53 protein-coding genes and 1 tRNA gene (1 of these 54 cut by a window edge) are annotated in these 57,474 nt (G+C 55.9%); 38 read left to right on the top strand and 16 right to left on the bottom strand.

Annotation, left to right across the window (positions count from 1 at the left end; genetic code table 11):
* The first annotated feature begins 72 nt into the window (after nt 1–72).
* The 5 genes from FJM65_RS12055 (at nt 73) to FJM65_RS12075 (ending at nt 7,868) form a co-directional block, all read left to right on the top strand.
* Nucleotides 73–3,345 (top strand): right-handed parallel beta-helix repeat-containing protein, encoded by a 3,273-nt coding sequence (locus tag FJM65_RS12055; protein ID WP_181163705.1) that lies wholly within the window; start codon nt 73–75, stop codon nt 3,343–3,345.
* 259 nt (nt 3,346–3,604) lie between these two features.
* On the top strand, nt 3,605–4,459 hold the full coding sequence (locus tag FJM65_RS12060; protein ID WP_140621795.1) for an ABC transporter permease: 855 nt from the start codon (nt 3,605–3,607) through the stop codon (nt 4,457–4,459).
* A gap of 2 nt (nt 4,460–4,461) precedes the next feature.
* Nucleotides 4,462–5,748 (top strand): ABC transporter ATP-binding protein, encoded by a 1,287-nt coding sequence (locus FJM65_RS12065; protein ID WP_140621796.1) that lies wholly within the window; start codon nt 4,462–4,464, stop codon nt 5,746–5,748.
* 164 nt (nt 5,749–5,912) lie between these two features.
* Entirely contained in the window at nt 5,913–6,863 is a 951-nt protein-coding gene (locus tag FJM65_RS12070; protein WP_140621797.1) for a glycosyltransferase, read from the top strand.
* Between the two features lie 21 nt (nt 6,864–6,884).
* Nucleotides 6,885–7,868 (top strand): glycosyltransferase family 2 protein, encoded by a 984-nt coding sequence (locus FJM65_RS12075; RefSeq protein WP_140621798.1) that lies wholly within the window; start codon nt 6,885–6,887, stop codon nt 7,866–7,868.
* A 13-nt stretch (nt 7,869–7,881) separates the two neighbouring features.
* Here the strand turns inward: FJM65_RS12075 and FJM65_RS12080 are convergent, their stop codons facing one another.
* The 3 genes from FJM65_RS12080 to FJM65_RS12090 form a co-directional block, all read right to left on the bottom strand.
* A complete protein-coding gene (locus FJM65_RS12080; RefSeq protein ID WP_140621799.1) occupies nt 7,882–8,886 on the bottom strand; it encodes a hypothetical protein in 1,005 nt (334 codons plus the stop codon).
* Nucleotides 8,887–9,160: 274 nt separating this feature from the next.
* Nucleotides 9,161–9,688, bottom strand: coding sequence for a 5-(carboxyamino)imidazole ribonucleotide mutase (gene purE / locus FJM65_RS12085; RefSeq protein WP_181163706.1), 528 nt, complete (start codon nt 9,686–9,688; stop codon nt 9,161–9,163).
* A 2-nt stretch (nt 9,689–9,690) separates the two neighbouring features.
* On the bottom strand, nt 9,691–10,821 hold the full coding sequence (locus FJM65_RS12090; protein ID WP_140621800.1) for a 5-(carboxyamino)imidazole ribonucleotide synthase: 1,131 nt from the start codon (nt 10,819–10,821) through the stop codon (nt 9,691–9,693).
* Nucleotides 10,822–11,062: 241 nt separating this feature from the next.
* On the opposite strand from FJM65_RS12090, the gene FJM65_RS12095 reads away from it, so the two are divergent.
* From FJM65_RS12095 to FJM65_RS12110, 4 genes are all read left to right on the top strand, one after another.
* Complete coding sequence (locus FJM65_RS12095; RefSeq protein WP_140621801.1) at nt 11,063–11,689, top strand: MarC family protein; 627 nt, start codon at nt 11,063–11,065, stop codon at nt 11,687–11,689.
* Between the two features lie 194 nt (nt 11,690–11,883).
* Entirely contained in the window at nt 11,884–12,885 is a 1,002-nt protein-coding gene (locus tag FJM65_RS12100; protein ID WP_140621802.1) for a c-type cytochrome, read from the top strand.
* Between the two features lie 107 nt (nt 12,886–12,992).
* A complete protein-coding gene (locus FJM65_RS12105; protein WP_140621803.1) occupies nt 12,993–13,466 on the top strand; it encodes an RDD family protein in 474 nt (157 codons plus the stop codon).
* 134 nt (nt 13,467–13,600) lie between these two features.
* The gene (locus tag FJM65_RS12110; protein WP_140621804.1) at nt 13,601–14,032 is read left to right on the top strand and encodes an RDD family protein; all 432 of its coding nucleotides are present in this window, start codon (nt 13,601–13,603) and stop codon (nt 14,030–14,032) included.
* Between the two features lie 22 nt (nt 14,033–14,054).
* Here the strand turns inward: FJM65_RS12110 and FJM65_RS12115 are convergent, their stop codons facing one another.
* The 3 genes from FJM65_RS12115 to FJM65_RS21265 form a co-directional block, all read right to left on the bottom strand.
* On the bottom strand, nt 14,055–15,332 hold the full coding sequence (locus tag FJM65_RS12115) for a DUF389 domain-containing protein (RefSeq protein WP_140621805.1): 1,278 nt from the start codon (nt 15,330–15,332) through the stop codon (nt 14,055–14,057).
* 111 nt (nt 15,333–15,443) lie between these two features.
* Complete coding sequence (locus FJM65_RS12120) at nt 15,444–16,025, bottom strand: phosphoglycerate mutase family protein (protein ID WP_239022936.1); 582 nt, start codon at nt 16,023–16,025, stop codon at nt 15,444–15,446.
* A 42-nt stretch (nt 16,026–16,067) separates the two neighbouring features.
* A complete protein-coding gene (locus FJM65_RS21265; protein ID WP_181163707.1) occupies nt 16,068–18,944 on the bottom strand; it encodes a tetratricopeptide repeat protein in 2,877 nt (958 codons plus the stop codon).
* Between the two features lie 335 nt (nt 18,945–19,279).
* On the opposite strand from FJM65_RS21265, the gene FJM65_RS12130 reads away from it, so the two are divergent.
* The 4 genes from FJM65_RS12130 to FJM65_RS12145 all read left to right on the top strand — a co-directional run bounded on the left by FJM65_RS12130 (nt 19,280) and on the right by FJM65_RS12145 (nt 23,487).
* Complete coding sequence (locus tag FJM65_RS12130; protein ID WP_140621806.1) at nt 19,280–20,329, top strand: NAD-dependent epimerase/dehydratase family protein; 1,050 nt, start codon at nt 19,280–19,282, stop codon at nt 20,327–20,329.
* Between the two features lie 121 nt (nt 20,330–20,450).
* Entirely contained in the window at nt 20,451–21,206 is a 756-nt protein-coding gene (locus FJM65_RS12135) for a glycosyltransferase (RefSeq protein WP_140621807.1), read from the top strand.
* Nucleotides 21,193–21,849 carry a lipid-A-disaccharide synthase N-terminal domain-containing protein gene (locus tag FJM65_RS12140; RefSeq protein WP_140621808.1) on the top strand — a complete coding sequence of 219 codons (657 nt, stop codon included), beginning with the start codon at nt 21,193–21,195 and terminating at the stop codon, nt 21,847–21,849. The genes FJM65_RS12135 and FJM65_RS12140 overlap by 14 nt, the downstream gene beginning before the upstream one ends.
* 3 nt (nt 21,850–21,852) lie before the next feature.
* Nucleotides 21,853–23,487 carry an ArnT family glycosyltransferase gene (locus tag FJM65_RS12145; RefSeq protein ID WP_140621809.1) on the top strand — a complete coding sequence of 545 codons (1,635 nt, stop codon included), beginning with the start codon at nt 21,853–21,855 and terminating at the stop codon, nt 23,485–23,487.
* A 124-nt stretch (nt 23,488–23,611) separates the two neighbouring features.
* Here FJM65_RS12145 and FJM65_RS12150 read toward each other — a convergent pair.
* Nucleotides 23,612–23,693: transfer RNA gene (locus FJM65_RS12150), tRNA-Leu, on the bottom strand.
* Nucleotides 23,694–23,804: 111 nt separating this feature from the next.
* On the bottom strand, nt 23,805–24,524 hold the full coding sequence (locus FJM65_RS12155; protein ID WP_140621810.1) for a phosphatase PAP2 family protein: 720 nt from the start codon (nt 24,522–24,524) through the stop codon (nt 23,805–23,807).
* 91 nt (nt 24,525–24,615) lie between these two features.
* Here FJM65_RS12155 and thpR point away from each other — a divergent pair, with 91 nt between their 5' ends.
* The 11 genes from thpR (at nt 24,616) to FJM65_RS12210 (ending at nt 36,645) form a co-directional block, all read left to right on the top strand.
* The gene (thpR, locus tag FJM65_RS12160) at nt 24,616–25,161 is read left to right on the top strand and encodes an RNA 2',3'-cyclic phosphodiesterase (protein ID WP_140621811.1); all 546 of its coding nucleotides are present in this window, start codon (nt 24,616–24,618) and stop codon (nt 25,159–25,161) included.
* Nucleotides 25,162–25,215: 54 nt separating this feature from the next.
* Nucleotides 25,216–25,707, top strand: a complete 492-nt coding sequence (locus tag FJM65_RS12165) for a CinA family protein (RefSeq protein WP_140621812.1) — start codon at nt 25,216–25,218, stop codon at nt 25,705–25,707.
* Between the two features lie 35 nt (nt 25,708–25,742).
* Nucleotides 25,743–26,396: a class I SAM-dependent methyltransferase gene (locus tag FJM65_RS12170; RefSeq protein ID WP_140621813.1), complete on the top strand. Its 654-nt coding sequence runs from the start codon at nt 25,743–25,745 to the stop codon at nt 26,394–26,396.
* A 121-nt stretch (nt 26,397–26,517) separates the two neighbouring features.
* Nucleotides 26,518–28,359, top strand: a complete 1,842-nt coding sequence (locus FJM65_RS12175; protein ID WP_140621814.1) for a M61 family metallopeptidase — start codon at nt 26,518–26,520, stop codon at nt 28,357–28,359.
* Between the two features lie 99 nt (nt 28,360–28,458).
* Nucleotides 28,459–29,115: a TonB-dependent receptor gene (locus FJM65_RS12180; protein WP_239022937.1), complete on the top strand. Its 657-nt coding sequence runs from the start codon at nt 28,459–28,461 to the stop codon at nt 29,113–29,115.
* A gap of 228 nt (nt 29,116–29,343) precedes the next feature.
* Entirely contained in the window at nt 29,344–30,360 is a 1,017-nt protein-coding gene (locus FJM65_RS12185; RefSeq protein WP_140621815.1) for an MBL fold metallo-hydrolase, read from the top strand.
* 79 nt (nt 30,361–30,439) lie between these two features.
* Complete coding sequence (locus FJM65_RS12190; RefSeq protein ID WP_140621816.1) at nt 30,440–31,918, top strand: sodium:solute symporter; 1,479 nt, start codon at nt 30,440–30,442, stop codon at nt 31,916–31,918.
* A 308-nt stretch (nt 31,919–32,226) separates the two neighbouring features.
* Nucleotides 32,227–34,047, top strand: a complete 1,821-nt coding sequence (locus FJM65_RS12195; protein WP_140621817.1) for an ABC transporter ATP-binding protein — start codon at nt 32,227–32,229, stop codon at nt 34,045–34,047.
* A gap of 106 nt (nt 34,048–34,153) precedes the next feature.
* A complete protein-coding gene (locus tag FJM65_RS12200) occupies nt 34,154–34,684 on the top strand; it encodes a hypothetical protein (RefSeq protein ID WP_239022938.1) in 531 nt (176 codons plus the stop codon).
* Nucleotides 34,685–34,777: 93 nt separating this feature from the next.
* On the top strand, nt 34,778–35,647 hold the full coding sequence (locus FJM65_RS12205) for a DUF2911 domain-containing protein (protein ID WP_140621818.1): 870 nt from the start codon (nt 34,778–34,780) through the stop codon (nt 35,645–35,647).
* 83 nt (nt 35,648–35,730) lie between these two features.
* Nucleotides 35,731–36,645 (top strand): class I SAM-dependent methyltransferase, encoded by a 915-nt coding sequence (locus FJM65_RS12210; RefSeq protein ID WP_140621819.1) that lies wholly within the window; start codon nt 35,731–35,733, stop codon nt 36,643–36,645.
* Between the two features lie 53 nt (nt 36,646–36,698).
* Here the strand turns inward: FJM65_RS12210 and FJM65_RS12215 are convergent, their stop codons facing one another.
* From FJM65_RS12215 to FJM65_RS12220, 3 genes are all read right to left on the bottom strand, one after another.
* Nucleotides 36,699–38,402: a sodium:solute symporter gene (locus FJM65_RS12215; protein ID WP_140621820.1), complete on the bottom strand. Its 1,704-nt coding sequence runs from the start codon at nt 38,400–38,402 to the stop codon at nt 36,699–36,701.
* Nucleotides 38,399–38,545, bottom strand: a complete 147-nt coding sequence (locus tag FJM65_RS21270) for a hypothetical protein (protein WP_181163708.1) — start codon at nt 38,543–38,545, stop codon at nt 38,399–38,401. The genes FJM65_RS12215 and FJM65_RS21270 overlap by 4 nt, the downstream gene beginning before the upstream one ends.
* 82 nt (nt 38,546–38,627) lie before the next feature.
* Nucleotides 38,628–41,159: a PIG-L family deacetylase gene (locus FJM65_RS12220; protein ID WP_140621821.1), complete on the bottom strand. Its 2,532-nt coding sequence runs from the start codon at nt 41,157–41,159 to the stop codon at nt 38,628–38,630.
* Between the two features lie 360 nt (nt 41,160–41,519).
* Between FJM65_RS12220 and FJM65_RS12225 the strand changes: the two genes are divergently transcribed.
* From FJM65_RS12225 to FJM65_RS12240, 4 genes are all read left to right on the top strand, one after another.
* The gene (locus tag FJM65_RS12225; RefSeq protein WP_140621822.1) at nt 41,520–42,218 is read left to right on the top strand and encodes a hypothetical protein; all 699 of its coding nucleotides are present in this window, start codon (nt 41,520–41,522) and stop codon (nt 42,216–42,218) included.
* Nucleotides 42,219–42,410: 192 nt separating this feature from the next.
* The gene (locus tag FJM65_RS12230) at nt 42,411–43,079 is read left to right on the top strand and encodes a DUF2461 domain-containing protein (RefSeq protein ID WP_140621823.1); all 669 of its coding nucleotides are present in this window, start codon (nt 42,411–42,413) and stop codon (nt 43,077–43,079) included.
* A complete protein-coding gene (locus tag FJM65_RS12235) occupies nt 43,076–43,450 on the top strand; it encodes a DUF3221 domain-containing protein (RefSeq protein WP_140621824.1) in 375 nt (124 codons plus the stop codon). The genes FJM65_RS12230 and FJM65_RS12235 overlap by 4 nt, the downstream gene beginning before the upstream one ends.
* Before the next feature lie 132 nt (nt 43,451–43,582).
* Nucleotides 43,583–44,062: a hypothetical protein gene (locus FJM65_RS12240; RefSeq protein ID WP_239022939.1), complete on the top strand. Its 480-nt coding sequence runs from the start codon at nt 43,583–43,585 to the stop codon at nt 44,060–44,062.
* Between the two features lie 11 nt (nt 44,063–44,073).
* On the opposite strand, the gene FJM65_RS12245 is transcribed toward FJM65_RS12240, so the two are convergent.
* On the bottom strand, nt 44,074–44,268 hold the full coding sequence (locus FJM65_RS12245; protein WP_140621825.1) for a hypothetical protein: 195 nt from the start codon (nt 44,266–44,268) through the stop codon (nt 44,074–44,076).
* Nucleotides 44,269–44,538: 270 nt separating this feature from the next.
* Between FJM65_RS12245 and FJM65_RS12250 the strand changes: the two genes are divergently transcribed.
* The 8 genes from FJM65_RS12250 (at nt 44,539) to FJM65_RS12285 (ending at nt 50,925) form a co-directional block, all read left to right on the top strand.
* Nucleotides 44,539–46,017: an APC family permease gene (locus tag FJM65_RS12250; protein WP_140621826.1), complete on the top strand. Its 1,479-nt coding sequence runs from the start codon at nt 44,539–44,541 to the stop codon at nt 46,015–46,017.
* Nucleotides 46,018–46,150: 133 nt separating this feature from the next.
* Nucleotides 46,151–46,714, top strand: coding sequence for a vitamin K epoxide reductase family protein (locus tag FJM65_RS12255; protein ID WP_140621827.1), 564 nt, complete (start codon nt 46,151–46,153; stop codon nt 46,712–46,714).
* 10 nt (nt 46,715–46,724) lie between these two features.
* Nucleotides 46,725–47,126, top strand: a complete 402-nt coding sequence (locus FJM65_RS12260; RefSeq protein ID WP_140621828.1) for an SPW repeat domain-containing protein — start codon at nt 46,725–46,727, stop codon at nt 47,124–47,126.
* 129 nt (nt 47,127–47,255) lie between these two features.
* Complete coding sequence (locus FJM65_RS12265) at nt 47,256–47,954, top strand: alpha/beta hydrolase (RefSeq protein WP_140621829.1); 699 nt, start codon at nt 47,256–47,258, stop codon at nt 47,952–47,954.
* A complete protein-coding gene (locus FJM65_RS12270; RefSeq protein WP_140621830.1) occupies nt 47,906–48,157 on the top strand; it encodes a hypothetical protein in 252 nt (83 codons plus the stop codon). Before FJM65_RS12265 ends, FJM65_RS12270 begins: the two co-directional genes overlap by 49 nt.
* Nucleotides 48,158–48,160: 3 nt before the next feature.
* A complete protein-coding gene (locus tag FJM65_RS12275) occupies nt 48,161–49,306 on the top strand; it encodes an NAD(P)/FAD-dependent oxidoreductase (RefSeq protein ID WP_140621831.1) in 1,146 nt (381 codons plus the stop codon).
* A gap of 20 nt (nt 49,307–49,326) precedes the next feature.
* The gene (locus FJM65_RS12280; RefSeq protein WP_140621832.1) at nt 49,327–49,983 is read left to right on the top strand and encodes an ArnT family glycosyltransferase; all 657 of its coding nucleotides are present in this window, start codon (nt 49,327–49,329) and stop codon (nt 49,981–49,983) included.
* A 135-nt stretch (nt 49,984–50,118) separates the two neighbouring features.
* The gene (locus tag FJM65_RS12285; protein ID WP_181163709.1) at nt 50,119–50,925 is read left to right on the top strand and encodes a hypothetical protein; all 807 of its coding nucleotides are present in this window, start codon (nt 50,119–50,121) and stop codon (nt 50,923–50,925) included.
* An 80-nt stretch (nt 50,926–51,005) separates the two neighbouring features.
* Here FJM65_RS12285 and FJM65_RS12290 read toward each other — a convergent pair whose 3' ends face one another.
* The 3 genes from FJM65_RS12290 to FJM65_RS12300 form a co-directional block, all read right to left on the bottom strand.
* Nucleotides 51,006–51,218: a hypothetical protein gene (locus FJM65_RS12290; RefSeq protein ID WP_239022940.1), complete on the bottom strand. Its 213-nt coding sequence runs from the start codon at nt 51,216–51,218 to the stop codon at nt 51,006–51,008.
* Nucleotides 51,219–51,571: 353 nt separating this feature from the next.
* Nucleotides 51,572–53,230, bottom strand: a complete 1,659-nt coding sequence (locus FJM65_RS12295; RefSeq protein WP_140621835.1) for a dipeptidyl-peptidase 3 family protein — start codon at nt 53,228–53,230, stop codon at nt 51,572–51,574.
* A gap of 218 nt (nt 53,231–53,448) precedes the next feature.
* Nucleotides 53,449–54,063, bottom strand: coding sequence for a deoxynucleoside kinase (locus FJM65_RS12300; RefSeq protein WP_140621836.1), 615 nt, complete (start codon nt 54,061–54,063; stop codon nt 53,449–53,451).
* 177 nt (nt 54,064–54,240) lie between these two features.
* Here FJM65_RS12300 and FJM65_RS21275 point away from each other — a divergent pair, with 177 nt between their 5' ends.
* Nucleotides 54,241–54,417, top strand: a complete 177-nt coding sequence (locus FJM65_RS21275; RefSeq protein ID WP_181163710.1) for a hypothetical protein — start codon at nt 54,241–54,243, stop codon at nt 54,415–54,417.
* 83 nt (nt 54,418–54,500) lie between these two features.
* Here the strand turns inward: FJM65_RS21275 and FJM65_RS12305 are convergent, their stop codons facing one another.
* Nucleotides 54,501–55,130: a hypothetical protein gene (locus tag FJM65_RS12305; RefSeq protein ID WP_140621837.1), complete on the bottom strand. Its 630-nt coding sequence runs from the start codon at nt 55,128–55,130 to the stop codon at nt 54,501–54,503.
* Between the two features lie 226 nt (nt 55,131–55,356).
* Between FJM65_RS12305 and FJM65_RS12310 the strand changes: the two genes are divergently transcribed.
* Nucleotides 55,357–57,474, top strand: partial view of a GAF domain-containing protein gene (locus FJM65_RS12310; RefSeq protein WP_140621838.1) — the 5' portion only. 324 nt of this gene lie beyond the right edge of the window; the window shows 2,118 of its 2,442 coding nt (coding positions 1–2,118); its start codon is at nt 55,357–55,359; its stop codon lies beyond the right edge, outside the window.

Consider the following 57,474-nt stretch of genomic DNA (forward strand, 5'->3'; position numbering starts at 1 on the left):
TAAACATGCCCTTATTTTCCGTTTAAAATAGTTATGAGGTTTTTTTCCAGCGTTCTCGGCCTTGTGCTTTTAATGGCATGTGTCACTGCGAAAGCCGAGACCTATTATGTTAGCAGCACCGGCCATGCCAGCTATGCCGGCACCTCCCCTGCACAGGCGTGGGCAAGTATAGAGCAGGTAAACGCAAGAGCCTTCGCACCCGGGGACACTATTCTTTTTGAAGGCGAGACCATCTTTCCCGGCAATATCTATTTTGCCCCTGAAGTGCACGGAACCCCTGAGCGCCCCATCGTCCTTGGCTCCTTCGGGGCTGGCAGGGCCGTGATCAGAAGCGGGGACAGCTTTGGCTTTTACGCCTACAACAACGCCGGTATCAAAATCATGAACCTGGTGTTCGAGGGATCCGGGCGCCAGACCAACCAAAAATCCGGTATCGAGTTTTACCTGACTGTGCCCAGCACCACGCTCCCTTATATTGCCATCGACAACGTGGAAGTATACGGCTTCGGGGCATCCGGCATCCGGATAGGCAGCTGGACGATGACGAGTGCCAGCGGCTACAGCCAGGTTTCCATTACCAACAGCTCCTTTCACGACAACGGCGATGCCGGCATCACAACCTATGCCGATAACGGGAAACTGGGGCATAAGAATGTGTATGTGGCCTACAACAAAGTATACAATAATGCGGGAATCCCCACCAAAACAGACTTGCACAGCGGCAATGGCATTATACTGGGCGGCGTGGACGGCGGCACGATTGAATATTGCGAGGCCTACAACAACGGCTGGCTGAATGCCTGGAAGAGCGGAGGCCCGGTGGGCATCTGGTGTTACATGAGCAATAACGTCATCATACAGTATAATGAGTCGCACCACAACAAGACCGGCACCACCAAGGACGGCGGCGGCTTCGACATCGACGGCGGCAGCACCAACTGTGTGCTGCAGTACAATTACTCGCACGACAACGAGGGAGCGGGCTATTTGCTGGCCCAGTATGACACGGCCCCTGTTATGAAAAACCTGACAGTCCGCTACAACATCAGCGAAAACGATGGCAGGAAAAACGGCTATGGCGCTGTGCACCTATGGTCTTCAGGGTCTAACGGCGGCATTCAGAACGCCCAGATTTACAATAACACCATCTACCTTTCCCCGGCGGCAACAGGGGCGCCGAAAGCCGTTTGGGTGCAGCAGGGCAAAACAACCGTAGCCACGTTCCGGAACAACATTTTTATGACCACGGGCGGCGTGCGGCTCCTGCAGGTGGACGTTACGACCAACGTTAAGTTTGAGGGCAACAATTACTGGGCCTCCGGGGCCTCACCGCAGTTTGTGTGGGGCGGCACGGTGCACGGCTCGCTGGATAAGTGGCGCGCTTCCACCACCCAGGAGAGCAGGAACGGGGAAGCCCTGGGCTACTACCTCGACCCCAAGCTGAAAGCCCCAGGCAAGGGCATCACGGTCTCCAACCCAAAATTCCTCTACACGCTGGAAGGGTATAAACTGGATAAGGCCTCTCCTTTGGCAGGCAAGGCCCTGCGCCTGAGGGCCGACTTTGGCATCGATGCGGGCAACAACGACTTTTGGGGCAATAGCCTGAAGCAGCGCAGCAGCTTCAGCATAGGTGCGAACGAACGCACTGATTTGAGCAAAGCCTGCCTGTACGGTGGCCCGCAATTGCTTACCTTTGGGCAGGCAGCCCAGGGAACGTACAGCGGAAACGGCGTCACCACAGAGGGGTATTTTGATCCCGAGGTAGCTGGCGCAGGAACGCACCCCCTGGTTTATATTTATACTGATAGCCTCGGACAGGAGCAGGCCATGCACCACACGGTTTATGTCACGGATACAAAAGACACGGAATGGACAGGCCAGAACGGTACTACGGACTGGTTTGATAGCCAGAACTGGAGCGCTTGCGTGCCAACGTCCCGTATCAATGCCACTATTCCGGTAGCCGAGGATTCCACCCGCTATTACCCCAGTATAAATGCCGGCCAGCACGGGTTCGTACACAACCTGGATGCCCAAGGCCCCCTAACGATTGCCCAGGACGGCACACTGGAAATCACCGGCAGCTTAGCCGGCGCCAACCTGAACACAGCCTCCCTTTCCCGCCTTATCTTCAACAGCGAATCGCGGCAGTATATACCTGCGGGCATTTACAGTAACCTGGTATTGCAGGGTGCAGGAACTAAGAAACTGGCTGGCGCTGTCACGGTAACCAAGCAGCTGGACCTGAGCCAAAGCAAACTGTTGCTGGGCAACCAGCACCTGACGCTCGCGAGCGGGGCAAGCATCGCACATTATGGTGCTACCAACTATATTGTGACCGATAGCGCAGGCTTTTTAACCCAGCAGGGCCTTGCCCCAGGCATCACCAAAGTATACCCTGTTGGCACGGCGCGCGGCTACGCTCCTGTGATGCTCCGCAACGATGGCACGCTTGATAACTTTGGGGTTCGGGTGGAAGACAAATCGCTGACGGAGGCTGAACTGACAGATGGCGAAAGCACCATCAACAAGACCTGGCATATCGAGGAAGAAGTAAAAGGCGGCTCCGACGTGACCATGACCCTGCAGTGGTCAGGTCAGGATGAACCGGACAGTTTTAACCGAAGCGAGAGCTATATCAGGCACTTTGAGGGGGAAGCATGGCAAATGATGGAAAGTGATACTATAACACAGGGTGCAATACCGGACACCTACCAGATCAGCCTGAGTGGCGTCAGTTCCTTCTCGCCTTTCACGGTGGCCAGCACCCGGCCGGCACCAACGCCGCTGCCCATTACACTGGCAGGCTTTACGGCCACCAGGCAAGACACGGACGTGCTGCTGCAGTGGCAGACATCCATGGAAAAAGATAACCTCGGGTTTGAGATAGAGCTCTCACCGGACGGTAAGCACTTCAGGTCAATAGGCTTTATACCAAGTAAGTCCCCGAACTCATTGACAAAGCAAATATACAGTTACCGCGACACGGAAGCCGGCAAATTCGGCACCAGGTACTATCGCCTCCGCCAGCTCGACCTGGATGGCACGGCCACCCTTTCCGCTGTAAAGGCCGTAACTTTCCGGGAGGCACGCCTGGCCGTATCCGCTTTTCCAAACCCATTCGATGACAAAATCAGCCTTGTTTTAGAGGCAGACAAAGACGGCACTGCCAGCGTAACCCTAACCGATGCCCGAGGAAACACCGTGCTGCAGACAACGCTTCCGGTCTACAAAGGTATAAGCCGGCATCAACTGGACCTTTCCAGGCTGCAGCGGGCAAACATGTACTTTCTTTCCGTTAGCATTGGTAAGCAGTCTTTCCGGCTCAAGCTTCTGAAGAAATAGATCACTAGTATACCCCAACATTTCATACAAGCGGCAGGTAGGATTTCTATCTGCCGCTTGCTTTTTATACCTCCCCCTACTGCAGCTGCTGCTATAAGCCGTCTTTATCAGCAACTTTTATTTCAATTCAATAGACTTTAAATACTATTTAACGTATACCTACCACGAATGCCGCAAACCGCCGTCTTGTCAGAACAAGTAGGTCCGGCTTGCCAGCACTAGCAGCAAAGCTAGCCGTTATACCCTCATCAAAACCCTTATGTCTGAAGTTACGAGCAAGTGGAATTGGGAAATTACAGGCCAGACCAGTTACTGGGGCGCCAGCCTGCAGGAGCTGTGGTCGTACCGGCACTTGCTGGGCGCTTTGGTGAAAAGGGACTTTCTGCTGCGCTACCAGCAAACCGTGCTGGGACCCTTCTGGGGCCTTTTCCCGCCTATCATGACGCTGGTGACCTATGTGCTGGTGTTCGGCAAGTTCGTTGGCATCCCCACGGACACGCTCCCGCCGGTGCTCTTTTACTTTGCAGGCATTATACTTTGGAGCTTTTTTAACAACAGCTTTTCCGGCACTTCGGCCATCTTCCGCGACAATATCCACCTGTTCAGCAAAGTATACTTTCCGCGCCTGGTCATGCCGGCCTCGGTCATCAGCACGCACTTTTCCACGTTCCTGATCCAACTGTTCCTGATGCTGCTGCTGATTGCCTACTACGCCTTGTTTCAGGGGCTCTCGCTGCCTGTAAGCGCACATCTGCTTTGGTTTCCGGTGGCGGTGGCTACCACGGCTGCGCTGGCCCTGGGGCTGGGGCTGCTGTTCTCGGTTATCACCGCCAAGTACCGCGACATGGGCCACCTGGTGAGTTTGGGGGTACGGCTGCTGATGTACGTGACGCCGGTGATCTACCCGCTGTCCTCGGTGCCCGAAAAAGTGCGTTGGGTCGTGCAGCTAAACCCGCTGACGCCGCTGTTCGAGGCTTTCCGCCTGTCGCTTTTAGGCGAAGGTACCCTTACAGGCGCCCAGGTACTCTACAGCATCGGGTTTGCCGGGGTCGTATTGGTAGTTGCCATGCTGCTTTTCAACAAACAGGGCGACAAGCTCATAGATGTGGTGTAGCGATGGCAGAAACAGTTGTACAAGTCGAAAACCTCTCCAAGCTCTACCGGCTGGGCACGATCGGCACCGGCTCGTTCCGCCAGGACCTGCAGCGCCTGTGGAACCAGCACGTGCTCGGGAAAAAAGACCCCTTCTTCGTAGGGGCCGGCCAAAAGGACTTTAGTTCCGGCCCCGGCCATATCTGGGCGCTGCAAGACATCAATTTTGAGGTAAAGCGCGGCGAGGCGATCGGCATTGTGGGCAGCAACGGCTCGGGCAAGTCAACGCTGCTTAAAATTATCTCCAGGATCGTGCGCCCCACCACCGGCCGGGTGCGGGGCAAAGGCAAGGTAAGCAGCCTGCTGGAGGTGGGAACCGGCTTTAACCAGGAACTTTCGGGGCGCGAGAACATCTACATCAGCGGCTACCTGCTGGGCATGAGCAAAGCCGAGGTGGCCCGTAAGTTCGACGAGATCATAGCCTTTTCCGGTATCGAGCAGTTTATCGATACACCCGTGAAGCGCTACTCCTCGGGCATGTACGTGCGCCTGGCCTTTGCCGTGGCCGCGCACCTGGAGCCCGACATCCTGATTGTGGATGAGGTGCTGGCGGTTGGCGACGCAGACTTTCAGAAGAAGTGCCTGGGCAAGATGCACGAAGTGTCCCAGGCAGAGGCCCGGACCATCCTTTTTGTAAGCCACAACATGCAGGCGGTCAACAACCTGTGCGACAAGGCCCTGTGGCTGGACAAAGGCGTGATGCGCGCTTTCGACGAGTCATCGGCGGTGGTGAATAAGTATGTGGCCAGCCTGCAGAAGCACCGCCTCCGGCAAGTATGGGCCAGCCCAGCAGAGGCGCCTGGCAATGAGTGGGTCCGGTTTAAGTGTGTGGAACTGATCCCGCACCTCGACGAAACGAGTGATATCATCGATATCCGGACGCCGCTCACCATCAGGTTCCGGTTCTGGAACCTGCGCCAGGACGTGAGCCTGAACCTGGGGGTGGTGCTTTACTCCTACAGCGGCGACTGCATCTTCGATCTGCTCTCCCCGGCCCTGCAGTGCCAGCAGGGCTTGGTAGAAGGTGAATGCACCATACCCGGCAACTTTCTTAACGATGGCTCCTACTACATCATGCTGACCGTGGCCAAGGACTCGTCTATCCCTATTTATAAGTTTGATGAGTGCCTGGCCTTTGAGGTGGAGGATTACCGTGGCGATATCTCTTACTATGGCAAGTGGTGCGGCGCCGTGCGCCCCAAGTTCCCGTTTCGCCTGGAGCAGAAAGAGCACGCCCTCCTTCCGGGGTAGCGACAACAGGTTTGAGTATAAGAAGAAGTATGAAAGCACCTCTGCCCTACTACATCCCGCAGCCCCAAACGGGCAACTGCCTTGTTTACGGGTGGCAGCAAACAAGGCTGCTGTTCTGTGACCCTGCCTCTTCACTTCTCACCAAATCCCTCGCCCACTAAGCCATGCCGATGCACACTCCTTCTCCCTTGGTCTCTGTCATCATCCCGTGCTATAACCACGGCCGCTACCTGCAGGAAGCGATTGACAGCGTGCTGCGGCAGGCATACCCTGCCAAGGAGCTTATCGTGGTGGATGACGGCTCCACCGACAGCACCCGCCAGGTGGCCCGTCAAAACAAGGAGGTAAGGTATGTTTTTCAACGCAACAAAGGCTTGTCAGCGGCCCGCAACACCGGCATCCGGCACAGCGCCGGTCAGTTTCTTGTTTTCCTGGATGCCGATGATTACCTGTATGAGAACGCCCTGCAGGTAAACGTAGACCAACTGCTGCAAAACGAAGCGGTGGCTTTCTCGTCGGGTGCCCATCACATCCTTTACACCGATACCCAGCTCGTGAAACCTGTTGTTAAAGATGTGACAGGAGATTACTACACGCACCTGCTGCGGGGGAATTTTATTGGCATGCACGCCGCCGTTATGTTCCGACGGTGGGTCTTTGACCGCTACCGCTACGATACCTCCCTGAAAGCCTGTGAAGACTACGACCTCTACCTGAAAGTAACGCGCCACCACCCCATGGTCTACCACCCGCAGGTGCTGGCGGCTTACCGGCAGCACGGGGCCAACATGTCCGGCAACCCCCACCTGATGCTCTCAACGGCCTTGCGCGCGCTAAAGCGCCAGAAAAGGCACCTCCGAACAGCGGCTGAGCACAGCGCCTATGCCCAGGGACAGGCCTTCTGGAAAGAATACTACTTAACCATTTTCTACGACCGCTTTTCAGTGGAGCCGACATTAGCTCCCGGTGACTTTAAGATGCTCCTAACCTATGACCGCCCTTTGCTATATGAATACCTGGCAAACAAATACAGGGAGAAAGTTCGCCGTTGGGGCAGGAAAAGGATTCCTGCGGGCATCAGATCGGCTTTTAAACTGTATTGGCAAAAGAAGTAACCCCCCCACACTGTATGAACGATGGAACGGATACCAAGCTCACCACCCCCCATTAAGCCGCTGGCAGACTCGCCTGACCGGCCTACCTGGTCTGTCATGATCCCGGTGTATAACTGCGCCTGCTTTCTGGCCGAGACCCTGGAAAGCGTGCTGGCCCAGCACATCCCGGCCCGGCACATGCAAATTGAGGTGGTGGACGATGCCAGCACCGACGCCGACGTGGAACGCATCGTCCGGGAAGTGGGCAAAGGCCGAATCCAATATTACAGGCAGCCGCAGAACGTGGGCAGCCTCCGCAATTTTGAAACCTGCATCAACCGCGCCCAAGGCCGCCTCCTGCACATCCTGCATGGCGACGACCGCGTTATAAAAGGGTATTACAGGGCCATAGAAGCCCTTTTTGAGCAATATCCCGAAGCAGGGGCAGCCTTCTGCCGCTACAGGTACATAAACGAGGCAGGCAAGGTGATGGCCGGCATGTCCGCTCTGGAAATGCCCCACAGCGGCCTGCTAAGCAACTGGCTGCTGCGCATCGCCTCCGGCCAGCGCCTGCAATACGTTACCATGACCGTTAAGCGGGAAGTATACGAGAAGCTCGGCTCTTTTTATGGCAAGACCTACGGCGAGGACTGGGAGATGTGGGTGCGCATCGCCAAGCATTATCCCGTGGCCTATACGCCGGAGTTGTTGGCCGAGTACCGTAAGCACGATGACTCTATCTCTGCTGCCAAGATACTCACCGGGGAGTACCTGCAGGACGTGGCCTTCCTCATAGACCTTATCCAGCACCATGTGCCGCCGCAGCACCGCAAAAAGACACGCCGGTTGGCCCGCCAGTTCTTTGCCCGCTACGGCGTCAGCGTAGCGGCCAAAGTATGGCAGACAACGCAAAACAGAAAATATGTTTTCGTAAACCTGGTCAACGTGTTTCGGCTGCATGTAAGCCCCGGGATCTGCTACGGCGCCTCAAAGGTGCTGGCCAAGATGGTGATCAACTATAGATAAAGGAAACACTCGACTAAAATTGGCTATCCAGGAAAGTCAGCACCTGGGCTTCATTTTTGGCATGGAAGATCTCAGCGCCGGACAGGGCAGGAAAAATGTGTTTAAACTCTTTGAGCCTGTGCTCATGGCCCCGCCTGGACAGGATGATGTTTTTACCGCCAAAGTAGCTGGCCAGGGCAGCCGTGCCGCCATGTACCGATAAAAAGCGCCCGCAGTTGGCATACAGCATCAGCTGGAAGTGGTTATAGTTGTTGACCGCTGCACGGTTTGCCTGGTAGAGGTCCTCGGCCATAAGCACATCCGGATAATACTTCCGCAGGAATGCCTCCTCTTTCAGTTCCAGGATGGCGCTGTTGTCCATGACAATGTAGTTAGGGCCAGGCCGGTTATAAACGATCTGGTACTTGTGGCGGAACTTGTGAATGATCTGCTCCAGCATGGCTACACTGAAGAAATTAACCGGCCCGTTTCCCCATTCCGTGTTATACTTGTTGGCAATGATCAGCAGCGGCTTTTCAAAGACAAACAGGTCATTTTGATAATGCGCCTTTAACGGCACCCTGGCCCACTTGTCAAACGACATGGTGAGGCAATGAAACATATTGGGGATTTCATAGCTGTCCTCGGGCAGCCTGTCGAGCCGCGTCTCGTACTTTTCCTCGTGGTTATCGCTAAAAAAATACAGCTCTTTGGTATACCTGGAGGAGATAGTTTTTTGCAAAGTGCCGTTTACGTGGTGCCAATAGGCAAAGGGCAGCACAAAGGTCAGCTCCTGCTGAAACTCCAGCCGATAATCGATCTCTTTATACGGTTTCCGGAGCACGTAGTCCTTCAGGCAGTACTTTAACTGCTTTAGACGCGCATAGCTGTTCTCTCGGATAAAAAATTCGGGGGTGCCATAACTAAAGGAACCTGCTAAGCGCCTTTTCAGCCTTTTCAGGAAAGGCCGTTTGTGTGGCTTGTATAACAGGGGATAGGCAGGCTTTGTATAATTGCTGATGCTGTTTACGACATCCATATACCTTCAGCTAAAGTGGATAAAGGGTACCCCCCTTAAACGCATCTCATCCCTGAAAGTTAAAATATTTACAATATTATAGCATTATAATTCAATAACAATAATCTTGCCTCTCCACCAAACGTCCTGTGTTATTTGCGTCATATGCCGGAAGTACTTCGCTAACGTATCCTTTTTAAGGACAGCGAAACGCCTGGTTTAGGATAGGTTTATCACTAAAAAAGGAGCAGCCCACTTGAGCTGCTCCTTTTTTCACTGCCTTTACTGCTAGAAGTTAATCCAAATCACGGTCTCCGCGCTTGAGCTCTTCTACCGAACGCATTACCTTGTCTTTCAGGCTGTTCTTATACTTCTCCAGCTTATCGGCCACGGCAGGATTGCTGGTACCGATGATCTCGGCAGCCAGGATACCGGCGTTCAAAGCCCCGTCCAGGGCCACTGTGGCCACGGGTATGCCACCCGGCATTTGAAGTATGGACAGTACGGAGTCCCAGCCATCGATGGAGTTGGAGGACTTTACCGGCACACCGATCACCGGCAGCGTAGTAATAGAGGCCACCATACCCGGCAAATGGGCTGCGCCGCCAGCGCCGGCGATGATCACCTTCAGGCCACGCTTGCGGGCATTCTCGGCATACTCGAACATGCGGTGCGGCGTGCGGTGTGCGGATACGATGGTCAGCTCGAACGGCACGCCCAGTGTTTCCAGTATCTCGGCGGCGGCGTCCATCACCTTCAGGTCAGATTGGCTACCCATGATGATGCCTACCAGCGGTTGTGTACTTCTAGTTTCTTCAGCCATACTTATGCTTTAACTTTGATAACGTTCTTAACGGATTCGGCACGCTGCTGCGCCTCCTCTATGTCTTTACCCAGCACCGTGATGTGCCCCATCTTGCGGGCAGGGCGGGTATACTTTTTACCATACAGGTGGATGTACACCCCTGGCACGGCCAGCGCCTCCTGCAGTCCTTCATACTTTGCCTCGCCGTCGTAGCCCGGCTCACCCAGCAGGTTCAGCATCACGGCGGCGCTCTGGATCTCGGTGGAGCCCAATGGTAAATTAAGGATAGCGCGCAGGTGCTGCTCGTACTGCGAAGTATAGTTGGCCTTGATGGTATGGTGCCCGGAGTTATGCGGACGCGGCGCCACCTCGTTTACCAGGATCTGCCCGTCCTTGGTCAAAAACATCTCCACGGCAAGTATACCGACCATGCCAAAAGCCTCAATCACACGCGTGGCGATCTCGATAGCGTGGCGCTGCAGCTTGTACGGCACGTTGGCCGGCGCGAAAAGCGAATCCACCAGGTTGTGCTCCGGGTGGAAGCTCAGCTCCACCACCGGGAAAGCCGTCACCTCACCGCTTTCGTTGCGGGCCACGATCACGGAAATTTCCTTCTCAAAATCCACCAGCTTCTCCAGCACCGACGGCTCCTCGAAGGCTTTCCCGAAATCGGCCTCGTCCGTCAGGCGGGTCACGCCGCGGCCATCGTAGCCCTCGCGGCGCAGCTTCTGGAAGGCCGGCAGGAAGTTTATACTTTGCTGCAGCTCTCCTTTATCTTTTAAAAGTATGAAATCAGAAGTCGGAATGCTGTGCTTCTGGTAGAACTCCTTCTGCAAGCCCTTGTCCTGAATGGTGCGCACGGTTTTGGCATCCGGGTATACCTTCACCCCCTCCTGCTCCAGCTTTTCCAGCGCATCGGCGTTTACGTGCTCGATCTCAATAGTGAGGATATCGCAGTTCTTGCCGAACTCATACACAGTATCAAAATCGCGGAAGCTGCCCACGTAGAACTCGTTGCAGATATCTTTGCAAGGCGCGTTCTCGTCGGGGTCCAGCACCAGGGTATAGAGGTTAAAATCGAGCCCGGCCTGCATCAGCATGCGGCCCAGCTGCCCGCCGCCAAGTATACCCAGCTTTACTTCTCCTTTCATGTCGTGTAACGGTTTAATTGATCTATCCTCAAAAATAAGGATTCTGTACGGACCCCAAAGACAAAAGGCGTAAGTTCTGTGTGTTTTATGGTGCAATTTTCCGGTGGCGGCTCCAGCGCCATACCTATCTGGAAAAATATCTTCCTGTATTTGCCACCCGCAGCCGTGGTTTTTCGTTGCAGATGCATTACGAATCTACTATATTTAACCTTACACCTTACCCTGAGCCCATACTTTATACATGGAAATCATACTTGCCACCTTTTCTGCCTTATTTTCTGTCGTAAACCCCTTCGGGGCGATGCCTGTGTTCCTGACCCTGACACAGGACGACACCCCCGCCTACCGCAACCAGCAGGCCCTGAAGGCTTGCCTGTACATGGTGGGCATCCTGGCCGTGTTTTTCCTGGCCGGGCAGTACGTGCTAAACTTCTTCGGTATCCGCATCCACGACCTGCGCATTGCCGGCGGACTGATGATTATGCGCGCAGGCTTCGATTTGCTGGCTCCGGGCGCCAATAAAAAGAAAATCTCCCCGGATGTGGTGGAGGAAGGACAGCTCAAGGAAGACATCTCGTTTACGCCGCTGGCCATGCCCATGCTTTCCGGCCCCGGTGCCATTGCCGTGAGCATCGGCCTGTTCACCACTTCGCTTTCTTACCTGGACATGGTCATGATCCTGATCGGCATTATCCTGCTGGCGGCGGTTTCCTACATCATCCTGCGCTTCTCGCATCAGCTCACGCGCTACATGGGCAAGGCCGGTCTGGCGGCGCTCTCGCGCATCATGGGCTTTATCGTGCTTTCGATTGGGGTAAATTTTATCGTGTCGGCGCTCATCGCGCTGTTCTTTACCGAAAGGCCCTAAGCCATACTTTTGTAAAAACAAGGTAGCCGCAAGCGTTTGTTTGCGGCTTTTTTGTTGATGTTGGCCTAACCTTCTGATGCTTAGACTAAAAAAAATACGCTCACGGTACAGTAGCTATTGACAATGCCGATAATATTTTGAAATATTATACTTCATAACTGTACTATTTTGCGCCAATTACCTAAACACGAAACATGAGAAAAGTATTGAAAGTAGCCGGCTACGTGGTCGTATTCGTCCTGGTGGCCATTGCAGCGGGCATTATATACCTGCAGTACGCCTTCCCTAACGTTGATGCCGCCCCTACCATCACCGTGGATAAAAGCGCCGCCCAGGTGGAACGGGGCCGCTATCTGGCTAACCACGTCACCGTCTGCATCGACTGCCACTCCACCCGCGACTTTTCGCGCCTCTCGGGGCCGCCCCTAGCGGGCACGCTGGGCAAGGGAGGCGATGTGTTCGACCATAACTTTGGCTTTCCGGGCACGTTCTACGCCAAAAACATCACGTCCGACAAAGAAACCGGCATCGGCACCTGGACGGACGGCGAGATTTACCGGGCCTTTACCCGGGGCGTGAGCCGCGACGGGGAGCCGCTCTTCCCGGTGATGCCCTACAAATCCTACAGCCAACTGACCAACGAGGATGCCCACGCCATTGTCGCCTATATCCGGACGCTGCAGCCCATCAAAAACAAAGTGCCGAAATCAGACCCTGACTTCCCGATGAACCTGATGCTGCGCACAATGCCCACAAACGCTGCCGCCCCGGCCACCGATAAAGCCCTGCTGGACGATGAGCTCTCCAGGGGGAAATATTTAGTGACCGTCGCTGCCTGCGGCGATTGCCATACCCCGCAGGAAAAAGGCGCCCCCATCGCTGGAAAAGAGTTTGCCGGCGGCCTGGAGTTCCGGTTCCCGGATGGCGGTATTCTGCGCTCTGCCAACATCACCCCCGACAGGGAAACAGGCATAGGCAAATGGACGGAAGAGGCTTTTGTGAAGCGCTTTAAAATGTATGAGGACCCGGCCCTGACCGAGCAGCCGCTACAGCCGGGCCAGCTGCAGACGCTGATGCCCTGGAAAATGTACTCGGGCATGAAAGAAGAGGACCTGCGGGCCATCTACAAGTACCTGATGAGCCAGCAGCCCCGCCAAAACAAGATGGAGCGCTTTACGCCTCCTGCCAAATCCTGATCGCCTCGCAGAAAGCATACTTCAAAGGCCGCCCATGCTGATAGGCGGCCTTTTTTATTGCAGGTGTGCCCAGGATGTTGTATCATCGCTGCCAACATACATGATACATGCAATTTTACCTTAGCGAAGAAGACCGTAGCCCTGTCGTCGTGGAATATGCCAGTTTCTGGAAGCGCCTGGCTGCTTTTTTTCTGGATACCCTCCTCATCTCCCTCTTCATCAGCATCTTTGTGCTGCCGCTCGTGGGCATCCGGCAGGTACCCGAAATCACCGACCTGGAAGGGCGAATGAAGTTGCAGGGCATCGTGTTCCTGGTGGCCTGGCTATACTTTGCCAGCTTCGAGAGCTCTGCCCGGCAGGCAACCTGGGGAAAACAGGTCTTCGGCATTTTTGTGACCGATACCCAGGGGCACCGCCTATCCTTTGCCCGCGCCTCAGGCCGCTATCTGGGCAAGATCCTGTCTAACCTCACGCTTTTGATCGGCTACCTGATGGCCGCCTTTACCGAGCGCCGCCAGGCCCTGCACGACAAAGTGGCTGGCACGCTCGTGCTGCAGCACCCCGGCAAGCCCGCTTCCTGATCAGCGCGTAGCACATCAAAAACAGGGAGGGATTTTGAGGCCGCAGACGCATGAAAGCCTCCTTTTGACAGCCAATCTGCAACCCGACGCCTGCAGGCAAGTATAAAAAAAGGTGACCCCTACCTGATACCCTTATGCAGACGACCTATACCCACCGGAAGAGCAAGACGGAGCTGGCTACCTGGAGCGCGCGAGCAGCAGCTTTCCTGCTGGATGCGCTGCTGCTGCTTACCCTGGTGGGCATTGCCGATTTCTTTACCTTTAGCAGTAATGATGCCGTGCTTTTGTTAAAGCCAGAGCGGCTGTTGCACCTGATGCTCGGCTGGCTATACTTTGCCGGCACCGAAACCTGCCCCTGCCAGGGCACGGTGGGCAAATACCTCATGAACCTGCGCGTGACTGATGACCACGGCGAGCGGATTTCCTTTCGGGCCGCCACGCTTCGCTTCTTTCTAAGGCCAGCCTCTTTGGTGATTATCTTTTTCCGGATACTTCTGGGCACCTTCCACAACACCAGCCGTACCTTCCATGATAAAGTGGCCGCCTCGCGGGTGGTGCAGCGCTAGCGTTGATCCGTTATTCCATACTTTATTTGTAGCCGGTGCCCGGGTAATCCAGCACCGTAATGTCGAACATGGGATCGGCGTTCCAGCCTTTGGCCTTTAGTTTTTGATAGAGCACCGCTGCCACCCTCTTCTTTACCTGCCCGTCAGTCAGCGAATCGCTGCGCTTATAGAGGTACAGCTCGCAGATGACCGGGTTCTTGTCCGGAAGCGTGCCGCGCGTGAAGCGGGCATCCAGGGCAATGGTCTCAATGTCTTTCATCTTGGAAAGCTCCTGACGCATCACCTCCTCCATCAGCGTGTTCAGGCTGGCCTTTTCCAGCCCCGGCTTGTTGGAGAACTGCCAGTAGAGCATGCCCCCGATCAGCAGCACCGACACGACCTGCGAGATCCGGAACACGCGCTCTTTGCCGTCTGCAAAGCGAACTCCCTTTACCGTCACCTTGCCCAGGTAGCGAAACACCAGGGCCGCCACCAGCTGAATGACAAGCAGCTGAAAGATCAGCAGGAAGACGCCGCTGCGCACCAGTTGCCAGTTGCCAAAGTTTAGCGCCATGCCGATAAGGCCGGTAGGCGGCGAAAGCGAGGCTGCCACCAGCATGCCCACAGCCGCCCCCGACACCAGGCTGTCGCGGTCGGACTGCACCAGGTTCACCCCGCCTGCCACGCCTGCCGCCAAAGGCAGCAGCACCGTCACCTGCGAAATATGGCTTACACTTACCATCAGCGAGGTGGCATACTTTTGATCGATCAGGAAAGAAAGTATAAACGTGACAAGTATGGCCGTGCCAATGGCCATGAAATAGCGCAGCAGGCTTTGCTTTAGCAGCCCTCCTTTGCCAGCGGCAGCGCCCAGCGCCGCGTTCATGGCCGGGCCCGCAAACGGCGACACCAGCATGGCTGCCACCAGCAGGTAACTCGTGTTGGTGTAAAAACCGACCCACACCAGCATACCTCCCGCCACCGCGTAGGCCAGCAGGCCTGTTTTAGAGCCGACGCTCTGCAGGCCACCTAGAAAAATCTCTATCGGGCTCCGGAAGGTCACATCGGCCACCTGGTCGGGGGCATCATCCTGCGGGGGATACAGCGAAATGATGCCTCTGGGCACCAAGGTGATTTCCGCCTCTTCAAAGTCACTAAGCGAGGCGATAAAGTCGCTGACTTTGCTGTTGTTCAGGCAAACGGTCACCAACTCCCCCTGGTCTACCTTTTCCAGCACCAGGTTCACGCCCTTGTGGTCCTGGGCGATCTTCTTTACCGCTTGCCCCTCTCCTTCTTTTACTTTGATCGTTACGTTGCGCATGTTTCCTATGGTTTGGGTTTTTGTACGGCGCCAAGGGGCCCAGGTGTTATGGAAAGCAAAAAGCCCCTGCCACAACAGCGTAGCAGGGGCTTTAGCCAAAAGGGAAAAACCTTAGCGGGAGGAGGCGCCGAAATGGTCTGTCTCTACGGTAGCCGTGCCATCCGGCGCCAGCGTCAGTTTAAACAGGTAGTCATAGGTATTGTCGGAGATAAACGGCACAGGGCGCTTTACCCCGAACGTCTCCATCATGGGCAGCAGCGTATTGGAGTGGCCGCTGATCACCACCGTCTGCCCCCGGTGCTCTTCCAGTATCTGCTGTTTCAAATGGGCAAAGTCATGGGCCTCATAGGTGATCACCTCCAGCTCCCGCTCCTGGGCCAGTGGCGCCAGCGTGTGCTGCGTGCGGATATACTTGGTGGCGAATAGCGCGTCCACCTGCTTCCCCTCCAGCAGTGTTCGCAGCGCCTCGGCCCGTGCCGTCCCCGCCGGCGAAAGGTCAGGGTCCTGGTTGTCCGGGTTCGAGATGTCTTTCTCGGCGTGGCGCACCAGGTATACTTCCGTGGTGGTGTTGTTGGTATCCACCGGGTCGATGACGGCCACGGCCCCCTCCTGCCCCGCAGGCGTCTGCCTGCAGGCCACGGCCAGGAGCATGCACAAGAAAAGACTAAGTTGTTTCAGTAAAGGTTGGTTCATGTAAAGATTAATTAAAGTATAAAAAATGGTCTGTGTTTTACCTTAGGTGTGCGCCAGCTGCTCGCCTGCCAGCGCCACGTTGTCTGCCTCCCGCTGCCGTCCCTTTTGCCGCAATAGCTGCACCAGCCGCTGGCGCACCTGCAGTTGGTAAGGGTAAAGCAGCAGCGAACGCTCGTAGAGCCCGATGGCCTGGTTCACATGCCCGACAGCCTCCTGCAAGTTTCCCTTTGCTGTCAGCACCGCGGCTTTCTCTACCACGGTCTGCGGCTGGGGGAGTTCTTTTAAAAGCTGCCTTGCCTTTTTCTGTTGGCCAAGCCGGGCCAGCACCTCCACCAGCAGGTAACGGTCCTGCGGCGCAAGACTGGCTTGCTTCTCCAGCAGGGGCTTGCACGCGGCCAGCGCCGCTTCCCTGTTCTGCAGCTGCAACTGGTAAGATGCCATGCGCACCATAAAGCCTGCGTCCGGGGTGCCGGCAGCTGCCAGAATGCGCTGCGCCTCGGCCAGCGTCTCAAATGCCTCTTGGTATTTGCCCTGCACTGCCAGTACCTCGGCATATTGCCGGCGCAACGCATACTGTTGGGGCTTTAGCGAGACCAGCCTTCCAAGCTCCTGCGCCGCCTCGGGCTGTAGGCTGGTCGTGCCCCGTAGCCAGTTGGCATACGCCAGCGCCTCGTCGCGGCGGTCGCGGAGGTAGGTGGATATGACAGCGCCATTCACCACGTAGGCCTCGGCCACGGCTACCGCCTCTGGCACCATGCCATAATCCATAAAAAATTCCCGGAACTGCTCGTTAATATCAGCCTGCAGCAGCAGGTCGTCCTCCAGCTCCGCAGCTTTTTTGTAGAGCGCTATCTGGCTCATCAGCGCATCATGGGCATTTAGCTTCCCGCGGCGCTTCAGGGCTTCCTGCAGCCTGGCTTCCGCCAGGAAAAGCGGTGCATAGCCCGGGTTCACGCTTTTGGCGTTCTCCAGCCAGGCCCTGGCTTCACTGTACTTCTTCTGCGCCTGCTTTACCTGGGCATAGGCCAGCAGCACCGGCTGGTAGCTCCCGTCCCAACGCAGGGCAGTGTCCAGGTAAAGGGTGGCTTTCTCCAACGCTCCCTGCCGCTGCGCTTTGTTGGCCAGGTTCAGGTATACTTGCGCCCAGTTCGTGGCCATGGCCTGTTTGTCGCCTGCCAGGTAGGCCCGTTGCCGCTGCACCAGTTTATCCAGAAAAATATACAGCTCGGGGTCCTTTGCTTTGAGGTCAGCGGTGGTGTTGATGGATTTGTGGTTGAGCGGATGCACTTTCACCGGCTCATAGTAAGCGGGATAGGCCTGGGCCAGGAACTCGTGCTCGTTGTTGGCAGAATAATAGTCCAGGGTGCGTCCCTCCAGCATGGCCTGGTGGTACAGGCGGCGCACCTCCCGCTTCTCGGCATCGGTAAACACCAGCTGGTGGTAAAGGTGGGTATACTCATGCAGCACCACATTCCGCTCCAGGTAAGCCCCGCGCACCACATACTCTATAGCCGCCGCCCCGCTTCCCACCCCCCGGATGTCCATCCACTGGCGGTTATCAAAGGTAGTGGCCTGCCGGAAGAAAGGCGTGTGCATGGCCGTGGCCAGGTCCACGTGCAAAGGTGGTATCACAAAGGTCTCGCCCTGTTTACTCAGAAACGGAAAGTATACGGTGCTCTCGTACAGCTGCGCCCACACCATTTGCTGCACTTCCTTGCCAGGGTAATAGGTGACATCCGGGAAAACCCGGGCAAAGGTAGCCGGGTCTTTTATCACCGTTTGTTGCACCACCTGCTGCAGCGAGTCGTAGTGGTGCAGGTAGGTGAGCTGTTTTTGCTTGATGACCGCCGCCAGGGCGTTATGCGCCGGCCCGTAGTGTTTCTTTTTTTGGAGGATGCGCTGAAAAATCGCCTGGGCCGAGTCCAGGCGCGTTTGCCTGTCCATTCCGAAGGCCATGTAATATGCCGAGCCGCGGAGCATGGCAGGCAAAACCGAGCTTTTATACTTCTGCTGCACCCGTGCGGCCGCGGCCAGGGCCTCTGCTAGCTTATTGCCGGAAAGAAGGCTGTCTGCTGCTTGTAGCTCCTGCCGCACCTCTCCGTCCTCGGGCTGGGCGTAGTCGGCATAGGTCAGGTTGGTATGGCCGTTCCCCCAGTGCCAGTGCGTCACGTAGTGCAGCGGGTTTAGCGCCAGCGCCAGCTCCCACTGCGCCGCCATGGCATCAAGCTGCGTGGCGTCTACCCGGCGCCAGATAGCATAGCCATAGTTAAAGCGGGCATCGGCATTAAACGGGTTCAGGGTCAGGCTATTGATAAGGGGCTGCTCGGCCAGCTCCGGCTTTTGGTTCCAGAAATGCACTTCCGACTCCAGCAGCCAGGCCCCGGCATTCTCAGGGTTCCAGCCTTGCACTTTCAGGGCCCATCGCAGCGCCTCCTCATACTTTTTCTGCAGCATCAGCACCCGCCCTAGCAGCAGGGCCGCTTCCTCATCCTTTAGGTTTTCGGTGAGCAGCGCGTGGGCAGTGGCTTTGGCTTTCTCCAGTTCCCAGGCCTGCAGCTGTAGCTGGCCCAGCAGCAGGAGCGCCTCCCGCTGCGCCGGCTCTTTTACCAGCACCTGCGCTACCAGGCGCTCGGCCTCCGGAAACCTGCTTTCCAGCAGGGCCAGCCGCGCCCAGGCCAGGGTCGTCTCGGTTCCTGGCTGCGCCTGTTGCAGTACCTGCTTTGCCTCCTGCCACGCCCCCAGTTCCAGCAGGCGGGTAGCCTTTCGGGCAGGCGTTATACTTGCCTGTAGCGCCTTTTGCCTTTCCTGGAAGAGTTGCTGCCGTACCGCCACCACCTCATCCGGGTGTTGGGCCATTGCCGGCAGCAGAGGCAGAAAAAGCAGGGTACAAAGCAGCGCAGCGCGAAGAATAAATAACATGTATGTTCAGGTACAGCCAATTAACTTCTAAAAGTATGACATTCCCGACTTCTTTAAAAATTTTCGTGCGGCAGAGGGCGGGTAAAAATTCGCTTTCCCGCTTTGGCGCCTACCTATAGCCCTTGCCTTTGCGGAAAGTCGCTGCGGCCACACGCAGGGTTTGGTTCGTAGCAAAATGCCTTCCCTCCACAATTTAACGCAAACGAAAACTAGAAATATGCAGTAAAACACGTATCTATGCTACAGATTTTCTACAAGTTTATAGGATAGGTTTGCATTACCGGCCGGGGCAGTGGCACTGCACACACCACCTGGCGTATAGAGAAGGGTACGGCATGAAAGCAATACAACGAATACTGGTGACGGGGAGCGCGGGTTTTATAGGCCATCACCTGTCGCTGGCCCTGCAGCAGCAAGGCCATGAGGTAGTAGGCATCGACAGCCTGAACAGTTACTATGACCCGGAGCTTAAGTATGGCCGGCTAAAAGCGCAGGGCTTTGAGCGCTCGGACATACAGGCGCGCACAAGCTGCCAGAGCCGCACTGTCGCCAATGCCTCCTTTGTACAGCTGGACCTGGCCGACGCAGCCGCCCTGCAGCACCTGTTTGCCGAGCAGCGCTTTGATGTGGTGATTAACCTGGCAGCACAGGCCGGCGTCCGTCACAGCATCGATCATCCGGAAGAATACGTGAGCAGTAACCTGGTGGGCTTTGCCAACTTACTTGAGTGCTGCCGCCATCACCAGATCAAGCACCTGCTCTTTGCCTCTTCCAGCTCGGTGTACGGCCTGAACGAGGAAACGCCTTTCCGTACCAGCCACCGCACAGATGCCCCGATATCCTTTTACGCGGCCACCAAAAAGGCCAACGAGGCAATGGCCCACAGCTATGCGCACCTGTACCGCATTCCCACCACGGGCCTGCGCTTTTTTACCGTCTACGGGCCCTGGGGCAGGCCCGATATGGCCTACTACAGCTTTGCCAAAGCCATCGTGGCCGGTCAGCCGATCCGCATTTTTAACCACGGCGATATGCTGCGCGACTTTACTTACGTGGACGATGTGGTGGAGAGCATTGTGCAGCTGCTGGACGTGAAGCCTGCTTTGGACGGGGTACCCTACAAAATCTACAACATTGGCAACCACCAGCCTGAACCGCTGCTGGAGATGGTGGCCACGCTGGAGCGGCTCCTGCAACGCAAGGCCCGGCTGGATTTGCAACCCATGCAGCCCGGCGACGTGCAGGCAACCTATGCCGATGTGGAGGACCTGATGCAGGCTACCGGGTTCAGGCCGCGCACCTCCCTGGAACAAGGGCTCAGGCATTTTGTAACGTGGTTCAAGGCCTACCACCAGGTGCCGGAAGTGCAGGAACTGAAGGTATAGCTGCTACCCCTGTCTCCAACAGTAGCTACGCAACAAACAGTGACGGAAAGCCGCTAAACCAAAACTTAATGGCTGCCCGTAGTGTTAAGAAAATTATACTTAAAATAGACTAACGTATTAAATGGTTGCTACCACATCCGTTTCGCTTACCGTGCTCGTGCCGGTTTATAATGAGGAAGGCTGCCTGCAGCGCTTCCGCGAGGCCATGGACGCCTTCCTGGCGCAGACACCGGTGCCTACGCAGGTGCTCTTCATCAACGATGGCTCCACCGACAGCAGCCTTACCCAGATACGGGAAATCTGCCAGCGCAGCACCGGCTACAGCTATATTTCCCTGGACCGCAACCATGGCCTCAGCACCGCCATTAAAGCAGGTATCAACCATAGCCAAACCACACACATCGGCTACATCGACTCTGACCTGCAGACCTCCCCGCTGGACTTCCTGCTGCTACTCGAGCACGTCACGGACTACGAGATGGTCATCGGCATCCGGGCCAAGCGCAAGGATACCTTTGTGAAGAAAATCTCCTCCAAAATTGCCAACGGCTTCCGCCGCTACATGATCAACGACGGCATCGTGGATACGGGCTGCCCGCTCAAGATCATGGATGCCGCCTATGCCAAGCGCGTCCCTTTCTTCGATGGGATGCACCGCTTCCTGCCCGCGCTCCTGCAACTGCAGGGCGGCAGGGTAAAACAGCTGCCCGTGCAGCACTTCGAGCGCTTTGCCGGTTACTCCAAATACCACCTGTTCAACCGCCTGTGGGGCCCGCTCAACGATACCTTTGCCTTTCGGTGGATGCGCAAGCGCTACATCACCTATGGCATTGCCGAGGAGTTTGAGAATCAGCCGGTAGCCAATGGACATTTCTGAGGCGCTGATCTACGGCGTGGGGCTGTGCGCCCAGCTGCTGTTTTCAGCCCGCATCCTCCTGCAGTGGGTTATGTCGGAACGGGCGGGTAAAGTGCTTTCCCCTGACTCCTTCTGGACGACCAGCCTGCTGGCCTCTGTCCTGCTGATGGCCTACGGCGCCTTGCGAAACGACATCGTGATTGTGGGCGGCCAGCTTATTTCCTATTTTATTTATGTGCGTAACATCAAGCTCAAGCAGGTGTGGGAAGGCCTGGCCTGGCCTGTGCGCTGGGGAGCCCTCCTGTTTCCGTTTGCGGCGGTGGGCTGGCTGCTGTGGAGCGAGACCTATAGCTTTAGCTATATCATGGAGCACAGCAAGGCCTCCGGCGCCCTGATTGCCTGGGGTGGGGCCGGGCAGGTGATCTTTACGTTTCGCTTTGTCTACCAGTGGTGGCACTCGGAGCGTCGGCAGGAGTCTGTCATCCCGCTCGGCTTTTGGGTGATCAGCCTGGTGGGCAGCCTCATGATCATGTCCTATGCCGTGCTGCGGCTGGACCCGGTGCTTTTTCTGGGGCAGATATTTGGCGTGGCGGCTTATACTCGTAATTTTATGCTGGGGCTACGCGAGCAGCGGTCTTCCCCGGAAACGTCTTCATCAAACTAAACGATGCTGCCATCTTACAACCAACGCACAGGTCGGTCTTTGCTCATCCTGCTGCTTGTGCTGTTTCTGCTGCTGATCTATAAGTTAGGGACCTGGGGGGTAGTAGAAACCAGCGAAGCGCGCTATGCCGAAATAGGCCGTGAAATGTGGCACAGCGGTGATCTGCTGCACCCGCGCCTGCTGGGCATTCAGCACTACCACAAACCTCCTCTCACCTATGCCATCACGGCACTGGGCATACAGCTGTTCGGCCCCGATGCCTTTGGCGCACGCTTTTTCCTGCAGATCTCGCTGCTGGGGCAAGTATGGCTCGTGTACCTGATCGGAAAGCAGCTGCTGGGCAACCCGCGACAGGCGCTGCTGGCGGCCGTGGTGTACGTGACGATTCCGGCCGTGCTCGTCTCGGCCCGCAACCTCACCACCGACTCTTTCCTGACGACCTTTGAGCTGGCGGCCATACTTGGCTGGCTCTGGTACAAAGCAAGGGCACAAGCGCTGTGGCTGTATTTTTTCTACCTGATGCTGGCGCTGGCATTCCTGACAAAGGGACCCGTGGGGCTGATATTCCCGGTGCTGGTGCTTATCGGGTTGGGTGGCAACTATACTTCTTCTCAGAACCGCACATCGGGGTGGCACCACCTGCCGGGCCTGCTGCTCTTTCTGGCGCTGGGCGGCTCCTGGTTTCTGTACCTCATGCGCCTGGACCCGCAGTTTATCGACTACTTCCTCCTCAGGCACACCGTGCAGCGCTTTGCCAACCCCGAAACATTTGGCCGCTCCAAGCCCTGGTGGTTTTACCTGGTGCTGGCCCCGGCGCTCAGCCTGCCCTGGTCTGCTATATTGATAGCCAACTTCCGGAAGCTACACCAGATGCCCGGCCCGCTCAAGCGCCTGTTTATACTTTGGATCCTGGTGCCGCTGGTGTTTTTCTCCTTCTCAGGCTCTAAGCTTATACTTTACATCCTGCCTATTTTTGCCGGACAGGCCCTGCTGACCGCTTGGCTGCTGCACGCGCTCTCTGCCGAGGCTGCGCGAAAAGCCATGACCTGCGGGATGCTATACTTTGCGGTGCTGGCAGTAGTGCTTTTCGTGGCCCCGCTGCTGCCGGTGGGCGTGGCGCTGCCCTGGCGCGTGCTCACGCTTCCGCTGGGGATGCTGGCGGCACTGGCCATTCTCTGGACGGGAGAAAGAGCGCCGCAGCAAAAGCTCGTGTACGGTGCGCTGGTATTTATGGCCCTGCTGCTGCCCTATGCCACCAATCTGATGGCCCACAACCCGCAGCTTACCAACGGCAGCCGCCCGATTGCCCAGGCCATTCAAGCCAAAAACCTACAGGAGCGGCCAATTCTGGTCTACGACAGGCTTCTGCCCTCGCTGGCCTTTGAGCTGAACAGAAACATTATCTCCCTGCAGGATGGCAGCCACAAACTGGAACGCGAGACGCAGTTTGAGCGCGACGAGGCCTGGCGCGCGCAGCTGCTGCAGCTTGGCAGCCCGGAAGGGATGGAGCAACTGCGACAGCTGCTGCAGCAAAAGCCTGTACTGGTGGTAAAAAGGGAGCTGCCGCCCGAGCGGGCGTGGATGCTGGAGCACTTTACCGGGCAAGAGAAAGTGGGCGACTGGACGATTTATTATTAGCTTCTCCGAAGGCGAAGCGTTGGGTTACACGTGGAGCATGATGCCTTGCCGACTGATGGATCACTGCAAACCCTTGAAAAACAAAAAAGGCTGATCCGAAGACCAGCCTTTTTATGATTTAGTGTGCGCAAGAAAGGACTCGAACCTTCACACCTTGCGGAACTGCCGCCTGAAGACAGCGCGTCTACCAATTTCGCCACTTGCGCATAGATCACTATATCAACTTAACGTCCCAAAACCCTTTAACCCTTTGTGTTTATTGGGAGTGCAAAAGTATGGCAAGCTTTCAAGGAAAACAATACCCTCCCTGAAAAAATTTATTCTTTTTCTTCCTGCTCCTCCAGCACGATCGGGGATATCTCTTTGCCCGAGAATCGCTCCAGCCGCCGCAGCGCCGTAATCCCGACGATCACCCACAGGAAACCGGCCGCAAAGCCAGCCACCACATCTGTTGCGTAGTGCACGCGCAGGTAAACCCGGCTGAAGCCGATCAACAGCACAAAGGCAACCAGAAGGGCAATCAGCATATTGCGGTAGGGCACGTGCTTGACGTTGTGCCAGACCAGGTAGATCAGCAGGCCGTAAAAAGAGGCAGCCACCATACTATGCCCGCTCGGGAAACTGAGCCCGGAGGCTTCTACCAGGGGCGACATGGGCCGCTCCCGCTCAAAAAAATACTTCAGGATGAGATTAAGCGTAATGCTTCCCAGCGCCACCACCGGCACTTTCAGCGAGTTCCAGCGGTGCTTCCGCACAAACAGGTAATAGGCCACCAGCGCCAGTGCCGCCGGTGTCAGGAACTGCCGGGAAGCAAAGAAGGTGATGAACCGGATAAAACCGTCGAGCACTGGGCTGCTGATGCTGGCCGCAAAGCCGAAAGCGGCCTCATCCAGCCACACCACGTCGCCCTCCAGAATCTCGCTGCCCAGGTACAGGAACGTCACGATGCAGGCCAGGAACAGGAGCCACACAAATACCAGCTCCACCGTGAAAAGCGCCGCAGAGGCTGCTATTCTTTTATAGAACCTTCGTATCATAATATCTTAGAATCAGTTTAAACTTTACGATGATATGGCATTGCGCGATAGCCAGACCGCCCGCCATAGCCAAAATTACTATACGTTAACTATGAAAGACAGCATCAGGTTATTTGTGGCCGCGGCGCTGCCCCCCCTCCTACTCGGGAAACTGCAGGAGCAAACACATCCCTATGCCCATCCGGCCGTGCGGATGATGCCTGCCCAGAACCTGCACCTGACGCTCTACTTTATCGGCAACGTAGCTGCCCGCGAACTGGAAAGTATAAAGTCGCGCGTGGCGCAGGTAGCCGGGCGGCAGCAGCGGTTCACGCTGCTGCTTAGCAGCATTGAACCCGGCCCTAAGCCCAGGCACCCGCGCCTGGTATGGGCTCGCTTTGCCCCGCACCCCGCTTTTGAAGCCCTAAGCTTAGACCTGGCACAGGCGCTTTCACCGCAGCCTGTCACCAAATTGAAAGCCATCCCCCATATCACCCTGGCCCGCTTCCGGAAGGACGCGCCGCCCCCGCTGCACTTGCCTACGCTTACTTCCCAGGAGCCCCTAAAGCTGCCCGTGCACGAAATCGCGCTGTGGCAGTCGGTGCTGGGTTCGCCTCACCCTACTTATTCGATACTTCACCGCTACCCGCTGCGCTAAAACCTCCCGCGGCAAAACACAGTAAGATATGGGGCACGCATAAACCCTACTTACATGAACCAAACGGAGCTGACCGAGCTGGTGATGAGCCTGAAAGATAAAAACCTGACCGTGGCCTTTGCTGAAAGCTGCACCGGGGGCCTGCTGGCCTCCGAATTTGTAAAAGCAAAAGGCAGCAGCGATGTGCTCAAAGGCAGCCTGGTGGTATATCAGCCGGAAGTGAAGCAGAAACTGCTGGGCGTGAAAAAAGAAACGCTGGAACTCTACACGGCCGAGTCGCAGCAGGTCACCAACGAGCTGGTGATGGGGCTCAAAAAGCTACTGGATGCCGATATCAGCATTGCCACCACCGGCCTGGCCGGCCCCGGCGGCTCTGAGACAGAGGAAAAGCCCGTCGGCACCACCTTTGTCAGCTTCCTTTACGATGGCAAGGCCGAAGAATTCCGGGAACAGTTTAAAGGCAACACCGAGAGTGTGCGCAAGCAGATCGTGGACTACATTTTCCAGAAGCTTCAGGGCGTGCTGGAGCAGCATTATGACCGCTGATGCCTATCTTGCGGCACTAACCATTGCCTCATACCTTGCGCCACCTCCCCGACAGCGGATTTCACCGCGTAGCCTCTTTTTATGACCCGCTTTCCAGGTTGGTGTATGGGCGGGCACTGCAGCAGGCGCAGCTGGCTTTACTGCCTTTTGTTCCGGAAGGGGCACGGGTGCTGGTGATCGGCGGCGGCACCGGCTGGCTGCTCGAGCAGCTCCTGCACGCGGGCAAGCGGCTGGAGATTTTATACCTGGAGGCCGCCCCGGCCATGCTGCAGATGTCCCGCCAGAAGTATGACGCTTTTCCAAAGCCCCACCAGGCTCAGGTGCAGTTCAGGCTTGGCACCGAGCAGGCCCTGCAGCCGCAGGAGCAGTTCGACGTCATCATTACACCTTTCCTCCTCGACCTTTTCCCGCCACAGCGCCTGCAGGCGCTCATGGGCAGGCTGGCCCAGGCCCTGCATCCCAAAGGGCAATGGCTTTTTGCCGATTTCTGGCCTGTGCAGCAGCGCCCACTGTGGTGGCAACGGCTGCTAATTAAAAGCATGTATGTTTTTTTTGGCTGGCTGAGCCAGGTGCAGGCCCGGCAGTTGCCGGACTACCAGCAGCATTTCAAGGACTTGGGCTTCTCCCCTACGCACAGCCAGTCGTTTTACGGCGGCATGGTGCAGGCAAAGGTTTTTAAGAGAGCCTGAAAGATTTGCATCTGATATAGCCCTGGTCAGCCAAGGACCTAGCTACAATACCGCAGGCAAAACATTGCACTCCTGGTCTATAATCTCTATATTTATACGTTTAATTATACTGATCTAACCGATGAAATCAACATTATACAGCCTGTTAGGTATAGCGCTGGGACTGGCCGCACAGCCGGCGCTCGCGCAGCAGCAGGTAAAGTATGAATTGTCGTTCCCGAACGCGGTGCACCACGAGGCAGAGGTAAATGTTACCTTCTCCGGCATCCAGAGCGATACCCTGAAAGTGCAGATGGCACGCACCTCGCCGGGGCGCTACGCCATCCATGAATTTGCCAAAAACGTGTATAATGTGCGCGCCACCGACGCGCAGGGGCAGCCGCTGGAGCTCGTGCAGCTGCATATAAACGAGTGGGGCGTGCTGCACCCGAAAGGCAGCGCTACCGTTAGCTACACCCTTTTTGCCGACCACGCCGACGGCACCTACGCCGGCGTAGATGAAACGCACGCCCACCTGAACGCACCCGCCACCTTGATGTATGCCCACGACTTTGAGGAGGCACCGGCCTATGTCACCTTTCACGTGCCGCAGGGCAGCAACTGGAAAGTGGCCACGCAGCTGCGCCAGGAGCAGGGTAACACCTATTTTGCGCCCAACTTCCAGTACCTGATGGACAGCCCCACCGAGCTCAGCGATTTTGATTTTGCGGAGTGGACCCTAAACGAAGGCGGCAAGCAGAAAACCATACAAGTGGCGCTGCACCACCAGGGCAACGAGCAGGACTTTGCCCGCTACGTAACCCAAACCAAGCAAATTGTGTCCGAGCACCGGGCCGTGTTTGGCCAGCTGCCTGATTTTGACTTTGGGCGCTACACCTTTATCGGGTGCTATATGCCACAGGCCACGGGCGATGGCATGGAACACCGCAACTCCACCAGCCTGACCAGTTCCCGCTCCCTCGACAACGCCATGGGTCCCTTGCTCAACACCGTGTCGCATGAGTTCTTCCATACCTGGAACGTGGAGCGCATCCGGCCGCAGTCGCTGGAGCCTTTCAACTTTCAGGAAGCTAACATGAGCGAGGGCCTTTGGCTGGCCGAGGGCTTTACGAGCTACTACGGTGACCTGGCCATGGCGCGCACCGGCATCTATGACCTGGACAAGTATACTTCCGGCCTGGCCGGCGACCTGAACTATGTGCTTCTGTCCCCCGGCAGGCAATACCACAGCCTGGTGGAGATGAGCCGACAGGCGCCTTATGTGGATGCCGCCCGCTCCGTGGACCCGGTGAACCGTCACAACACCTTCATCTCCTACTATACCTACGGCAGCATGCTGGGCCTGGCCCTGGACATGGAACTGCGCCAAAAGTATGGCAAAACCCTCGATGACTTTATGCAGGCCCTCTGGCGCAAATACGGCGCACCGGAAAAGCCCTATACCATGGCCAATGTACAACAGACGCTGGCAGAGGTGAGCGGCGACGCAGCCTGGGCGCAGCAAGTGTTTGCCCAGCGCGTGTTCGGCCGCACCCTGCCTGACTATGCGCCACTGCTGGCCCAGGCGGGGCTGGAACTTCGGAAAGCGCACCCCGGGCAGCCAACGCTGGGCAGGCTATACCTGGAGTATAAAGACGCAGGCGCCATGATCGCGAACGGCACCTTGGTGGGCTCCGAGGCCTATAAAACCGGCCTGGAGCGCGGCGATATGCTCCTGGCGCTGGACGGGCGCAAGATCAGAAAAGAAAAGGATTTAGAGAAAGCCCTTAAAAAACACAAGCCTGGCGATACGGTAAACATCACCTACAGCCGCCTCGGGCAAACGCACAACGCGACGCACAACGCGACGCTGACGCTGGAGGAGGTGCAAACGCTGGAGGTGGTGCCTTACGAGCGCATCGGCAAGGAGCTGACCCCGCAAATGCAGGCGTTCCGGGAGGCATGGCTTGGCGCTAAGGCTTAATAGCAAGTTAGCTATACTTAAATGCCAGCTGTGGCGTTTTGCTTTTGAACCAACGAAGCCGTACCTTAGTATAAGCAAATAAAATTCAGCTATTTCCACGTGAAAAACTTTTTTACCATCATGCTGACAGCAGCCCTGCTCTATGCCGGGCAAAGTATGGCGCAGGACCTAAAGCCTAGTCTGCCCGCTGCCCCGACTCCAACTCAGACGGATGCCGTTCCTGTGGCTGCACCCGCTGCCACGGAAGTCGCGAAGGCTTCAAAGCCATCCTGGCAAGGGCCTAAGCTTAGCTATAGTATGAATCTGGGTGCCAGTTTCAGCAGTGGTTTCGGAAACGCGACGTTCGTGGAGCCGTCGGTGCGCTACCAGGTAAGCAATCGCTTTCGGGTAAACACCAGCCTGGCCTATGTGCGCACCACGCCTTTTAACGCCACGGTAGCAGGCCCTGAGGGCACCACCATGCTATACCGCAACCGCGGCGGCAGCCACTACATCGCCAGCGTAGGCGTGGATTACCTGGCCAGCGAGCGGTTGATGCTGAGCGGCAACATCTGGCGCGATTTCTCCAACCTTCCTGCCCAGGACTTTGGCAACAGCCCCTACAACCCCGGGCGCATGGGCGCCGATTTTCGGGCAACGTATAAGGTGACGGAAAATTTCAGCATCATGGGCGGCATCCGCTATTCAGACGGTGCCTCGCCTTACGGCAACCCTTTCTACGCGCCGGGCTACGGAAGCAGGTACGGCTACTGGTAAGCAATCCCATTACAGCCATCATCAGAACGCTTCTTCGGCCAGCCGGGGAAGCGTTCTTTTTTTCATTTTCCTGCTAAATCGCCTGCAGATAATCTATTTTGCCCTATCCCTAGTATATACTTTTGTTGAACAAGTAGGAGTTATACAGGTTGATAGCTAGCCAGGGAGCACTTTACCAGGTGCGCCACCCGCTATACTTTTTATCAATCCACAAAAGGAAAACAGACTTTGCAGCAGAATAGCAACAACACCCGGCATCTAAAGAACGAACGCCTCAAAACGATTAAGCCAGGCTACAGGGGCAACAAAACGATAGACGGCCGCTTTGCCAACGGCGACGAGCTCTACACCCCCGGCTTTGAGAAGGTGCTGCGCTGGCAGCTGAGCCGTAACCCGCAGCGCGAGCAGAAGCAGCGCGACGACTACACCCCGCTGGTGCACAAAGGGACAGACTTTCTCCACGATGACCGCGACATGCTGGTATGGCTGGGGCACGCCTCCTTTTTCATACGTCTCAACGGCCTCACTTTCCTGACCGACCCGGTGCTCTACGACCTGCCGATGGTGAAACGCAAGGTCGGCCTCCCCTGCACCCCCGACCAGCTGCGCAACATCGATTTCCTGCTCATCTCCCACGCCCACCGCGACCACCTCGACAAAAAGTCGGTGCGGGCGCTGCATGCGCAAAACCCACAGGTAAAGGCGCTGGCCCCCTTGCGCAGCGGCGATTTGCTGCGCAGCATCCACCCCAACCTGCCCTACCAAGAGGCCGGTTGGTTCCAGAAGTATGATCTGGTGCCTGACCAGGTGGAAGTATACTTTCTGCCGGCCTCGCACTGGCACCGCCGCGGCCTGCTGGATTTGAACAAGGTGCTCTGGGGCAGCTTCGTGCTTAAAACGCCCGACCTTACCCTGTACTTTGCGGGCGATACCGGCCTGAACAACCACTTTACCGAGATAGAGGAGCTGCTGGGGCCCATGGATGTGTGCCTGATGCCGGTGGGGGCCTACAAACCCTCTTTTTTAATGCAGCAAAGCCACCTGAACCCGCATGAGGCGGTAAAGGCCTATAACCAACTGCGCGGCGGCATTTTTGTGCCCATGCACTACGGCACCTACGACCTGTCGGACGAGCCGCCAAGCGAGCCGGTGCGCCTGCTCGAGCAGCTGGCTGCCTCGGGCGTGCTGCAGGGCCTGCGCATTCCGGCTATCGGGGAGCCTGTGCTGCTGCAGCCACTTTTATAGGGTTGACTGGTGTTAGACCATACTTTTGCTATATTTGTGAACTGTACCTATTACCTGTTTACGAACTACTGCATCTGTTATGTCTCCAACCCTTATCATAGGCCTGATTGTCGCCTATTTCTGTATTCTGATCTTTATCTCGTATCTCACCAGCCGCAACACCGACTCTGAGACGTTTTTCCTGGCCAACCGCTCCTCCCCGTGGTATGTGGTGGCCTTCGGTATGATCGGCACCTCGCTTTCCGGGGTCACCTTTGTTTCTATTCCGGGGATGGTGGCCGGGGCGCAGTTCTCTTACCTGCAGTTTGTGCTGGGTTACCTGCTGGGCTATTTCGTGATTGCCACCGTGCTCATGCCGCTCTACTACCGCATGAACCTGGTGTCGATCTATACTTACCTGGAGCAGCGCTTCGGGTGGTGGTCTTATAAAACCGGGGCGGCCTTCTTCCTGCTATCCCGCACCTTGGGAGCCGCTATCCGCCTGTTTCTGGTGGCAGGCGTGCTGCAGCTGGCCGTTTTCGACGAGCTAGGCGTTCCCTTCTCTATTTCCGTGATCATCACCATCGCCCTGATCTGGGTGTATACCTTCCGGGGGGGCATGAAAACCATCATCTGGACAGACACCTTCCAGACAACGGCCATGCTGGTGGCGGTGGGCACCAGCATCTGGCTTATCTCCGATGAGCTGAACCTGGGCTTCCAGGGCATTGTGGACACGATCAAAGCCAGCGACTATTCGCAGGTGTTCTACTGGGACGTAAAAGACAGCAAGTACTTCTTTAAGCAGTTCTTCTCCGGCGCTTTCATTGCCATTGTGATGACAGGCCTGGACCAGGACATGATGCAGAAAAACCTGAGCTGCAAGAACATCGGCGATGCACAGAAAAACATGTTCTGGTTCAGCATCATCCTTGTTTTCGTGAATATCCTGTTCCTGGCGCTGGGTGCCCTGCTGTATGTGTACGCACAGGCTAAAGGCATTGCCCTGCCAGCCAGCGGCGACGACGTGTTCCCGTTCCTGGCCCTCAACCACTTCACCTACTTTGCCGGCATCGTGTTTATACTTGGCATTATCGCCATCACCTATGCCTCCGCCGACTCGGCCCTCACGGCACTCACCACCTCCTTCTGCGTGGACTTCCTCAACTTTAAGGACCGCCCGGAGCAGGAGCGTGTGCGCCTGCGCTATATCGTGCATGCGGGCATTTCCCTGGTGATGGTGCTGGTGATCATTGCTTTTGACATCCTGAACGATGACAGCGTGGTAACGGCCGTGTTTAAGGTGGCGGGCTATACGTACGGGCCGCTGCTGGGCCTCTACAGCTTCGGCATCTACACCAAACGGGCCGTACGCGACCGGTTCGTACCCATTGTCTGCACCGTGGCGCCGCTGCTGACCTTTATCCTCAGCTACAACTCCACGGACTGGTTCTGGGGCTATGAGTTCGGCTTTGAGGTACTGATCCTCAACGGCTTCCTTACCTTTGTTGGCCTGATGGCCGTGACGTCCGGAAAAATTGACGAGCTGGAGCTGGCACAGGAGCAGCAGACAGCCTAAACGCACAAAGTTATACTTTCCCATACCCTCCCCTGCCCCGCGCAGCGGAGGGTATTTTTTTGGCTCGTGCTGCTGCCCTGCCTTTCGGGACAGTACGCGATGTAAAAGATATGCAGCTGCAGTAAGCGGGCAGCACAAGCGAAGCGGCAACAAAGCTTCCTAACTTTGCCACATATTGCTTACATTTGCAATATTTTTCCGGTATGATGGCATTATACGGCCGGCTTGGCTGTTATAAGACCATACCTGGGGCATAAGGCCGGTAAATGCCGGACAGGGCCCTTCACCACATTTAGCATAAACTATTAATGGCAAAACGCGGATTCGGGTCTGGCAGCGGCGAACAAGAGAAAGAAGGCAGAAAGAAAATCACCAAAGAGAGCTTTCGCCGGGGCCTGCGGATATTCAGCTACGTGCTTCCTTACAAGTATAAATTCATTGTCGGCCTGGTGTTCCTCGCGCTGTCCAGCCTGACGATGATGGCCTTCCCCTACCTGGTGGGCAAGCTTTTCGACTCCTCTGCCGACACTGCCAGCGCGCCGCTGCAAAACATCAACATGATTGCCCTGGGCCTTTTTGCCGTCATCCTGCTGCAGGGCATCTTCTCGTTTTGCAGGGTATACTTTTTTGCGCAGGTAAGCGAGAACGCCGTGGCTAACATCCGCCGCGACCTCTACAGCAAATTTGTGCAGCTGCCCATCTCTTTTTATGAGAAACGCCGCGTGGGCGAGATCACCAGCCGCATCACCACCGATGTGGCCCAGGTGCAGGATGCCATGTCCATTACGCTGGCAGAGCTTTTCCGGCAGGTCACCACGCTCCTGGTAGGCGTTGTCGTGATCATGTGGATGTCTATCAAGCTGTCGCTGTTCATGCTAGCTACTTTCCCGGTGCTGGTGGCGCTGGCGCTGGTGTTTGGCCGTAAGATCAAGATGCTATCGAAGAAAACGCAGGACGAGCTGGCCAACACCAACGTGATTGTGGAGGAGACGCTGCAGGCCATTAACACGGTAAAAGCCTTTACAAACGAGATGTTTGAGGTGGGCCGCTACAGAAGCACCCTGGACAAAGCCGTTAAAACAGCCATCAAGGGCGCCTATTACCGCGGCGCTTTCATCACCTTCATCATTGTAGGCCTTTTCGGGGGCATTATCCTGGTGATCTGGTATGGGGCGACGCTGGTGGCTAACGGGGAAATTGCCCGTGGCGAACTGGTTTCCTTTGTGCTCTATACCGTGTTCATAGGCGCCTCTGTGGGCGGCCTGGGCGACTTGTACGGCAAGGTGCAGGCGGCATTGGGCGCTACCGAGCGCATCCTGGAGATACTGCAGGAGCCTGAAGAACCGACCGACAAAAGTATAAAAGCGCTGGGCGAGGTACCGCGCGTAAGCGGGGACATCAGCTACAGGCACGTGGCCTTCTCCTACCCTACCCGCCCCGACATACAGGTGCTGCGCGACATCAGCTTTAACGTGAGAGCCGGCGAGAAGGCGGCACTGGTAGGTCCTAGCGGCGCCGGCAAGTCCACCATCATCCAGCTGCTCATGCGCTTTTACGACATCCAGGGCGGCGGCATCAAAGTAGACGGCAAGGACATCCGGGATATCAGCATGACCGAGCTGCGCGCAAACATTGGCGTGGTGCCGCAGGAAGTGCTGCTGTTTGGCGGCACGATACGCGAAAACATTGCCTATGGCCGCCCGCAAGCCACAGAAGCCGAGATCACAGCGGCTGCCCGTAAAGCCAACGCCTACGATTTCATCCAGTCCTTCCCCGAAGGCTTTGACACCCTGGTGGGCGAGCGCGGCATTAAACTCTCCGGCGGTCAGCGCCAGCGCATCGCCATTGCCCGGGCCATCCTTAAAAACCCGGCCATCCTGATCCTGGATGAGGCTACCAGCGCCCTGGACTCAGAGTCCGAGCACCTGGTGCAGCAGGCTATGGACGAGCTGATGAAAGGCCGCACCACGATTGTGATCGCCCACCGCCTGGCCACTATCCGTAAGGTAGATAAGATTCTGGTGATTGAAAACGGCGAGATTGTGGAAGAAGGCTCGCACGAGGAGCTCTCGGAGAACCCGGAAGGCATGTACGCCAACCTGCTGCGCCTGCAGTTTGAACTAAGCTAACGCCAGGCCCAGGTGCCGAAGTATAAAATCCTACTGTAGCGAGGCCTGCCGTAGGATTTTATACTTTGTGGCTATACTTTTGGCGATATTTGCGTATAACCGGCCCATGCACCCTCTCCCTCGACGCCCCCTACCCCTTCGCGTACTCACGCTTTTGCTTCTGTTCCTGCCCCTGCTGACACAGGCACAGCGGTACCCCGGCACCTTTACTGCCCGCAACGCCGCCTACCTGGAAATCAGCGGCACCTCCGATACCTACTCCTTTAACCTGGACCGCATCGTTTACCAGCACTCTGTTTTTAAAACTGCCGTGCGCGCCGGCATCGGCACCAACCTCTTTTTTCAGGAGGGAGAGCCCGGCGTGTACCCCATCGTGCCACTGGAGCTGCTGGGCCTGGTAGGCGCCACGGAAAACCACCTGGAAGTGGGCCTGGGCTACACCCGCCGCTTTACCGACCACCCGGACCTGATGCGCCACATGTACTTTGCCCGCGTCGGGCTGCGCTACCAGCGGCCCAAGGGCGGCCTGCTGGTGCGGCTGGCGGTAACGCCATTCGTGTCTCCGGAGAACAAGAGCGATACGCCGGGCCTGCCCGTGGTGCCCCGGTTTGGCCTGAGCGTTGGCCGCAGCTTTTAGGGCATCTGCCGGTAAATTCCGGGAGGCACTGCATGACAGGCAGCAAAGTATTTTATACCTTTATACCTATAGCAAAACCTCAAGTATAGAACCATGAAGAAAAGAATCATCGGCTTTGCCCTTTCCGCCGCCCTGATGCTGGGGGCAGGTGCCCTGCAGGCACAAGGAATCAAGATGCCGGCCGCCAGCCCTTCGCAAAAAGTGGAGCAGGCCGTGGGCCTGGGCACCATCCAGGTGGATTACTCCCGCCCCTCGATGAAGGGCCGCGAGATATTCGGGGAACTGGTGCCATATGATAAGTTGTGGCGCACCGGCGCGAATGCCTCCACCAAGATAAAATTCACAGAGGATGTAACGGTTGAAGGCAATAAAGTGCCCGCCGGCGAGTATGCCCTCTACACCATTCCGGGCAAAGACACCTGGACCATCATCATCCACAAAAACACCAAGCACTGGGGCGACGGCGGCCCGGACTATAACCCGGCCGAGGATTTGGTGCGCTTCGAGGTGAAACCGCAGCAGAACCCACGCGAAGTCGAGTCTTTCACCATCAACTTCGCCAACGTGAAACCGGATGCAACGGACGTGGAAATCCTCTGGGACAACACCATCGTTCCGTTTACCGTGGAGACCGATGTGGACAGCAAGGTGATGGCGCAGATACAGGAGCAGGTGGTAAAACCGGCCAGCGTGAACCCGAACCTGTACGCCGCCGCGGCCAGCTATTACTTCGAGAACGGGCACGACCTGAAGCAGGCCTATACCTGGATGAAAAAAGCCAACGAGAAAGATCCCAAATACTGGAACGTGCACACGCAGGCAAAGATGGAGGCCAAAATGAAGAACTACAAAGCCGCCATCAAAACCGCCGAGAAATCCAGGGAGCTGGCACAGGCCGCCCACAACGACGACTATGTGCGCCTCAACGACCAGGCCATCGCCGAGTGGAAATCCATGAAATAAAGCTATCTTTGTTTTTACCGTATAAAGGAGCCTCCGGAGTATAATCCGGAGGCTTTTTCGTGGTACTATAACGTAAGAACCTGTTGGAAGAGAAGAAGCATTCGGAAGAGCACCTGGGCCCGGCCCGGGAGTATTGGTGGAACGAGGATTACCTGGAGCTGCTGGCTGAGCGCCTCTACCTGCCTTATATACAGACGCTGGTGGACATTGGCTGCGGCAAGGGCATGATGGGCTTCCGGTTCTCCAGATACATGCCGGCGGGCGGCAAAGTATACGGCGTGGACTATGAGCCCGGCTATATTGCGGAGGCAAGGCAGCGGGCGCAGAGCGAGTTTGGCCACAACAACATCGACTATGCCTTTAAGGTGGGCAACGCCGACAACATTCCCCTGCCCGACAATATTGCCGACGTAACGCTTTGCCAGACGCTGCTGATCCACGTGAAAAACCCGCAGCGCGTGATACAGGAGATGATCCGGGTAACCAAGCCAGGCGGCTGGGTGGTGGCCCTGGAGCCCAACAACCTCGTCCCCAACCTCATGTTCGACCGCTACGGCGAGACTGACTACAACGTGGAGGCCATGCTGGAGGTGCTGGAGGTGAAGCTGCGCATCGAGAAAGGCAAAAAACAGCTGGGCGAAGGCTTTAACTCGCTGGGCGATGTGGTGCCGGACCTGTTCCTGAAGGCTGGCCTGAAAGATGTGAAAGTATGGATCTCGGATAAAGCCCTTTCCATCATCCCGCCCTACGATACGCAGGAAAAGATCATGCGCGTGGAGCAGATGCTCAACTGGATAGAATCCGAGGCCATGGGCTATGACTACCAGGACAACCTGAACTACTTTATGGCCGGCGGCGGCGACAAGGAAAAGTTTGACGCCTACTGGCAAAAGCTGCTCTACAACAAGATCATGCTCAAAGAGAAGCTAAAGAACGAAGAATACGTGTCAGCTGGCGGAAGCCTGGTCTACATTGTGGCGGCGCAGAAGCCAAGGTAGAATAGAGCGCTTTTTTTTATCGCATATTAAGGAGCATGGCGCAAGATCTATGTTTACGCCACGAGCTCCTTCTTTTTCTTTCCTATCAGCCCCTGCAGTATAAACCCAAACAGGATCACGCCCAGGCACCCGATCACGTTGAACCACAGGAAGGCAATGTCTGTGAAGTAGTAGCAGTACAGCACCACGGCCTCGGCAAGCAGGGCAGCGTAGAAAACGGCGTTGCCTTTGATGCGCTTAAAGTAAAAGGCCACAAGGAAAATCCCCAGGATGGTACCGTAGAAAATGGACCCGATGATGTTGACGGCCTGTATCAGGTTATCCAGCAGCGAGGCATAGGTGGCAAACAGGATGGCGATTCCCCCCCAGCCCGCCGTAAAGAGCTTCGAGGCCTTTACATAGTGGATGGGGCTGCCGTCCTGCTTTACCGAGCGCTTGTAGATATCGATGACCGTGGTGGAGGCCAGGGCGTTGAGCTCAGAGGCGGTGGAGGACATGGCGGCAGAGAAGATGACGGCCAGCAGCAGCCCCACCAGGCCGGCAGGCAGGTACTTCATCACAAAGGAGATAAACACATAGTCGGTGTCTCTGGTCTCTGCCTCGGGCACGGCCTTTTTAATCACGCCCTTCACCTGCTCGCGTACTTGCTTACCCACCGCCGTATAGGTATTTACCTGGCGTTGGGCAGCCGCGATGGCACCGGCATCCTCTGCCTTCAGGGCCGTAACCAGGTCCTGCACCGCCTCCTGCTTCTGCTCAAAAACACCTGCATACTCCGACTCCAGCCCGCGCAGCTCCTCGCCGTAGGGCGTGGCGTATACTTTGTTTTTGGCCGCCTCGTTAAAAAACGCGGGCGGCTGGTTAAACTGGTAAAACACAAACACCATCACCCCGATAAACAGGATCAGGAACTGCATCGGGATCTTCAGCAGGCCGTTGAACAGCAGCCCCAGGCGGCTCTCGGCAATAGACCTGCCTCCCAGGTAGCGCGCCACCTGGCTTTGGTCGGTGCCGAAGTAGGAAAGCGCCAGGAAAAGCCCGCCTGTTATGCCCGACCAGAAATTATAGCGGTCATCCCAATCAAAGGAGAAGTCCACCACGTTCATCTTGCCCATTTTACCGGCTACGTTCACGGCATCCCCAAAACTCACGTGGTCGGGTAAGTAGCGCACCACCATGATGCCCGCCACGATCATTCCGCCCATCATCACGGCCATCTGCTGCTTTTGCGTCACGCTCACCGCCCGGGTGCCCCCCGACACGGTATACACGATCACCAGCATGCCAATTAGCAGGTTGGTCACCGTCAGGCTCCAGCCCAGCATCGTGGACAGGATGATAGCCGGCGCGTAGATGGTAATGCCGGCCGCCAGCCCGCGCTGCACCAGGAACAGGAAGGCAGCCAGGGAGCGAGTTTTCAGGTCGAAGCGGTTTTCCAGGAACTCGTAGGCCGTGTATACCTTCAGCCTGTAGAAAATCGGGATCACGGTGATGGAAATGATGACCATGGCAATGGGCAGCCCGAAGTAAAACTGCACAAAGCGCATCCCGTCTTCATAGGCCTGCCCCGGCGTAGACAGAAACGTAATGGCGCTGGCCTGCGTGGCCATCACAGATAGGCCAATGGACCACCACTTCATGCTGTTATCGCCTTTCAGGTAACCTTCTATGTCTTTGCTGCCGCGCGTTTTCCAGACGCCGTAGCTCACAATAAAGCCAAGCGTGCCCAGCAGCACGATCCAGTCGAGCGGGCTCATGCGTATAGCTTGGTAAGGAGGTAAAACAGCAGGATCAGGAAAGCCAGGTTGCCCAGCACCAGCCAGTACATACCTGCCCAGCGCTTAAAGAAGGGCGGCTTTCCGATGGGGGTTTCTTCGACTGCAGGGCGTGTGTCTTTCATTTTCTTAACAAAGTATAATCTGGCAAAGGACAAGGATTTAGATAAGAGCAATCGTCCTTTTCCAAAAAGTCTTCTGTCTGATCTATTTTATACTTGATTCGGCTGCGCTGCCGGACGCATTATTTTTACCCAGCGAGATCAGGTTGGCAAACAAGCGGTAAGCGCCCGGCACGCCCGCTGGCAGCTCCCTGAAAAACGAGTATCCCGTGTAGATAAAGTTACCCTCGCCATAGGGTGCCACCAGCAGACCTCCGTCGCGGGCAGGCTCTCCGGGGTCGTTAGATGAAAGGATAGGCGTGAATTCCTCTGCCCACTCGCTTGGGAAGTATAAGCCCCGCTCCTGCACCCATCCCTCAAAATCCTTTTTGGTAATTTTATTCGGTGTGTTAAGCACCGGATGACTGGGGGCGAGCAAGCGCACCTCGGCCTCCTCCACCGTCACGCGGTCGCGGCTGAGTTGGAGCGGGTAAGGCGCGAGCCGGGGCACCTGCAGGCTGTGGTTGGTGTTATACTGCACGATCAGGTTGCCACCCTGCTTGACGTAGTCCAGCAGCACCGGCTGGTAAAAGCGCATGCGGTCCACAGTGTTATAAGCCCGTACGCCCAGAATCACGGCATCGAACTGCCGCAGGTAGCTCAGGCGCATGTCATTGTCCTGCAGCAGGGTTACCTGGTAGCCAATCTGCTGCAGGCTGGCCGGGATGTCATCGCCGGCCCCCATCAGGTAGGCTACTTTGTCGCCCCGCTTCTGCAGGTCCAGCTTTACGATGCGGGCGGTGGCTTCCGGAAAGGTAACCTGTGCGGGAATATGGCTGTAGCGGATCTCGCTTAGGCCTTTGGTGTACGCCTTGCCCTCCACGGTAGCTACGGCTTTTAACTGGGCATCCTGCTGCTTTTTAGGCGGGTATACCATAAAATTTACACGCTGCTCGGCTCCTTTGGCAGCCAGCTCAAAGGGCACGGCGGACGGTTCGGTTCGCCAGCCCTTCGGTAACTCCAGCTTCAGCTCTCCTGCCACGTTCTGCTTGCCTGCCTTTACCAGCACCTGCACCTGTTTCGGCTCGCCGTTGGCAAACATGTATACCTGCTCTTTGAGGTTCACAAACACGGGCGGCGTTACCACAAACGGCCTGTATACTTCGCCTTCCACCGGGTCGGTGCGCTTGTACACCACCGGCACGGTTACCTGCAGCGGCTCGCCAGCCACTTGCAAGGCAAAGGTGGCCTGTGCCGCCGGCGCGTTTTCGGGCCTCCCCACTTGCTGCTGGTCCGCTACCGCAAACATGCCCAGACTGCCCTGCTTGCGCAGCCAGTACGGCTGCGAATAGGCCATGCGCTGCGGCAGCGTTTGGCTGGTGCCATAGGTGAGGGGCTCATTGTTTTTCAGGGTATAGCCAAGCGTGGTGTCAGCCGAGGCGAAGCTATAGCCAACGCGCTGCAACAGTACAGGCGTGGCAGACCGGTTAATGGCCTCTACCTGTAGGCGCACGCTTTGGCCGGGGGCAGCGGCATAGTCGCTGGCCGTTACTTCTAAGTATAAACCCATGCTCTCGAGCAGCACGTCCTGCAGTTCTTCCAGCTTCACGCGCTTCCAATAACTGTCAGGCAGTTTTTCCAGTTCTTTTTTAGCGGCAACCAGGGTGGGCACCACGGCGGCAGGAGCGGTTGGGTTAAAACCCTGGATGGCCTCCCGGATAAGCTGCTGCACTTTCTCAGCGCCTTTCACACGGCCCCAGGTGGTGTTCACGTCTTCAAAGAGCTCCTGCCGCGCCTTCTCCCCTGCCGTATGCTGCAGATACTCTATACTTGTTCCGCGTGAGCCGCTGGCCCCAAAGCCCTGGCTTTTGTGCATGCTGCGGCTCTCAGCGGCTATCTCGCCATAAGACTTGCCCAGCAGCGGGTTGTAGCCTCCCACATCCATCTTCATCAGTTCTTTGCCATACTTCTCAAACTCCTCCTGGCTTGCAAAAGACCACACGCCGGTGTTCCAGAGCAGGCGCTTGGGCTGCCACACCGCTACATACTGCAGCTGCTCGGCAAAGCGCTTGGGGTCTGCGGCTGCCTTAAAAGCCTCTTCGGCCAGTATGGCCGAAGCCGTGTGATGGCCATGGCCGGCGCGCTCATCCGGCGGGAAACGGGTGATCATCACGTCAGGCCTGAACTTGCGGATCGTCCATACCATGTCGGCCAGCACCTGCTCCCGGTCCCAGATGGTGAAGGTTTCCTCCGGGTTTTTAGAGTAGCCGAAGTCGTTGGCGCGGGTAAAGAACTGGTGGCCGCCATCGGTGCGGCGGGCCTGCAACAGCTCCTGCGTGCGGATGATGCCCAGGCCCTCGCGTATCTCCGGCCCGATCAGGTTCTGCCCACCGTCGCCCCGCGTGATGGCCAGGTAACCGGTATTGTACAGCCCCTCATTAGCCAAGTAGGCGATCAGACGGGTGTTCTCATCATCGGGGTGCGCGGCCACGTAGAGCACCGAGCCCAGCACGTTCAGCTTCTGCAGGTCCTGCAGCACCTTGGCCGCAGAAGCCTGCGCCGGCGCCTGTGCGTGTAAAATAGGCAGGCGCCACAGCAGTAGCAGCGCCAGGAACAGTATAGGATAGGTTTTCTTCATAGGTATAGGTTTCCTGGCAGAATACCAGGCATGTTTAAACCATCGTCTCTGTAAAGCTACACAATTCTATGGATGGATAACAGCCCGGGCCGATGCGCGGTTGCCGTAAACCAAATCAGTTTCTGCTTCTTTTTAATAACAGGGGGCGCTACCTTTGCGCGACAGGCCTGTTTTATACTTTAAATCAAAAAAATCACGAAAAAAGTATAGGATATAAATAGCACCTTTACTATATTCGCTTATACTTTAGGGCAGCAAGCTTTCATATATACGATTTGTACAATGCAACTTGCCTGCCGGCTGCCCGTTAGAAAGCAGCAAAGCATTTAGCTGACGTTTCATTAAAACCTTAAAGCGCCTATGCCTGGCCAACGAGAAAGCAACATCAATGACTTCGCTTTTGACTATCTGTGCAGTCATTACACCACTAATTTCGGTGCCAAGCATCTGCTGGTGGAAAAAGCTGTTTATACCAGGCAGGGGCACGCGGCCGACGGGTTATTTTCTTTTAAGAAAGAAGAAGATGGCCCTTTTGTTGCCGCCCTGCATACGGCAAATTCGTCTAAAATAGCTGCCGCACTAACCCGCTACAAGAAAAAAGGCCTTGGCATCACGCGCTTTTTATCGGCCGGGCTGGTGCTGGTGCTTACCGGGCTGGCCGTATGGCAACTGCTGGGCCAGCTGGTAACCGGCGCTGTGGCGGCCGTGGCCGTGGCAGCGCTCACCTTCGTGGTACATACCTACCTGGAAAGAAAATACCACTTCAGCAAAATCACCTCCTATCTCAACGAGTTGAAGCGCCTGCCCGCCAACGAGCAGTGGCTGGGCATTTCAGTAAGCAGTCTTACGTTTAGGCACAACCCCCTGGCCAAGCACCTGCTGTCGGTTTGTGAGCGACGCGGCATAGGGGTTATTACCGTAGGCAAGCGCGCCAAAGTGGTGCTGATGCAAGAGCCGCGCACGCTTTCCTGCCGTGGCGGTGACTTCCTCTCCCACTACCAATCCGGAGACCGCATCCGTAAAACGTTAACAGGAGACAACGTACTGCGCGTGGCGTAAGCTGCGGCCCGCACCATACGGCCCCTACCGGGCTATGGAAACTTTAGCGCTTTTCTTTAGTACACATGGCTATACATTCCCTGTAACTAAACCGAAAAGCTATGACATTCTTTCTTTTAATCGCACTTGTAATCGTCATTATCATAGGAGTGATCTGGTTTAACTCCAAAACGCCGAAGCGCTAGCGCCAGCATGAACGTACGCCTTGTGCTGGACTTTCTGAGCCTGCTGCAGCAGCACAACAGCAAAGCCTGGATGGATGAGCACCGGGAGGAGTATCTGCTGGCAAAGGCCCATTTTGTAGAGATGGTGGCCTACCTGATCGAAGCCCTGCAGCAGACGGACGCATCGCTGCTGGGGGTAACGCCGCAGGAATGCCTGTTCAGGATAAACAAAAACGACTTTTCCAGGAAAGGCGAAGCGCCCTACAAAGGGTATTTAGGGGCGGGCATCTCGGCCGGCGGCCGCCACTCGCCGTTTGCCAACTATGTGTTCGCGCTGGAGCCGGGCGGCATGTCCCGGATTGGGGGCGGCATACGGAAACCAGGCACCAAACGGCTGGAGCTGATTCGGGAAGAGATAGACTATAACCCCGGCCAGTTGCAGCAGGTGCTGGATGAGCCTTTGTTTAAGGCCACATTCGGAACCTTTAGGGGCGAGAGGACAAGGCAAGGACCGCGTGGCTACGATAAGCTGCACCCTGAGCTGGAGCTGCTTCGCTCTAAAGGATTTCAGGTGATGCACTACTTCAGCGATGAGGAAGTATGCGCGCCAGGTTTTATAGATAGGCTAGTGCCGATGCTGCGCCAGGTAAAGCCGCTCCATGACTTTCTGAACAACGCCATAACCGAACCTATATGAAAAACCTGCCCCTGACCTTATGCTGCCTGCTGCTGGCCATCAGCTTTGTATCCTGCCGGCAGGAACCCAAACGCATGCCCGACACACTGCCTGATGTGTATGGGTACATCACCGATATTAAGCGCACGGCCAGCAATGGCAAGGGGGCCGAGATCGTGATAGCCGTACGTGCCCTGGAGGGTGTAGAGGCCACTTATGCCGACGCGAGCATAAAGATTGACAAGCACACGCTTGTGGAGGATGAGTCAGGGGAGCGCTTTGCGCTGGAGAGGCTGCGGGAAGGGCAGCAGGTGCAGGCATGGTTTAATGGGGATGTGCTCGCCACCCAGCCCGTACAGGGTACAGCCATTGCCATGCGCATCTCTCACTAACTAAGTATAAATATAACTTTGTCAATATAGAGTAAAAATATATTTACGCATACATCGCCTTCCGGAGGAAAAGATCGTAAAAGGATGCTGATAGGAGCGTCTCCTGCGTTACTTACGGTTTATTTAACCTACATGAAGGCACCACTCTATAAAAAAGACTACAGCGATGCCATTGCAGCCTGGCCAAAGTCAGTACAGTTGCGGAATATCAACGGCAGCGTATTTTCCACACTTATTTCGCACCCCGACTATATAGAATCGAAGTGGAACGGCCACATAACCGCAGGCGACGTGATTACCACAGCCAACGTATACCTCGACCTGATGCAGACCCACAAATGCCCGGGCAAGCTGCTAAACGACAAGACAACCGTCACCGGCGACTGGTCTGAAGCAAACGACTGGCTGGAGTTTGAGTGGCTTCCGTTGGCCATCCAGAGTGGGCTGCAATACATCGCCCACATTTATTCCAGCAATATGTTCAGCCGGCTTTCTGCCCGCGACCTATACTTGCGCATAAACCCGCGCGTGGGCATGCAGAACTTTAACAACCGGGAAGAAGGCCTTGCCTGGCTGCTTTCTCAGCCCATGAAGGTGGCCAGAAGCGCTTAGCGCGCCTGCCCTTACTGGGCAAGCGCTACAGGGGCCTCCGCTGTAATTTCCACGGTGTCCAGCATCACGTCCAGCACGGGCTCTTCGGGCACATCGGCGGTTTCTACTAAAACAAGCGTTTCCTTTGGCTGCGGCACCTGATACGACTCCTGCACTGCTAAACCAAAACCAAACATAGAGGCGGCGATAAGAACAAGGATTTTCATAGTAGTAAGATTTAAATGGTGATTAATTTTCTTTTGCAAACTTACTCTATAGTACTGTGTAATACAAAGTACTGTTGCATAAAACACTACCCTATTATACCAACAACCATTTTTTGTCCGTGAACCGGCCTCTGGCCTGGATAAACACCTGCACACCGGCTTTGCCCCCAGAAAGCCCTCTGAAAAAATCACTCCTCCCGAAAAAATCATGCACGGCACCGCTACAGGAGAGCACTGAAAAGCCTTACCTTTGGGACCTACTTCATACGAATGCAGCATCCTACTACAACATCCAGCGCCTCTGAGGAAGAGGCAGCCGGTAAAACGGCCTTCAAGCGCGAGATCACGCTCTTCGACGCCATCATGATCGTGACAGGCGGCATGATCGGCTCGGGCATCTTTATCGTTTCGGCCGATATTTCCCGCACCGTCGTCAGCCCGGGCTACATGCTGCTGGTCTGGCTCATCTCCGGCTTTTTAACCATGGTGGGCGCCATCAGCTATGGCGAGCTCTCCTCTATGTTCCCCAATGTGGGCGGCCAATACGTGTACCTGAAAGAGGCTTTTAACAAAATGGTGGCCTTTCTGTATGGCTGGACGCTGTTTCTGGTGATACAGACCGGTGTGATCGCCGCCGTGGGGGTGGCCTTTGCGCGCTTTACCGGCGTGCTCATCCCCTGGTTCAGCGAGGATAACGTGCTGCTGCAAGTGGCGGGGCTCCGGTTCACCTCCGTGCAGCTGCTCTCCATCGTCAGCATCATCTTCCTGACCTACATGAACTCGAAAGGCGTGAAAAGCGGCAAGCTGATCCAGAACATCTTTGGCAGCACCAAGCTCATCGCCTTGTTCGGCCTTATACTTTTCGGGCTGCTGTTTGGCGTAAACGACACGGCCATTGCCGCCAACTTCTCTGATTTCTGGGGGCCAAGCGGGGCTTCCGCTGCGGTTCCCACGGGCACAGCGCTGGTATCGGCACTGGGTATGGCCATGGTGGGCGCCCTCTTTTCCGCCGATTCCTGGAACAACATCGGCTTTTCAGGGGATGAGATCGTGAACCCCAAGCGCACCATCGTGCTCAGTATGGTCATAGGCTCGGCCATTGTCATGGGCATTTACATGCTGATGAACATCGTGTACCTGTTGGTGCTGCCCATGCACGGCTCCCCGGAGGCCACCACGGTGATGGGGCAGGGCATCACCTTTGCCGACAACGACCGCGTGGCTGCCGCTGTGGCCGAGGCCATTGGCGGTTACAAGGCCACCGTGGCCATTGCCATCCTGATCATGATCTCCACTTTTAGCTGTAACAACGGCGCCATTCTTTCCGGGGCGCGGGTATACTATGCTATTGCCAAAGATGGCCTGTTTTTCGAGAAACTGGGCCGACTGAACAAGAACGGCGTGCCGGCGGCGGCGCTGTGGGGGCAGTGCCTCTGGGCCTGCCTGCTCTGCCTTACCGGCACCTACGGCGACCTGCTGGACTACGTGGTTTTTGCTGTGATGCTGTTCTACATCCTGACCATTATCGGGGTGTTTGTGCTGCGCAAAAAGCGCCCGGACCTGCCGCGCCCCTACAAAACCTTCGGCTATCCGCTGCTGCCTGCCCTGTACGTGCTGCTCTCCTCGGCCATCTGCCTTATCCTACTTATCTACAAACCGCTTTTCACCTGGCCGGGCCTGATCATCGTGGCCCTGGGCATCCCGGTGTATTACCTTTTCGGCAACAGGTTCAGGAAAGAGAAAGTATAACTCAACCGCTAAACTAAAAGGAAAGCCTGCACATCACGTGGCAGGCTTTTTCTTTGGCCCTGTGCCTGAAACCGCACCTTACATAACGCTGACTGGGCAGGCACGTAGTACAAAGCGAAAAAAACATACAGCTATGGAGCACAAAGAGCAAGGGATACCGCCCGGGTGGAGTTACAATCCGGCATCGTGGGGCCAGCGGCTGCCCATTGTAGTGGCAGCAATTGTGGGTTTTGGCATTGCCACCTACCTGGCCCTGTTCCAGCTAAAAGTATTTGATACGGTTTGGGACCCATTTTTCGGGGACGGGAGCCGGAAGATCCTCACTTCCAAAACTTCGCAGATACTCCCGATTCCGGATGCTGCGCTGGGTGCGCTTGGCTATTTGGTAGATGCCCTGGCCGGCGTGATCGGGGGGGTGCGCAGGTGGCGCACCATGCCCTGGATCGTGATCGTGTTTGGGCTGGCCGTTGGGCCGCTGGGCTTTATCAGTGTGCTGCTGGTCGTGCTGCAGCCGGTGCTGTACGACGCCTGGTGTACGCTTTGCCTGGCCTCTGCCGCCATTTCAGTGGTGATGATCGGCCCTGCCATGGACGAGATGCTGGCCAGCCTGCAGTACATGAGACGCGTAAAAGATGCCAGGGTATCGCTGTGGAAAGCGTTCTGGGGATACAAGGAAGTTCAGGGAAAGGTGATCTAACGATAAAACTATGTGGGCACAAATAATCAACGCGATATTGGGTATCTGGCTGATGGCCTCTGCCACCATACTGGGCTATGCCGATGCCAAGACCATCACCGACAACCAGCATATTGTAGGGCCTGTCATTGCCAGTTTTGCCATCATTTCATGGTGGGAAGCCACGCGTGCGGTGCGCCTCTACAATGTGCTGCCTGCCGCCTGGCTGCTGCTGGCCCCCTTCGTGCTGGGCTACGACAACGCCACGGCCACTATCAACAACATGGCGGTGGGCGCACTGGTGCTGGGGCTAAGCTTTGTGAAGGGTAAAGTGGAAGGCACCTACGGCGGCGGCTGGGCCTCACTCTGGAAAAAAGATAGCCTGCACGCCCGGGAAGCGCTAAAAACGCCCCGCACTGATCTGGAGAAATAGCTCCTCCTACGTTGAAGACAGCTTCACAGGCCTATTCTAATCCGGCACCCGGCATCCATCGGATTTATACTTTCAGTCTCCCTGTTTTCTCATCCAAAACAAGTATCTTTCTGTTCGTACAAGTATACCATGGGCAAAGCATACTTTATAAGCGGGCTGGGAGCAGATTGGCGCATGTTTCAGTTTCTGAAACTACCGGACTACATCCCGCAGCAGTTCGTAGAGTGGGTAGAACCGAAATCGATAGACGAGCCGCTGCACACCTACGTACATCGGCTCCTGGACCAGATCACCGACCCTGCACCCATCCTGGTGGGCATGTCCTTCGGCGGTTTGGTCGCCATTGAACTGAGCAAGATCCTGAAGCCGCGGAAGACGATCCTTATTTCCAGCCTGGCCACGCACCATGCCCTGCCCGCTATTTACCGGGCCATCGGCAAAACGCACCTGCACCGCTGGATGCCGCTCAAGCTGATGCAGAGCGTGTACCCGCTGGCGCCGCTTTTTTTCGGGGCGCACACGCCGCAGGAAAAAGGCCTGCTCAAGGGGGCCATCCTGCACATCAACGAGAAGGTGCTGCGCTGGTCGCTGGGGCAGCTGCTGGAGTGGCCGCAGGAGGAGGTGCTGCCCGGGCTGGTGCAGATCCACGGCACCCACGACCGTATTCTGCCCCTGAACGACCGACCCGACATTATCAAAGTAAAGGACGGCGGGCATTTGATGGTGCTGCACCAGGCGGACGAAATAAGTGCTATCTTGAGCCGTATTTTAGAAGAGACATGGATAAAAGCAGATACATCGTTACCACCACCCACGGAGAGCAGGTAGACCTGACACAGGCTCAGATCCTGCGCAGCAACAACCTTTACCCTTTTGGGCAGCACAACTACGCCATCTACCTAACGCCCGCGGGCACTTTTGTAAAAGCCCTGAACAGCGGCGAGCGCGAGATCATGCTCACGCACTATGAATTGATAGGCGAAGCCGAAGCCCGCAACTACGACCACCCCTACTTCCGGACAGACAATTAGCCTATGCAACTGAGTTTTTGGGAACAGGAAACATACTTTAACAACATCGATGTCCTCATCATCGGCAGTGGCATGGTGGGGCTGAACGCGGCCCTGCACCTGAAAAAGCAGCAGCCACAGCTGAAGGTGCTGGTAGCTGAGCGCGGCCTGTTGCCTACCGGGGCCAGCTCCAAAAACGCTGGCTTTGCCTGTTTCGGCAGCCCCTCCGAGCTGCTCGACGACCTGCAGCACCACTCCGAGGAAGAGGTTTTCGGTTTAGTGGAGCGGCGCTGGAAAGGCCTGCAGCGCCTGCGCCAGCACCTCGGCGACACCACCATAGACTACCACCGCTGGGGTGGCTATGAGCTGTTTGAGCCACGGCAGCAGCAGCTGTATGAGGCATGTGCAGAGCAGCTCCCCTATCTGAACAAGCAATTACAAAGTATAACCGGGGAGGCTGCGGTGTTTCAGTCGGCTGATGATAACATAAGCACGTTTGGCTTTAAAGGCGTGCAGCACCTGCTGCTAAGCACGGCAGAAGGGCAAATCGATACCGGCAAAATGATTTTGGCCCTAACGCAGAAAGTGCAGGCGATGGGCGTGCTGGTACTGAATGGGCTGGAGGTGCAGGCCCTGCAGGAAAATGAAAATGACGTTGTGGCCGTGACTGCTCAGGGTTTATACTTAAAAGCCCGCGCCGTGCTGGTAGCCACCAATGGCTTTGCGCAAAAACTGCTGCCCACCTTGCAGGTGCAGCCGGCGCGGGCGCAGGTGCTCATCACCAAACCCATCGAACACCTTCGGTTCAAAGGCACTTTCCACTACGACAAAGGCTACTACTACTTCCGCAACATCGGGAACCGCGTGCTTTTCGGGGGAGGCCGCAACCTGGCTGTTGAAGCGGAAACCACCACGGAGCTGGGCCTGACAGAACGCATACAGCACCGCCTGGAGCAGCTGCTGCATGAGGTTATACTTCCGGACACGCCCTTTGAGGTGGAGCACCGCTGGAGCGGCATCATGGGCCTGGGCGCTGGCAACGCGAAAACAACGCTGGTAGAGAAAATCACCGACCGTATCAGCTGTGCGGTGCGGCTGGGCGGTATGGGGGTGGCCATCGGCTCGCTGGTAGGTGAAGAGGGGGCTGCGTTGGTGCTGGAGCAAGTGTAGCATACCTGAGACAGACACCTATGCTAAGACTGGCAAAAAGACTGGCTGCCTCGCCCCGTTTGGTTCTGCTGCTGCTTTGGGCCTTTGCCACGCTCCTCAACCTCACCAAAGCGTTCCATATTGATGATACCGTCCATTTGGAGGCCGCCCAATGGATTCAGCAACACCCGTTCGCACCGATGTCGGGAAGTATAAACTGGGACCATGTCAGCCAACCGCTTTATACGTCTAACCATCCCCCGCTCTACTTTTACCTGGTGGCGGCAGTAGGCTCCCTAACAGGGTTTTCAGAGGTTCCCCTGCATCTTTTCCAGTCTCTTTTTACTTTACTTGCCCTGGTATACTTTTACAAGCTTCTGCTGCTGTTTCACAAGGAGTATGCATTGGTTGGCACTTGTTTGCTTGCCTTAGGGCCTGCTTTTTTAGTAAGCCAGAACCTGATGATAGATATTCCGATACTTAGCTTATCGATTGTCTTCGTTTACCTGCTGCTAAAAGAGGAGGATGCGCATCGTGTGCGCCGTTATTACATGGCCGCTCTTTTGCTTAGTGCAGGGCTCCTCTTTAAGTACACGCTGCTGCCATTGTACCTGGTTTTACTGTATGCCGCCCTGCGTGAGCGCAAGTATAATTTAATTCCTGCGGTACTGGTGCCTATGGCTGTACTGGCTGTCTGATCGGCTTTTAACTACGCGGAGTTTGGATTTGCCCACCTTAGCGGCAGATCCCCCGGCAGGCTGTCTGTTTCCACTATCGCTTATAACCTCATTGCTTTCCTGCTTACCCTGGGAAGCATCGCCCCTTTCTCCCTGATGTTTATCAAGGGCTCACTCAACCAAGTAAATAGGAAAACGATTAAAAAAGTAGCTTTGCTGGTGGTGCTGTCTGCCTTCATGGCCTACCTGTTCACGTTTGGTCTGTTTTACAGATCGGTGCCTTATACATTGTTTTGGGTTTCATTCCTGTTAAACGGCTTGTGCCTGGTCATCCTCTTTTTTTCGGAGGCGTTCAGCGCATGCCGCGAGCGCAAAGCGCAGATCGTCATGGTATGGGGACTTTCTATGGCAGGGTTTATCATCGTGTTCACGCCTTTTATGGCAACAAGGCATGTGCTGTTACTGCTTCCTCCGCTCTTGGTGCTTGGCGGCTACCTGTATCGGTTTGTTTCAGGCAAAACCGTAGGCATCGCAGTAACTGCTACTTTTCTGCTGGGGCTCGCGCTCAGCATATCCGACTGGGTGTATGCAGACTTTTACAGGAGAGCCGCAACCAAGGCAGCAGCCTCTCTTCCGCCGCAGGCTTCGGTATGGAGTGTGGGCCATTGGGGCTGGCAATGGTATAGCAAACAAGCAGGCATGAAGGGCTATGAGTACAACAAGTCAACACTCAACAAAGGAGACTTCCTGGTGTCTCCTGAAGCCGTTTCCAAGCAGCACCTTCCCCCAGATCTAAGGTTAACTAAAGTAAAGAGCATCCGTTACCCGAGCAGCTTCTGGAATATTTTTACCACAGCCTATGGCGCGCGCTTCTACTACTCTTCTGCATCCAACATTCCCTGGTACTTGTCTGTAAGTTCTGTGGATTCGGTAACCATCTACAGAGTCAGGGCGCCACACTAGTAAACTACTTTCACCCAAAAACAAAAAAGGCAAACTGCGCTGCTGCCGTTTGCCTTTCTACCCGCTATAGCTGACTTTACTTAAGCTGTTGCCCATGTAGCGGCTTTTTGGTAAGACATCGGGTTTATGAAGCGCTTTTGTGCTTCCTGTTCGGCCTGGTAAAAAGCCTGGTACTCCTCATCCCCCAACTCCTCGCGTAAGGCTATATGGAACAGCGCCATCTCCGGAAAATGCTTGTACTGCTCCTCACGCTCCTGTGGGCTGCTTCTGTTAAAGTCATAGAAACTTTTCATGGTTGTTTTTAAAGGTTTAAACATTTGATTTACAATTAATTGAACAACCATAACATACTCTATACAAGAATTTTAAGTTATCGTGATTTCGCTCCGTTCCCGTAATTACCGTCTGCCACGTCACTGCCAGCTAAAAAAAACAGCCGCTTCACGAAATTTTTTGCTAACATTCCCTCAGAAGTATCGCCTCTGCTTTTGCCATCTCATATTCCCGGCAGCCTTTTTGAAATAAAATGCATTGCATCACATTAAATATAAGCATAGTATAAAATCATAATTGGACTACCTATAATCAAAAAAGCCCTGCTGGTTGCAGGGCTGCTTCTTTGGTTCTTCTTGAAAAGGGAGGCGTTTTATTTCAGCCCCAGTACCTCGGATCCCTGCTCAAACACAATGTCTACCGGGATGTTTGCCTTAGACAGGCGGTCCAGGTCAGCTTGCAGCTGTGGGCTGATCTGGCCCTGCTCGTTTAGCAGCGTTCCTACGCCGGCATAGTCGCCGTTGCCCTGCAGCGTCAAAATCTTCTCTGACAGCTTGTTCATGGCCTGGCGCATCTTCTCGTAGTTCACGCGGTACTTGCCGGTTTCCTCATCGCGCTCAAAAGCGCCATTGTCCTGAAAAAAGTTAAAGCGCACCATGTTGGCTTTGCCATGGGCACTGGCCGCCCCAAAGCGTACCGAGCGGAAGATACCGGCCAAAAAGGTCGTATAGTACTCCTTCAGGTCGCCTTCCACTTCACCCTTCTCGTGCAGCTGCGTGATCATGTACAGCCCCAGGATATCTGCTTTGCCTTCCTCCAGCGCCGAGGCGTGCTCTTTGAGGGCCTCCCGCACCGTGCCGGCGTTATTGATGGTGTTCTTGATGCCCAAACCGTGCGCCACCTCGTGGAACATGGTATTGGCAAAGAAAGCGTCGAAGGTCACGTACTGCTGCTGATCCTCGGCAATGAGCTCTGCTGCAATTGGCTCCATGATCTTGTCGAACTTGGCTTTCATGGCATTCTTGAGCTGCAGCCGGCGCGTACCTTTCTTCAGCTGCACTTCCTCATCGTTGGGCAGGTTGATGGCAATGGTCTTGCTGCCGGCATTGCTGTCGCCGGCATAGTATACCACATCGTAGGCGTTCAGGTCTGAGTCGGTGCCCGGGGTTTCTTTCTTATACTGGTCTGCCACAGGCAGGCCGCGCTGGAGCTCCGGCAGGAAAGCAGCATACTTTGAGAGGCGCTCGCTCCATTCCATGTCCTTTACCAGCACATAGGCCTCGTGCGCCGCCTTGTAGCCAAACAGCTTGTCTTCGTATGTTTCGATCGGCCCGATCACGATGTCCAGCCTGTTGTCCTTCATTTCCATCCAGGCCAGGTCCGATGGCTGATAGTTGTCATTCAGGAGGGCGTCGGCGCGCAGGTTCAGGTACTTTTTCAGTCCTGCGTCCTCGGCCAGCGCAGCCGCCTGCTTCAACAGGTCAGCAGCGCGCTGCACTTCCTCCTTAAACTGCACATGGTAGGGCACGGTGATTAATTTGCCGTTCCCGTCGCGGCGCAGGAAGGTGTACTGGCTGGCTTTGTCCTTCAGGCCGGCCTGCTCAAACTCCTCCTTTGTCATGTCCGTCGGGTAGAAGTTGGCTCCCTCCGGCTTAGGCCCTACGCCCGCTATAAACGGCTCGTTGTTGTTGAGGCGGTCCCAGGGGCCATAGTTAATCTGCACATACTTTTTAGCGGCCTCACTGTCCAGGGCGCTCATCAGGGAGTCTTTCTGCCCATAGGCTTCGTACCAGAACATCTTGTTCATCAGGTCAGAGGCCTCGATCAGGAGCGGGATCGTCTTTTTCTCGCTCTCACTCAGGCTGCTCAGGTCGGTGGTCAGGCGGACGGAGGTATAAGTGTCCAGTTTCTGCTGCAGGCTGTCGGCAGCCACGGTTTCGGTGGCGGCCTCGTTGCCTTCCGTGGAGCTACTGCTGCAACCGAAAGCAGTGGCAGCCAGGGCAGAGGCAAAAAGTATGTGGCGTGGTTTCATGGTTTAGGTTTAGATTAGTTTTAAGGCTGAATATAAAGCTTTTTGCGGTTTTGGCAAAAGGGCGAAGGCTGCTGCAGGGTGGCTCCTGGTTTACCGCCTCAGGCAGCAAAGCATACTCTTGGGTTCCTGATCTGCGGCTGGTGCTCGGTGTAAAACAAAAGAGACGCAAGTTGTTGCGTCTCTACAGGTGTCATTTCTTATGAAGTATAAATTAGCTCCTAAAACAGGCCGAAAAGCTCCCCTTGTATTTTCTCGATAATGGAGCCAAGGTCCTCGGGGTTAGCCACAAAATCCAGCTTGTTCACGTCGATCACCAACAGCTTGCCCAGATCGTAGTTGCCCATCCAGGTGTTGTAGTGCTCGTTCAGGTTGCGCAGGTAGTTAATGCTGATGCTGCTCTCGTAGTCGCGGTTACGCTTCTCTATCTGGCCTATGAGCTTGGGCAGGTCGGCTTTGAGGTAAATCATCAGGTCCGGCGCCTTTACCATGCTGATCATGGACTGGAACAGGGCGTAGTAGTTATCATAGTCGCGGGTGCTCATCAGGCTCGACTGGTGCAGGTTGCGGGCAAAGATGTGCGCATCCTCGTAAATGGTGCGGTCCTGGATAACGCTCTGGCCGTTGGCCTGGATCTGCTGCACCTGGGTAAAGCGGCTGTTCAGGAAAAAGACCTGCAGGTGAAAGGCCCAGCGCTCCATGTCGTCGTAAAAGTCCTTCAGGTAAGGGTTATTGTCCACTGCCTCCAGGTATAAATCCCAGTTAAAGTGTTGGGCCAGCTTGGTTGCCAGCGTTGTTTTGCCGGCGCCAATGTTGCCAACGATCGCGATATGCATGGTAATCCGTTACTTTTAATATTTAAGGGTTACAAATGTAAGCTATTTTGCCGGAGCATTATCTACAAATTCCCCACGCGGTTATCAACATTAGCAAAACTATATACTTTGGCATGCGGCCAACTCCGCTGCGTGCCGCACGTAAAATACAGGTGTAAACATTTATGACACAACGCTATGACAAAAGGACATAACCAGAGCCTGAACAAACAGAGCCAGCCGCAGGCTAAGAGCCAGGGCGACAAAAAGGAAAACCGCCACCTGTCCGACAAAAAGCAGGACAAGAGCCCAAACCAGGGCCGAAACGAAAATAAAGCGCAGTCGGGCGGCACGAAAGGCAAAAACGCTATTTAAACAGACGAACAGGAAAAAAGCAGCCCCGGCAGTTCAGTTCATACTTTGCTGCCGGGGCTGCCTGCATTTTATACGTGCCGGGATCAGCGCCTCTCCTTTTTTCGCTCCTCGTAAGCGTCTTTGGCCTGGCGACTCTTTTGCAGCGTAGCGAACTCCACCTGCAGCGCCGCAATTTTGATCTTATCGCCGGTGCTCAGCAAGTCCAGCACCTCCTGCTTGCGGGCGTTCAGCTCGCCGCTCACAAACTCGGCATACGCCCAGTCGCGCAGGCTCCATTCCTGCCGGTTCACGCGGGTATACTCCAGCGACCGGGTAAAGGCATCCCGCAGGTGCACCGGCTTTATTTTACCGATCTGTGCTGTGCCGGCCATCTGACGTTCCCAGCGCTCCAGCTCCTCTTTATCCAGGTTTACCAGCTCGGCCTCGTGCCGCTCCTCCCATGCTTGGTAGCGTTGCTTGTAGCCGTTATACTCGCTCCTGGACTGCTCCGACAGCTTCTTTGTGTTGTGATCGAGGCTGTAGGTAAGCTCCTCATATTCTTTTTTAATGGTGGGCCACTCCGCGGCAAGGGTGCTGTCGGCCTGGGCGCTGCGCTGCTGCATCCAGGTCCGCAGGTCTGCCAGGTCTTTCTCCAGCTGCGACTGCGCCTCTGCCATGCCCGCCGTTACAAGAACGAAGAGGGCGGCCAGCAGCCATCTCATTTTTTCCTTCATAGTGCTTTTGATGTGTGGTGGTACAAACTTTAACAAGCCAATTCCGTAAATATTGTGCCAAAGATATGTTTATGGCTGGACAATTTACCGACACCCGGCAATAATCTATCCAAGCCCTTACCGACACATCCCAAGCAATGCCTGCTCTTTTGTATCATCTTTAAAGTTGAAACCTCGTTTAAATGTATACAAATCATGGCAGGCAGATATGGCAAAGACAACGTCTATGAGTAAACACCATAAGAGCAGTTTCCACGAAACGGTGGTGACCATGAGCAGCAGCGACGATGCCATGCTGAGCGTGGAGGACTTTCCGTTTAAAACGTCGCTAAGCCTGGCGCCGCTGATGGCCTATTGGGAGAAGAAGCTGCAAACGGCCCGCCCCCACAGCGCCGACCGCATCCGCGACATGATAAAACAGCTGCGCGATACGCCCCAGCTGCTGGACACCATCGAGGACATTGCCGTTATCCAAAAGCATCAGGATACGCTGAAAATGCTGATGGAGGACATCTTTCCGGGCGCCTTGTGGGAAAATGACCTGAAGGCAGTGGCTATCCCGTTCAGGTTCCAGAGCTTTTATGCCACACCCAAGCTGGAGGAGCTGAACCTGCTGAGCGATGGTGACTCCTCTCAGAAGCTGAACCTGAGCCGCAAAGCGCTGCTTTACCGCCTCACGCTGCAGGCCTACACCATCATTCTGGCTACTTTCTACAAGGCAAACTTTGTAGTGGAGGACCCTTTTGTGTTTACCGTGTATGATAAGTTTACGCGGTTGCCCCGCCACTACAAGGTGGACATTGACCTGAAGTTTATGCAGGTGCGGGCCAAAGGCGAGATAAAGCCCCTGAAGCCCCAGCAGATCAACTTTTTGATAAACCGCTACAACGACCTGGACCTGTGGCTGCAGGTGCTGCCCCCCGAGAACTTTGAGTTTAGCGGCTTTGCCATCTATGACATGACGGACGTGACGATGGAAGTGACCATTTCTTCGCTTCGGTACGACCTGCTGGATAAAGAGTCTGTCAGCACGGAGGAGGGCTTTGAGCAGCTGCAGCAAAAGCTGCGGGTGCTGTTTGGCTTGCCGGACATACGCCTCGGCTTTGCCTCCTGCCCTAACCTGCGCGAGTTCGACACCAGTTACGCGCGCCGTATCTGGAGCGGCCTGGTGCTGACGCAGGACTGCGAGCTTTCGCTGGCGGATTTAAGGGGATCGGTTTACGAGCCGGTGCTAAAAGAAGGGAAAACCGTGGTGGTAGAGGACCTGCAGGTATTGCCCAACCCTACCCGCATGGAAACAAAGCTCCTGGAAGCAGGGCTGCGCAACCTGATTATTGCGCCGCTGCAGTATGAGGGCACTACGATCGGCCTGATGGAGCTGGCCTCGCCTATTCCCGGGGAGCTCAACGCCCTTTCCACCATCCGCCTGAAGGAGATTCTGCCGCTTTTCGCGCTGGCCATGAACCGCAGCCTGGACGAGTTGCGCAGCAGCATCCAGAGCATCATCAAAGAGAAGTATACCGCGATTCACCCGATTGTGGAGTGGCGCTTTACGCAGGCAGCCATTAACCTGCTGGAGAAAATGGAGCGCAACCCCAGCCCCGAGATAGAGCCTATCATCTTCCGCGACATTTACCCGCTGTACGGCTCCTCGGATGTGCGCAGCTCTGCCACAGAGCGCAACAAGGCCATACAGGGCGACATGCTCGAGCAGCTGGTGCTGGCCAAGGAGGTGATCCTGGCGGTGAAGGACAAAATGCCGCTGCCCATCCTGGATGAGCTGCTCTATAAAATCGACAAGCTCTCGCAGAATATCCTGAACGAGCTGAGCTCTGGCTACGAAGTAGTGATTCTGGATTTCCTGCGCACCGAGATTGAGCCCCTGTTTGAGTACTTCCAGAAGAAAGAGCCGGCGTCCATACCGGCCATACAGGCCTATCGCGCAGCCACCAACAACCCCTACAAGGCAGTCTATAACAAGCGGCGCGCCTACGAGGAAAGCCTTTTCATGATCAACGAGACGATCTCTACGTTTCTGGACCGCGAGGAAGAGAAGGCACAGCAGATCTTTCCGCACTATTTTGAGAAGTATAAAACCGACGGGCTGGAGTATAATATTTACATCGGCTCCTCGCTGCTCAGCAACAGCGACTTTCAGCCGCTGTACCTCAAAAACATGCGCCTGTGGCAGCTCATGCTCACCTGCGAGATTGCCCGCCGCATACAGAACCTGCGCGCCAGCCTGAAGCTGCCGCTCGAGATCACGCAGCTGATCCTGGTGCACTCCGACCCTATCTCCATCCGCTACCGCCTGGATGAGAAGAAGTTTGACGTGGAGGGGGCC

Origin of the sequence: Pontibacter mangrovi, from assembly GCF_006385705.1 — a bacterium.
GTDB lineage: Bacteria > Bacteroidota > Bacteroidia > Cytophagales > Hymenobacteraceae > Pontibacter > Pontibacter mangrovi.

Coding starts and splice junctions, on each gene's coding strand:
- FJM65_RS12055 (WP_181163705.1), top strand. CDS start 73: ATGGCATGTGTCACTGCGAAAGCCGAGACCTATTATGTTAGCAGCACC.
- FJM65_RS12060 (WP_140621795.1), top strand. CDS start 3,605: ATGTCTGAAGTTACGAGCAAGTGGAATTGGGAAATTACAGGCCAGACC.
- FJM65_RS12065 (WP_140621796.1), top strand. CDS start 4,462: ATGGCAGAAACAGTTGTACAAGTCGAAAACCTCTCCAAGCTCTACCGG.
- FJM65_RS12070 (WP_140621797.1), top strand. CDS start 5,913: ATGCCGATGCACACTCCTTCTCCCTTGGTCTCTGTCATCATCCCGTGC.
- FJM65_RS12075 (WP_140621798.1), top strand. CDS start 6,885: ATGGAACGGATACCAAGCTCACCACCCCCCATTAAGCCGCTGGCAGAC.
- FJM65_RS12080 (WP_140621799.1), bottom strand. CDS start 8,886: ATGGATGTCGTAAACAGCATCAGCAATTATACAAAGCCTGCCTATCCC.
- purE (WP_181163706.1), bottom strand. CDS start 9,688: ATGGCTGAAGAAACTAGAAGTACACAACCGCTGGTAGGCATCATCATG.
- FJM65_RS12090 (WP_140621800.1), bottom strand. CDS start 10,821: ATGAAAGGAGAAGTAAAGCTGGGTATACTTGGCGGCGGGCAGCTGGGC.
- FJM65_RS12095 (WP_140621801.1), top strand. CDS start 11,063: ATGGAAATCATACTTGCCACCTTTTCTGCCTTATTTTCTGTCGTAAAC.
- FJM65_RS12100 (WP_140621802.1), top strand. CDS start 11,884: ATGAGAAAAGTATTGAAAGTAGCCGGCTACGTGGTCGTATTCGTCCTG.
- FJM65_RS12105 (WP_140621803.1), top strand. CDS start 12,993: ATGCAATTTTACCTTAGCGAAGAAGACCGTAGCCCTGTCGTCGTGGAA.
- FJM65_RS12110 (WP_140621804.1), top strand. CDS start 13,601: ATGCAGACGACCTATACCCACCGGAAGAGCAAGACGGAGCTGGCTACC.
- FJM65_RS12115 (WP_140621805.1), bottom strand. CDS start 15,332: ATGCGCAACGTAACGATCAAAGTAAAAGAAGGAGAGGGGCAAGCGGTA.
- FJM65_RS12120 (WP_239022936.1), bottom strand. CDS start 16,025: ATGAACCAACCTTTACTGAAACAACTTAGTCTTTTCTTGTGCATGCTC.
- FJM65_RS21265 (WP_181163707.1), bottom strand. CDS start 18,944: ATGTTATTTATTCTTCGCGCTGCGCTGCTTTGTACCCTGCTTTTTCTG.
- FJM65_RS12130 (WP_140621806.1), top strand. CDS start 19,280: ATGAAAGCAATACAACGAATACTGGTGACGGGGAGCGCGGGTTTTATA.
- FJM65_RS12135 (WP_140621807.1), top strand. CDS start 20,451: ATGGTTGCTACCACATCCGTTTCGCTTACCGTGCTCGTGCCGGTTTAT.
- FJM65_RS12140 (WP_140621808.1), top strand. CDS start 21,193: ATGGACATTTCTGAGGCGCTGATCTACGGCGTGGGGCTGTGCGCCCAG.
- FJM65_RS12145 (WP_140621809.1), top strand. CDS start 21,853: ATGCTGCCATCTTACAACCAACGCACAGGTCGGTCTTTGCTCATCCTG.
- FJM65_RS12155 (WP_140621810.1), bottom strand. CDS start 24,524: ATGATACGAAGGTTCTATAAAAGAATAGCAGCCTCTGCGGCGCTTTTC.
- thpR (WP_140621811.1), top strand. CDS start 24,616: ATGAAAGACAGCATCAGGTTATTTGTGGCCGCGGCGCTGCCCCCCCTC.
- FJM65_RS12165 (WP_140621812.1), top strand. CDS start 25,216: ATGAACCAAACGGAGCTGACCGAGCTGGTGATGAGCCTGAAAGATAAA.
- FJM65_RS12175 (WP_140621814.1), top strand. CDS start 26,518: ATGAAATCAACATTATACAGCCTGTTAGGTATAGCGCTGGGACTGGCC.
- FJM65_RS12190 (WP_140621816.1), top strand. CDS start 30,440: ATGTCTCCAACCCTTATCATAGGCCTGATTGTCGCCTATTTCTGTATT.
- FJM65_RS12195 (WP_140621817.1), top strand. CDS start 32,227: ATGGCAAAACGCGGATTCGGGTCTGGCAGCGGCGAACAAGAGAAAGAA.
- FJM65_RS12200 (WP_239022938.1), top strand. CDS start 34,154: ATGCACCCTCTCCCTCGACGCCCCCTACCCCTTCGCGTACTCACGCTT.
- FJM65_RS12205 (WP_140621818.1), top strand. CDS start 34,778: ATGAAGAAAAGAATCATCGGCTTTGCCCTTTCCGCCGCCCTGATGCTG.
- FJM65_RS12215 (WP_140621820.1), bottom strand. CDS start 38,402: ATGAGCCCGCTCGACTGGATCGTGCTGCTGGGCACGCTTGGCTTTATT.
- FJM65_RS21270 (WP_181163708.1), bottom strand. CDS start 38,545: ATGAAAGACACACGCCCTGCAGTCGAAGAAACCCCCATCGGAAAGCCG.
- FJM65_RS12220 (WP_140621821.1), bottom strand. CDS start 41,159: ATGAAGAAAACCTATCCTATACTGTTCCTGGCGCTGCTACTGCTGTGG.
- FJM65_RS12225 (WP_140621822.1), top strand. CDS start 41,520: ATGCCTGGCCAACGAGAAAGCAACATCAATGACTTCGCTTTTGACTAT.
- FJM65_RS12230 (WP_140621823.1), top strand. CDS start 42,411: ATGAACGTACGCCTTGTGCTGGACTTTCTGAGCCTGCTGCAGCAGCAC.
- FJM65_RS12235 (WP_140621824.1), top strand. CDS start 43,076: ATGAAAAACCTGCCCCTGACCTTATGCTGCCTGCTGCTGGCCATCAGC.
- FJM65_RS12240 (WP_239022939.1), top strand. CDS start 43,583: ATGAAGGCACCACTCTATAAAAAAGACTACAGCGATGCCATTGCAGCC.
- FJM65_RS12245 (WP_140621825.1), bottom strand. CDS start 44,268: ATGAAAATCCTTGTTCTTATCGCCGCCTCTATGTTTGGTTTTGGTTTA.
- FJM65_RS12250 (WP_140621826.1), top strand. CDS start 44,539: ATGCAGCATCCTACTACAACATCCAGCGCCTCTGAGGAAGAGGCAGCC.
- FJM65_RS12255 (WP_140621827.1), top strand. CDS start 46,151: ATGGAGCACAAAGAGCAAGGGATACCGCCCGGGTGGAGTTACAATCCG.
- FJM65_RS12260 (WP_140621828.1), top strand. CDS start 46,725: ATGTGGGCACAAATAATCAACGCGATATTGGGTATCTGGCTGATGGCC.
- FJM65_RS12265 (WP_140621829.1), top strand. CDS start 47,256: ATGGGCAAAGCATACTTTATAAGCGGGCTGGGAGCAGATTGGCGCATG.
- FJM65_RS12270 (WP_140621830.1), top strand. CDS start 47,906: ATGGATAAAAGCAGATACATCGTTACCACCACCCACGGAGAGCAGGTA.
- FJM65_RS12275 (WP_140621831.1), top strand. CDS start 48,161: ATGCAACTGAGTTTTTGGGAACAGGAAACATACTTTAACAACATCGAT.
- FJM65_RS12280 (WP_140621832.1), top strand. CDS start 49,327: ATGCTAAGACTGGCAAAAAGACTGGCTGCCTCGCCCCGTTTGGTTCTG.
- FJM65_RS12285 (WP_181163709.1), top strand. CDS start 50,119: ATGTTTATCAAGGGCTCACTCAACCAAGTAAATAGGAAAACGATTAAA.
- FJM65_RS12290 (WP_239022940.1), bottom strand. CDS start 51,218: ATGAAAAGTTTCTATGACTTTAACAGAAGCAGCCCACAGGAGCGTGAG.
- FJM65_RS12295 (WP_140621835.1), bottom strand. CDS start 53,230: ATGAAACCACGCCACATACTTTTTGCCTCTGCCCTGGCTGCCACTGCT.
- FJM65_RS12300 (WP_140621836.1), bottom strand. CDS start 54,063: ATGCATATCGCGATCGTTGGCAACATTGGCGCCGGCAAAACAACGCTG.
- FJM65_RS21275 (WP_181163710.1), top strand. CDS start 54,241: ATGACAAAAGGACATAACCAGAGCCTGAACAAACAGAGCCAGCCGCAG.
- FJM65_RS12305 (WP_140621837.1), bottom strand. CDS start 55,130: ATGAAGGAAAAAATGAGATGGCTGCTGGCCGCCCTCTTCGTTCTTGTA.